General features: G+C 38.3%; 54 protein-coding genes, 1 tRNA gene and 3 pseudogenes (1 of these 58 running past the window's edge). 23 read left to right on the forward strand and 35 right to left on the reverse strand.

Annotated elements, in window-relative coordinates; all coding sequences use genetic code 11:
- The 21 genes from CAPGI0001_RS00370 to CAPGI0001_RS00470 form a co-directional block, all read right to left on the reverse strand.
- A partial coding sequence (locus CAPGI0001_RS00370) for a ComEC/Rec2 family competence protein (RefSeq protein ID WP_002665593.1) occupies positions 1-546 on the reverse strand: 546 nt, incomplete at its 3' end.
- Positions 547-603: 57 nt separating this feature from the next.
- Complete coding sequence (locus tag CAPGI0001_RS00375; RefSeq protein WP_002665535.1) at positions 604-795, reverse strand: hypothetical protein; 192 nt, start codon at positions 793-795, stop codon at positions 604-606.
- A gap of 26 nt (positions 796-821) precedes the next feature.
- Positions 822-2,408 carry an NADP-dependent glyceraldehyde-3-phosphate dehydrogenase gene (locus CAPGI0001_RS00380; protein ID WP_002665540.1) on the reverse strand — a complete coding sequence of 529 codons (1,587 nt, stop codon included), beginning with the start codon at positions 2,406-2,408 and terminating at the stop codon, positions 822-824.
- A 28-nt stretch (positions 2,409-2,436) separates the two neighbouring features.
- A complete protein-coding gene (locus CAPGI0001_RS00385) occupies positions 2,437-2,619 on the reverse strand; it encodes a CAL67264 family membrane protein (protein WP_002665522.1) in 183 nt (60 codons plus the stop codon).
- A 47-nt stretch (positions 2,620-2,666) separates the two neighbouring features.
- A complete protein-coding gene (locus CAPGI0001_RS00390) occupies positions 2,667-3,779 on the reverse strand; it encodes a Wzz/FepE/Etk N-terminal domain-containing protein (RefSeq protein ID WP_002665546.1) in 1,113 nt (370 codons plus the stop codon).
- Positions 3,780-3,781: 2 nt separating this feature from the next.
- Positions 3,782-6,298: an SLBB domain-containing protein gene (locus tag CAPGI0001_RS00395; RefSeq protein ID WP_002665608.1), complete on the reverse strand. Its 2,517-nt coding sequence runs from the start codon at positions 6,296-6,298 to the stop codon at positions 3,782-3,784.
- Between the two features lie 263 nt (positions 6,299-6,561).
- Positions 6,562-11,016, reverse strand: coding sequence for a DNA polymerase III subunit alpha (dnaE, locus tag CAPGI0001_RS00400; protein WP_002665556.1), 4,455 nt, complete (start codon positions 11,014-11,016; stop codon positions 6,562-6,564).
- A 257-nt stretch (positions 11,017-11,273) separates the two neighbouring features.
- Positions 11,274-12,902, reverse strand: a complete 1,629-nt coding sequence (groL, locus tag CAPGI0001_RS00405; RefSeq protein ID WP_002665512.1) for a chaperonin GroEL — start codon at positions 12,900-12,902, stop codon at positions 11,274-11,276.
- A 28-nt stretch (positions 12,903-12,930) separates the two neighbouring features.
- Entirely contained in the window at positions 12,931-13,470 is a 540-nt protein-coding gene (locus CAPGI0001_RS00410) for a hypothetical protein (protein WP_002665591.1), read from the reverse strand.
- Between the two features lie 18 nt (positions 13,471-13,488).
- Positions 13,489-13,767, reverse strand: a complete 279-nt coding sequence (locus CAPGI0001_RS00415) for a co-chaperone GroES (protein WP_002665504.1) — start codon at positions 13,765-13,767, stop codon at positions 13,489-13,491.
- A 76-nt stretch (positions 13,768-13,843) separates the two neighbouring features.
- Positions 13,844-14,341, reverse strand: coding sequence for a CYTH domain-containing protein (locus CAPGI0001_RS00420; RefSeq protein WP_002665596.1), 498 nt, complete (start codon positions 14,339-14,341; stop codon positions 13,844-13,846).
- 107 nt (positions 14,342-14,448) lie between these two features.
- Positions 14,449-17,502 (reverse strand): AAA family ATPase, encoded by a 3,054-nt coding sequence (locus CAPGI0001_RS00425; RefSeq protein ID WP_002665565.1) that lies wholly within the window; start codon positions 17,500-17,502, stop codon positions 14,449-14,451.
- Positions 17,502-18,725 (reverse strand): metallophosphoesterase family protein, encoded by a 1,224-nt coding sequence (locus CAPGI0001_RS00430; protein WP_040359189.1) that lies wholly within the window; start codon positions 18,723-18,725, stop codon positions 17,502-17,504. Before CAPGI0001_RS00430 ends, CAPGI0001_RS00425 begins: the two co-directional genes overlap by 1 nt.
- Positions 18,726-18,829: 104 nt before the next feature.
- A complete protein-coding gene (locus CAPGI0001_RS00435) occupies positions 18,830-19,312 on the reverse strand; it encodes an ExbD/TolR family protein (RefSeq protein ID WP_002665576.1) in 483 nt (160 codons plus the stop codon).
- 5 nt (positions 19,313-19,317) lie between these two features.
- Positions 19,318-19,947 (reverse strand): ExbD/TolR family protein, encoded by a 630-nt coding sequence (locus CAPGI0001_RS00440; RefSeq protein WP_002665554.1) that lies wholly within the window; start codon positions 19,945-19,947, stop codon positions 19,318-19,320.
- 2 nt (positions 19,948-19,949) lie between these two features.
- Complete coding sequence (locus CAPGI0001_RS00445) at positions 19,950-20,348, reverse strand: hypothetical protein (RefSeq protein ID WP_002665601.1); 399 nt, start codon at positions 20,346-20,348, stop codon at positions 19,950-19,952.
- Positions 20,349-20,375: 27 nt separating this feature from the next.
- Positions 20,376-21,086 (reverse strand): MotA/TolQ/ExbB proton channel family protein, encoded by a 711-nt coding sequence (locus CAPGI0001_RS00450; protein ID WP_040359191.1) that lies wholly within the window; start codon positions 21,084-21,086, stop codon positions 20,376-20,378.
- Positions 21,087-21,114: 28 nt separating this feature from the next.
- Positions 21,115-21,202 (reverse strand) — tRNA-Ser (locus tag CAPGI0001_RS00455).
- Positions 21,203-21,270: 68 nt separating this feature from the next.
- Positions 21,271-22,299, reverse strand: a complete 1,029-nt coding sequence (locus tag CAPGI0001_RS00460) for an asparaginase (RefSeq protein WP_002665508.1) — start codon at positions 22,297-22,299, stop codon at positions 21,271-21,273.
- Positions 22,296-23,423, reverse strand: coding sequence for a 1-acyl-sn-glycerol-3-phosphate acyltransferase (locus tag CAPGI0001_RS00465; protein ID WP_002665498.1), 1,128 nt, complete (start codon positions 23,421-23,423; stop codon positions 22,296-22,298). Before CAPGI0001_RS00465 ends, CAPGI0001_RS00460 begins: the two co-directional genes overlap by 4 nt.
- Positions 23,424-23,481: 58 nt before the next feature.
- On the reverse strand, positions 23,482-24,252 hold the full coding sequence (locus CAPGI0001_RS00470) for a TatD family hydrolase (protein ID WP_002665558.1): 771 nt from the start codon (positions 24,250-24,252) through the stop codon (positions 23,482-23,484).
- Positions 24,253-24,396: 144 nt separating this feature from the next.
- Here CAPGI0001_RS00470 and fbp point away from each other — a divergent pair, with 144 nt between their 5' ends.
- The gene (gene fbp / locus CAPGI0001_RS00475; RefSeq protein WP_002665560.1) at positions 24,397-25,413 is read left to right on the forward strand and encodes a class 1 fructose-bisphosphatase; all 1,017 of its coding nucleotides are present in this window, start codon (positions 24,397-24,399) and stop codon (positions 25,411-25,413) included.
- A gap of 156 nt (positions 25,414-25,569) precedes the next feature.
- Here fbp and rsmI read toward each other — a convergent pair whose 3' ends face one another.
- The 3 genes from rsmI to CAPGI0001_RS00490 form a co-directional block, all read right to left on the reverse strand.
- On the reverse strand, positions 25,570-26,241 hold the full coding sequence (rsmI, locus tag CAPGI0001_RS00480) for a 16S rRNA (cytidine(1402)-2'-O)-methyltransferase (RefSeq protein ID WP_002665579.1): 672 nt from the start codon (positions 26,239-26,241) through the stop codon (positions 25,570-25,572).
- Positions 26,241-26,771 (reverse strand): hypothetical protein, encoded by a 531-nt coding sequence (locus CAPGI0001_RS00485; RefSeq protein WP_002665493.1) that lies wholly within the window; start codon positions 26,769-26,771, stop codon positions 26,241-26,243. The genes rsmI and CAPGI0001_RS00485 overlap by 1 nt, the downstream gene beginning before the upstream one ends.
- A 133-nt stretch (positions 26,772-26,904) precedes the next feature.
- Positions 26,905-27,306 (reverse strand): acyl-CoA thioesterase, encoded by a 402-nt coding sequence (locus CAPGI0001_RS00490; RefSeq protein ID WP_002665544.1) that lies wholly within the window; start codon positions 27,304-27,306, stop codon positions 26,905-26,907.
- A gap of 149 nt (positions 27,307-27,455) precedes the next feature.
- Between CAPGI0001_RS00490 and dnaA the strand changes: the two genes are divergently transcribed.
- Positions 27,456-28,892, forward strand: coding sequence for a chromosomal replication initiator protein DnaA (dnaA, locus tag CAPGI0001_RS00495; protein ID WP_002665572.1), 1,437 nt, complete (start codon positions 27,456-27,458; stop codon positions 28,890-28,892).
- A gap of 161 nt (positions 28,893-29,053) precedes the next feature.
- Here dnaA and CAPGI0001_RS13245 read toward each other — a convergent pair whose 3' ends face one another.
- The 6 genes and pseudogenes from CAPGI0001_RS13245 to CAPGI0001_RS00520 all read right to left on the reverse strand — a co-directional run bounded on the left by CAPGI0001_RS13245 (position 29,054) and on the right by CAPGI0001_RS00520 (position 34,436).
- Positions 29,054-30,364 (reverse strand): hypothetical protein, encoded by a 1,311-nt coding sequence (locus CAPGI0001_RS13245; protein WP_002665536.1) that lies wholly within the window; start codon positions 30,362-30,364, stop codon positions 29,054-29,056.
- 32 nt (positions 30,365-30,396) lie between these two features.
- Positions 30,397-31,035 (reverse strand): hypothetical protein, encoded by a 639-nt coding sequence (locus tag CAPGI0001_RS00505; protein WP_002665564.1) that lies wholly within the window; start codon positions 31,033-31,035, stop codon positions 30,397-30,399.
- 175 nt (positions 31,036-31,210) lie between these two features.
- Positions 31,211-31,462 (reverse strand): annotated as a pseudogene (locus tag CAPGI0001_RS12870) (IS1595 family transposase); the annotation flags it as partial.
- A 200-nt stretch (positions 31,463-31,662) separates the two neighbouring features.
- The gene (locus tag CAPGI0001_RS00510) at positions 31,663-32,871 is read right to left on the reverse strand and encodes an HU domain-containing protein (RefSeq protein ID WP_002665595.1); all 1,209 of its coding nucleotides are present in this window, start codon (positions 32,869-32,871) and stop codon (positions 31,663-31,665) included.
- Positions 32,872-33,005: 134 nt separating this feature from the next.
- Positions 33,006-33,653 (reverse strand): pyridoxamine 5'-phosphate oxidase, encoded by a 648-nt coding sequence (gene pdxH, locus CAPGI0001_RS00515; protein WP_002665598.1) that lies wholly within the window; start codon positions 33,651-33,653, stop codon positions 33,006-33,008.
- Between the two features lie 2 nt (positions 33,654-33,655).
- Positions 33,656-34,436 (reverse strand): annotated as a pseudogene (locus CAPGI0001_RS00520) (DUF3108 domain-containing protein).
- Between the two features lie 310 nt (positions 34,437-34,746).
- On the opposite strand from CAPGI0001_RS00520, the gene CAPGI0001_RS00525 reads away from it, so the two are divergent.
- The 12 genes from CAPGI0001_RS00525 to CAPGI0001_RS00580 all read left to right on the forward strand — a co-directional run bounded on the left by CAPGI0001_RS00525 (position 34,747) and on the right by CAPGI0001_RS00580 (position 44,403).
- Positions 34,747-36,234, forward strand: coding sequence for a hypothetical protein (locus CAPGI0001_RS00525; RefSeq protein WP_002665568.1), 1,488 nt, complete (start codon positions 34,747-34,749; stop codon positions 36,232-36,234).
- A 29-nt stretch (positions 36,235-36,263) separates the two neighbouring features.
- Positions 36,264-37,220 (forward strand): methylenetetrahydrofolate reductase [NAD(P)H], encoded by a 957-nt coding sequence (metF, locus tag CAPGI0001_RS00530; RefSeq protein WP_002665491.1) that lies wholly within the window; start codon positions 36,264-36,266, stop codon positions 37,218-37,220.
- Between the two features lie 92 nt (positions 37,221-37,312).
- A complete protein-coding gene (locus CAPGI0001_RS13250; RefSeq protein ID WP_002665502.1) occupies positions 37,313-38,056 on the forward strand; it encodes a tellurite resistance TerB family protein in 744 nt (247 codons plus the stop codon).
- A gap of 257 nt (positions 38,057-38,313) precedes the next feature.
- Positions 38,314-38,484 (forward strand): hypothetical protein, encoded by a 171-nt coding sequence (locus CAPGI0001_RS13260; RefSeq protein WP_248601276.1) that lies wholly within the window; start codon positions 38,314-38,316, stop codon positions 38,482-38,484.
- Positions 38,485-38,582: 98 nt separating this feature from the next.
- On the forward strand, positions 38,583-39,581 hold the full coding sequence (gene pdhA, locus CAPGI0001_RS00545; RefSeq protein ID WP_002665580.1) for a pyruvate dehydrogenase (acetyl-transferring) E1 component subunit alpha: 999 nt from the start codon (positions 38,583-38,585) through the stop codon (positions 39,579-39,581).
- A 5-nt stretch (positions 39,582-39,586) separates the two neighbouring features.
- Positions 39,587-41,191, forward strand: coding sequence for a 2-oxo acid dehydrogenase subunit E2 (locus CAPGI0001_RS00550; protein ID WP_002665489.1), 1,605 nt, complete (start codon positions 39,587-39,589; stop codon positions 41,189-41,191).
- Between the two features lie 132 nt (positions 41,192-41,323).
- Positions 41,324-42,103 carry a C40 family peptidase gene (locus tag CAPGI0001_RS00555; protein WP_002665575.1) on the forward strand — a complete coding sequence of 260 codons (780 nt, stop codon included), beginning with the start codon at positions 41,324-41,326 and terminating at the stop codon, positions 42,101-42,103.
- A gap of 1 nt (position 42,104) precedes the next feature.
- Positions 42,105-42,578, forward strand: coding sequence for a 23S rRNA (pseudouridine(1915)-N(3))-methyltransferase RlmH (rlmH, locus tag CAPGI0001_RS00560; RefSeq protein ID WP_002665529.1), 474 nt, complete (start codon positions 42,105-42,107; stop codon positions 42,576-42,578).
- Positions 42,578-43,006, forward strand: coding sequence for a DUF4268 domain-containing protein (locus CAPGI0001_RS00565; protein ID WP_002665510.1), 429 nt, complete (start codon positions 42,578-42,580; stop codon positions 43,004-43,006). Before rlmH ends, CAPGI0001_RS00565 begins: the two co-directional genes overlap by 1 nt.
- Positions 43,007-43,085: 79 nt before the next feature.
- Positions 43,086-43,706, forward strand: coding sequence for a uridine kinase (gene udk, locus CAPGI0001_RS00570; RefSeq protein WP_002665599.1), 621 nt, complete (start codon positions 43,086-43,088; stop codon positions 43,704-43,706).
- A complete protein-coding gene (locus tag CAPGI0001_RS00575) occupies positions 43,703-43,999 on the forward strand; it encodes an FtsB family cell division protein (protein ID WP_002665524.1) in 297 nt (98 codons plus the stop codon). Before udk ends, CAPGI0001_RS00575 begins: the two co-directional genes overlap by 4 nt.
- A 29-nt stretch (positions 44,000-44,028) precedes the next feature.
- Positions 44,029-44,403 carry a PUR family DNA/RNA-binding protein gene (locus CAPGI0001_RS00580; RefSeq protein ID WP_002665490.1) on the forward strand — a complete coding sequence of 125 codons (375 nt, stop codon included), beginning with the start codon at positions 44,029-44,031 and terminating at the stop codon, positions 44,401-44,403.
- A gap of 248 nt (positions 44,404-44,651) precedes the next feature.
- Here CAPGI0001_RS00580 and CAPGI0001_RS00585 read toward each other — a convergent pair whose 3' ends face one another.
- The 5 genes from CAPGI0001_RS00585 to CAPGI0001_RS00605 form a co-directional block, all read right to left on the reverse strand.
- Positions 44,652-46,499: an SLC13 family permease gene (locus tag CAPGI0001_RS00585; RefSeq protein ID WP_040359219.1), complete on the reverse strand. Its 1,848-nt coding sequence runs from the start codon at positions 46,497-46,499 to the stop codon at positions 44,652-44,654.
- A 23-nt stretch (positions 46,500-46,522) separates the two neighbouring features.
- The gene (gene glmM / locus CAPGI0001_RS00590; protein WP_002665581.1) at positions 46,523-47,905 is read right to left on the reverse strand and encodes a phosphoglucosamine mutase; all 1,383 of its coding nucleotides are present in this window, start codon (positions 47,903-47,905) and stop codon (positions 46,523-46,525) included.
- Between the two features lie 6 nt (positions 47,906-47,911).
- Complete coding sequence (locus tag CAPGI0001_RS00595; RefSeq protein ID WP_002665492.1) at positions 47,912-48,997, reverse strand: hypothetical protein; 1,086 nt, start codon at positions 48,995-48,997, stop codon at positions 47,912-47,914.
- Between the two features lie 233 nt (positions 48,998-49,230).
- The gene (locus CAPGI0001_RS00600; protein ID WP_002665497.1) at positions 49,231-50,274 is read right to left on the reverse strand and encodes a hypothetical protein; all 1,044 of its coding nucleotides are present in this window, start codon (positions 50,272-50,274) and stop codon (positions 49,231-49,233) included.
- A 111-nt stretch (positions 50,275-50,385) separates the two neighbouring features.
- Complete coding sequence (locus tag CAPGI0001_RS00605) at positions 50,386-51,474, reverse strand: hypothetical protein (RefSeq protein WP_002665488.1); 1,089 nt, start codon at positions 51,472-51,474, stop codon at positions 50,386-50,388.
- Positions 51,475-51,631: 157 nt separating this feature from the next.
- Here CAPGI0001_RS00605 and CAPGI0001_RS00610 point away from each other — a divergent pair, with 157 nt between their 5' ends.
- From CAPGI0001_RS00610 to CAPGI0001_RS00650, 9 genes and pseudogenes are all read left to right on the forward strand, one after another.
- A complete protein-coding gene (locus tag CAPGI0001_RS00610; protein ID WP_002665552.1) occupies positions 51,632-52,093 on the forward strand; it encodes a hypothetical protein in 462 nt (153 codons plus the stop codon).
- 9 nt (positions 52,094-52,102) lie between these two features.
- Positions 52,103-52,993, forward strand: coding sequence for a tyrosine-type recombinase/integrase (locus CAPGI0001_RS00615; RefSeq protein WP_002665543.1), 891 nt, complete (start codon positions 52,103-52,105; stop codon positions 52,991-52,993).
- A gap of 17 nt (positions 52,994-53,010) precedes the next feature.
- Positions 53,011-53,300: pseudogene (locus CAPGI0001_RS00620) on the forward strand (HPF/RaiA family ribosome-associated protein).
- 209 nt (positions 53,301-53,509) lie between these two features.
- Positions 53,510-54,106: a bifunctional nicotinamidase/pyrazinamidase gene (gene pncA, locus CAPGI0001_RS00625; protein WP_002665589.1), complete on the forward strand. Its 597-nt coding sequence runs from the start codon at positions 53,510-53,512 to the stop codon at positions 54,104-54,106.
- A 24-nt stretch (positions 54,107-54,130) separates the two neighbouring features.
- Positions 54,131-54,973, forward strand: coding sequence for a glycosyltransferase family 2 protein (locus CAPGI0001_RS00630; RefSeq protein WP_002665570.1), 843 nt, complete (start codon positions 54,131-54,133; stop codon positions 54,971-54,973).
- A 77-nt stretch (positions 54,974-55,050) separates the two neighbouring features.
- Positions 55,051-55,749: a 4-hydroxy-tetrahydrodipicolinate reductase gene (gene dapB / locus CAPGI0001_RS00635; protein WP_002665545.1), complete on the forward strand. Its 699-nt coding sequence runs from the start codon at positions 55,051-55,053 to the stop codon at positions 55,747-55,749.
- Between the two features lie 27 nt (positions 55,750-55,776).
- Positions 55,777-56,040 carry a hypothetical protein gene (locus tag CAPGI0001_RS00640; protein ID WP_002665517.1) on the forward strand — a complete coding sequence of 88 codons (264 nt, stop codon included), beginning with the start codon at positions 55,777-55,779 and terminating at the stop codon, positions 56,038-56,040.
- Positions 56,041-56,114: 74 nt separating this feature from the next.
- Complete coding sequence (locus CAPGI0001_RS00645) at positions 56,115-56,717, forward strand: hypothetical protein (RefSeq protein WP_248601277.1); 603 nt, start codon at positions 56,115-56,117, stop codon at positions 56,715-56,717.
- 71 nt (positions 56,718-56,788) lie between these two features.
- On the forward strand, positions 56,789-57,671 hold the 5' portion of the coding sequence (locus CAPGI0001_RS00650) for an RluA family pseudouridine synthase (protein WP_002665594.1). 149 nt of this gene lie beyond the right edge of the window; 883 of the gene's 1,032 nt are visible here — the first part of the coding sequence; the start codon lies at positions 56,789-56,791; its stop codon lies beyond the right edge, outside the window.

Consider the following 57,671-nt stretch of genomic DNA (forward strand, 5'->3'; position numbering starts at 1 on the left):
TAGCTTGTAGTAAGAGGGGTATCCTCTCCAGAATATTCCCTGATACTGCATATATTTCTTATAATCAAAATGATAAATATCACCAGAAGCAGGGATAGGCGAGAGCTTACTATGGCATAGGATAGATTTGCCACATGCAGTGGGATTCAATGAATCTTTCAGAAATAGAGAAATCTTACCACTACACTTTTCTCCTTCAACTTCAGCTAAGGATACTACAAGTTGTCTCCCTTTAATATCTTCAACTACTCCAGAAAAAGTATATTCCTTATCAGGGATCAGTAGCTGCACATAATGATCTTTTCTGCTTGCAGGATTATGTACATTATAACAAAGAGCTCCTATGGACAATCCACATAGAAAGATAGCTATTTTTTGAAATTTTTCTAATAGGTAGAAGCAAGCCCAAAGGAATAGAATACTCCCCAAGGAGAATAATATACAGACAAAGGGAGGTAGGATACTCCATGTATCTTGTATAATAATTCCTAAGCATATCCCTAAGAGGATTAGAAACAAAGGGAAATTAAAGGCTTCAGGCTTCATGATCTGGGTTAGTATAATAAAAGTCAGCTACTTGAGAAAATAGCTGACTTACATAGTTTATGATTTTCGACATTCTGCCTCTTCAGGGAGTCTCCCACAGAAACTGCAAGGTGTCCCCTCGGGGTTTAGGTGAGGGTTTTGGCTGGCACAAGTACCTGAAAACTTGCCATCTTTTTTAGCCCATATTTTGATAGCCATACCTAAAATACATAGGGCTAAAATAATAGATACAATGATAAACAATTTCATGATAATATATTAAAAATCAAAATATTCTATAATACATAATCGTTGTGAACGAAATTGGAAATTCCCGTTTTGAGTAGGTTCTCCAAAATCTCGTTGTTATAAGGGTTGTCTTTCGATGCTACGAATGTACGGATGGAGAACGAGCGGAGGGCATCATATACACTGAGCGTTCCCACAGCCGAATCTTTTCGTCCTGTAAAAGGGAATACATCAGGGCCTCGCTGGCATAGACTATTGAGGTTCACTCGGCATACGAGATTGACCAAATTGTCAATTAGTGGGGCTAAGGTATAGATATCTTTCCCAAAGAGACTCACCTGTTGTCCATAGTGAGAGTCGGCTATCTCCTGCCTTACTTCTTCTATATCAGAGAAAAAACGAACAGGCACTACAGGACCAAATTGCTCTTCTTGGTATACACGCATATCAGGAGTTACAGGGCCTAAGACTGCTGGGAATATAAAGTTTTCACTACGTTCTCCACCTTTTTTATTCAGTATTTTAGCTCCTTTGCTTAAAGCATCATCTATCAGATCTTGGATATACTGTGGCTTGTCAGGCTCAGGTAGGGGAGTGAGTTTTACATTTAGCTCCCAAGGGTTTCCAAAAGGCAGTGCATCGACTCTTTCGGTGAACTTAGAAAGAAACTCTTCCTTGATAGCATTGTGGACATAGATGATTTTCAGAGCTGTACAACGCTGTCCGTTGAAGGTTAGAGCTCCTACGACACACTCATTTACAGCAAGTTCTATATCTGCATCAGGGAGTATAATAGCTGGGTTTTTGGCCTCCAACCCCAAGATAAGTCGCAAGCGATTCTTGTGAGGATGTTTGTCCTGAAGAGCGATTGCTGAGCGGCTATTGCCTATAAGGGCTAAGACATCTACACGGCCCGTTTCCATGATAGGAGTAGCAATCTCTCGCCCACGTCCGAAGATAATATTGATAACCCCTTTTGGGAAACATTCTTTGAAAATCTCTAACAAAGGAGTGATGAGTAGTACTCCATACTTGGGCGGCTTATAGATAACTGTATTTCCCATAAGAAGTGCGGGTATTAGCAGTGCAAAAGCCTCATTAAGCGGATAATTATAGGGGCCTAAGCACAATACAATTCCCAGAGGGCCTCGGCGAATATGAGCGTATACGCCATCCCTTTTCTGAAAATGTGCACTATCACGATCTAGCTTTTTATACTCCTCTATGGTATCATAGATATACTCAATAGTACGGTCAAATTCTTTTTGAGATTCACTAATAGTCTTCCCAATCTCCCACATCATCAGATGGATGACTTCATCCCGTTTGGTCTTCATCTTCTCAGTGAATCGCTCTAAGATTTCTATACGATCCCTAACTCTCATGGTAGCCCATAAACCATTTCCTTTCCCAAAAGCATTGGCAGCAGCCTCCAAGGCTTCCAAGGCTTGTTCTTTGTCCAAGTGAGGCACACTACCTACCAATGTGGGTGCATACACTTCGGTAGAGGAAATAGTGGAATAGACTTCATCATAAGCACCTGTCCACTCCCTAAGCTCTCCATTGATTAAATAGGTCTTATGTTGCAAAGGGTTACAGATGTAAGCCTTTGGAATAGGTTGAAATTCAGACATTTTTTAGTTTATATTTTAATATTCTATTTTATACCCTCCCTTTTAGAGAATCGAATACCCAAGCGATGGCTAAGAAACCAGCTCCTGTGGTAGCAAATCCCCATCCTGCAACTTCCTCATAACGAAAAATACCCAATCCTATGAGAATTAGTCCGAATAGAATCATGATAAGGGTAGCGTATCCTAAAACAGAATTCTTATTTAAACTCATAATAGTTGTAATAAAGTTTGTATTTTATTTTTTGGCGAAAACAGTGACTACTCTTGAGCAGGTACTGCAGATCTATTTTTCATAGCTTTCATAAAATCCTTAGCAAAAATAGTGCCAATTCCTATAACAATTCCTAAAAAGCTCCAAATGGCAATGATCATTCCTTTTTTAGGTTTTGATTTTTCCAAAGGAATACTTACAGGCTCTATAGTAATGAAAGCAGGCGTATCTTCTTGAACTTTTATTTTTTGGTTTTCATACTGCTTAGCCAGTTCTACATAGAGATTATAGGCCAAGTTATAGTCAGATTGTAGTTGTGACTGTCGTGTCATAGGTACTGCTGTGATAAGCCCCCTATTACTGTCCTGAAAGGCTGCCAATCGGATTTGTTTTTCCTTGAAAGATTTTTCAGCTTCTTCGTATTGCTTTTGTATAAATTCTAATTGTTTTTTAGCCTTACGTGTTTTGAACTCAATGATAGTTTCTTGAAGATAGTTTTTTGCTTGTTCAAGCATTTGAGCCGCAGCTACAGGATCTTCCATGGAGAAAGAAAGACTTACAGTATTGTCTTTGTCATTATTGGTAATTTTTAGTTGGCTTTTCAAAAGTCCAAAAAGACCTTTTTCTTCATGGGTGAGAGGATACACCTCTAAGGTATCTTTTTCTGAGGTAGTATACTGTGGAGTGTTTTCCTCAGAAGGAGTAACCTTATCTACGATAAGAGAGGGGAGTCCTATGGTATATTTCTGTATTACATCTAAGAAATTTCCCTTATCATATTTTTGGTAATATTCCTGATAAGTAATAGGTGTATTACTTTGTTGTACTTTGATGCGGGCTTGTATCATTTTCCGAAGGAAAGGAATGCTCTGAGCAATACTGGTGTAAAGCTTAGGAGAGATAAGGTCAGAGCTCCCACTGCTGAGGTTGATTCCAGCCAAAGAAGCTAAACCAGAGAGACTTCCTCCAGCAGCCGCATTGTTTTCCTGAGCCAGTACAAGTGAAGTGGCTGTGTATTCCTTCTTAGAAAAAATGGCTATAAAGACTCCTATAACAAAGAAAACTAAGAAACACTTAAAAATTGTCTTTTTCCCTTGCACTATCTTTTGTAGGAGTGCAAGCAAATCTATTTCATCATCTTTTTGAATATCCTGACTCATAATTATTTGAATGTATTATAGATTAAAATAGCTAAAGTGGTTAGAGCCGTGGTGATACTTACTGTTTCAGTAGTGGTAAGTCCTTTCTTCTCAGGTTTTTCAGGAACGATAACAACAGCTCCAGGAGCTACTTTAGGATAGCTCTTAAAGAAAAGAAAGCGGTTGGTTCCTTTTACATCTCCATTGGCATACATTACATACACCGATTTTTTTTGAGCTTTGTCAGAGAAGCCTCCTGCACTATTGATATATGATCGAGTGGATTTTCCTTTTTCATAACGTACTAAGGAAGGAGCCAGTACCAATCCTTTAACCTCAACAGTTTGTTTTTCAGAAGGAACAATAAGTACATCTCCATCCTTGAGGATTAGATCTTGGTAGGAACCTTTGTGTTCCATGATCTTCTTTAGATTGATTCCTACACGATATTCAGAGAGTTCTTCCTCCTCAGTATCTTCTTCCTGATTTACTTTCTTAGTCTTTGTAGTATCTTTGTCTTTATTCTTATCCTTATCCTTATCCTCATCAGTATTTTTTGTCTCAATAATGGATAATTCTTTATCAATTTTCTTTAGTTCATTGAGTCTTTTCTCTTGAGTTTTTTCATCTTTTTCCTTTCCCTTTTTTCTAACCAAGGTAGCTCCTTCTATATAGGCATAAGGAGCTAAGCCTCCAGCACGTTCTATAAGGTTAGAGATACGTTCTTCTTTGGAAAGGATGGCATAGAACCCAGGGAAAGAAACTTCTCCCTCTACTTTTACAATCTGCTGAGGAGTATATCCTTGTTGGTAGCGAACAGTAACAATGTCATTAGGCTCCAGCTCTATAGTTTCTGTGGGGACTCCCTCAGATAGGGTGATGTCATATACCTTACTGATAGTTTTGAAGTTAGTATCATTGAGCTGTCGTGCTACTTGTAGATGTGTCTTGTCTGCATTTTCAGTGAAACCACCTGCCATAATCACTAAATCTTCAGCTTTGAGTCCCTTAGCAAAAGGAAACTTCTGTGGTTTGCGTACAGCTCCTTCTATACGTACCATAGGTTTTATACTCAAGCTGTCTTTGCCATATACATGTAGACTATCATTGGGTTGTAAGGCTATGGTTTGCTTTTTATCTAAGATGTCTTTAAGAGAAAAATTGACACTCTGTCTATCCACTCTATCAATAGTTCTAAAGAGAATAGCTCGATTGAGATAAGCTTCATCACGTACTCCAGCGGCTCTATTGATGAGGTCTAAGGCAGTCATACCCTCTGAATAGGCATAATTCCCTGGCTGGTATACTGCACCTGTGATACTAAGTTTGTTGTGGAAAATATCTGAAAGGCGGTGTACCAATAGCTTGTCACCACCTTGCATAGAAAAACTTTGTGCTTGGCTAAGAGAGACTTCTTTTACTTCGCGCTTAGCTCCAACGATACGTTCTACTATTAAATTATCCTTGTATGCATTGGACTTGAATCCGCCAAAATAGTCTATTAGAGCCGTAAGTTTTTCTCCATCTTTTACCTCATAGAGTCCTTCTCTTTTTACAAATCCGATCACTTCCACTTGGTTTTTGTAAGGAGGGACAATGATAACGTCTTGGTCAAGAAGGTTGATATTCCCTTCTTGTGAACCTTTGAGTAAGAAACTATAGATATCCAAGTGAGCAACAGTTTTTCCTCCACGGACTACCTCAATATTTCTAAAAGAACCATTCTCAGTGGGGCCTCCACTAGCATAGAGTGCATTGATGACGGTAGATAGGGCACTGAGAGAGTAAGTGCCTGGTGCTTCTACTTCGCCAATGATATTGACTTTCACAGTACGGATGTTGGCTATAGAAACTCCAGTGTATACTTTGGAATAACTCCCTTCTGGAGCAGAAATACCTGCGTATATTTTGCGTAAAGCACTATTGATTTTCGCCTTAGCTTCTACGAAATTAAGACCTCCTACATGGACTTTTCCAGCCATAGGAAGGATAATATTTCCTTGGTTATCTACCTTTTGTGTAGTAGAGCTCTCAGCAGCTCCCCATACTTCTACCAAGAGTTCATCTCCTGTGTTGATGATGTAGCTCTCAGGAGTAGGCACATTGATTGTAGGACTGAAGGAAATCTTAGGATTTTGGAAAAAGTCATACCCAAAGACACGGCTTTTCTTTGCAGGTGCCAAGGTATCTCTTTTGTATTCCTTACCTGTACGTCCAAAGATTTCTTGTTCTGGAGTGTTATTCTTGTTGGTTGTAGTATTTTTCTTATTATTTGTAGAGGAAGAAAGTGTCATGATACGTTGGCGCAGCTTATTGATCTGGGAGACAGGAACTCCTTTTACTCGAGCAGCTGTTTCCAAGTCTGTAATAGAGTATCCTTGGGCTTGTACTTTATCCCAAAAAGCCTGTATCTGCTCATTGGAGAGCTGATCCACATTGATATAGGAGAGCTGATCCAAATTCAGATTCTGTATCTGTGCCGAAATGGGCATAGAAATCCCTACACTTAAAAAAAGAAAAAATACTATTTTCCTAATCATTGTTTGCTGTTTTTAATCAGAGTGCAAATATACTTCCTTTATCTGAAAAAATAAAATTTTTTAAGGATTAATTACTCCTTTGAGGTTTCATAAGTACCTGTAAGCTATTCTTAGAGGAATATGAGATTATCTAATGTCCTGTATGCTAATATCTTGTAGAAAATAGTTGAGAAAACATATTTACTATAAAGTCTTAGAAAGCAAAAGCACAATTAATAATCAATATTGCAAATCAAGAGCAAACGAAAGAATGAGAAACCTTACTATTCAATCTCAGAATTTTCCTCTATTATGATTTCTGTATCTAGAGCAAGGGTAGGCTTTTCTTCTTGTAAGGTATTGAGCCAACGATCTTCGTCATTAATACGATAGGGCATATGAGAGGCAGAAAGCCAATCGAAGAGTTCCTTGCTGATAGCTATTTTAGAATGGGGGCAGTTCAGCGTCAATTCGATTTTTTTTTTCTCATTTTCTCCAATGATAAGGAAACTTATAGGAGTATTTCCCTGAAATTCCTGAAGAAACTCCTTGAAAGCATCAATATTTACTTTATTGATTTCTTTTAGTTCGGTGGCTATCTGCAACTTACGTACGAGACTAAGGGTGTTTTCTAAGAAATCAACAAAAGTAAAGTTCATCTTAGGGGCACTTCGGATTCCCTCTTTATTGACATAGCCCGGGCTGATATGTGCTTTGATGAAAACGAATTGGTTTTCACATAGGAAATGACGAAACTTGAGGTATTCCTCTCCAAAGATACGGAACTCAGCCCCTCCACTATAGTCTTCTATAGTGAAGAGCCCCCAGCCCTTACCGGTCTTACTGGTTTTATGTTCTATTTTAGTAATAATTCCTCCAAATCTAACTTCTTGATTTTCAAATCTTTCAATTCCTTCAGCGAGCTCTATAACTTCTTTGTTGCAGAGGTACTTTAATTGGTAATGGAAGATATCCAAAGGGTGTCCAGAGATATAGATCCCGACAACTTCTTTTTCACGATGAAGTTTTTCCATAGGACTCCATTCCTCTGTTTTGGGCATTTTGGGTTCTGGGAATTGGGTTTCAGGACTGTCTCCAAAGAGGCTCAGTTGTATCGACTTAGCACTTTCTTGTGCCTTGGCACCATAGCGGAGTATTTTCTCTAAGAAAACCATATTCTCTGAGGGTTCTTGGTGGAAAAACTGTGCCCGATGTACCTCTGGAAAAGAGTCAAATCCTCCAGCTAAAACAAGGCTCTCGAAAGCCTTCTTGTTGGCTGACTTGAGGTCTATACGTTTTACCATATCAAAGACAGATTTGTAAGGGCCAGACTTTCTGGTCTCTACAATTGTATCTACCGCAGCCTTGCCTAATCCCTTGACAGCTCCCATTCCAAAACGTATAGCTCCCTCTTTGTTTACAGTGAATTTATATTCAGATTCGTTCACATCGGGGCTGAGTACCTTGATTCCCATACGGTGACATTCGGAAAGGAAAAAACTGATGGACTTGATATCGTTCATGTTGTTGGAGAGCACTGCCGCCATGAATTCAGCTGGATAGTTTGCCTTCAGGTAGGCTGTCTGGTAGGCAATCCATGCATAACAAGTGGAGTGTGACTTATTGAAGGCATAGCTGGCAAAGGCTTCCCAGTCTTTCCATATCTTTTCCAGAGTCTCGGCAGGATGCCCTTTTTTACCTCCTCCTTCGATAAACTTAGGCTTCATCTCGGCCAAGACATCCTTGAGTTTTTTTCCCATTGCCTTTCTGAGCTTATCGGCTTCCCCCTTAGTGAAACCAGCCAACTTTTGAGAAAGAAGCATTACCTGTTCTTGGTATACAGTGATCCCATAGGTATCCTTGAGGTATTCTTCCATATCAGCCAAGTCGTAAGTGATAGGTTCCTTCCCGTGCTTACGATGGATAAAACTTGGGATATAATCCATAGGTCCTGGTCGGTAGAGGGCATTCATAGCGATAAGATCCCCGAAAACAGTAGGCTTGAGCTCTCGCATGTGTTTTTGCATACCAGGGGATTCGTATTGGAAAATGCCAATGGTCTCACCACGCTGAAAGAGCTCATAGGTGGGGACATCATCTAAGGGAATTTCTTCTATATCCAGAGTGATGTTATGTCGTTTTTGGATCAAAGATACCGCATCCTTAAGGATAGTTAGGGTCTTTAGTCCCAAGAAGTCCATCTTCAGTAGTCCTGCACTCTCCACAACAGAGTTGTCGAACTGGGTAACGAATAGGTCTGAGTCCTTGGCAAGCATCACAGGAACGAAGTTGGTGATATCATCGGGAGTGATGATAACCCCACAGGCATGAATTCCTGTATTACGCACTGATCCTTCCAAGATACAAGCTTGTTGTACTGTCTTGGCAGCCAGATCATGCCCTTGTGCAATTTTCTTCAGTTCAGTGACTTTTGGGAAATCACTCCCTACCTTTTCCTTAAGTTCTTCATCAGGGAGAGAAAAGATTTTTTTGAGAGAAATATTAGGAACAAGTTTGGCAATCTGGTCAGCATCCTTCAGCGGAAGATCTAAAACACGTGCAGTATCTCTTATAGATGATTTAGCAGCCATAGTGCCATAGGTAGATATTTGAGCTACTTGGTTGGCTCCATATTTACCTATTACATAGTCCAATACCCGACCACGTCCGTCATCCTCGAAGTCAATATCAATATCGGGCATGCTCACACGATCGGGGTTGAGAAAACGCTCAAAAAGTAGGTCGTAAGCGATAGGGTCTATATTGGTGATTCCCAAACAGTAAGCCACAGCAGAACCCGCAGCAGACCCACGCCCAGGGCCTACAGAGACTCCCATATTACGCGCGGCAGTGATGAAGTCTTCCACAATGAGGAAGTATCCAGGATATCCTGTTTTTTCTATAATAGAAAGCTCAAAATCAATACGTTCTCGAATTTCGTCAGTAAGCTCTTTATAGCGCTTTTCGGCACCTATGTAAGTGAGGTGTCTTAGATATTTATTTTCTCCCTTTTTGCCTGTCGGGTCATCCTCTACTTGAAATTCCTTGGGAATGGAAAATTTAGGCAAAAGAATATCTCGTGCCAGTTCGTAAGGAGTAATTTTGTCAATAATCTCTTGTATGGAAAGAATTGCCTCAGGGATATCCTTGAAGAGTTCTTTCATCTGTTCGGAGGATTTAAAATAATATTCCTCATTGGGCAGCCCATTGCGGAAACCTCGCCCTTGTCCTATGGAGGTAGCTTGTTTTTCTCCATCCTTTACGCAAAGCAAAATATCATGGGCATTGGCATCTTTAGGATTGATATAATAAGTGTTATTGGTGGCTACAAGCTTGATGGCATGTTTTTTAGCTAATTCTATAAGGACAGTATTCGCACGATTTTCGTCCTCTTGTCCATGTCGCATTAGTTCTATATAGAAATCATCTTGGAAGAGTTCCTTCCACCACAACAAGGCCTCTTCTGCTTGTCGGTTTCCTTGGTTGAGAATCTTAGAGGGTATTTCTCCTTGGAGATTTCCAGAGAGTGCAATGACCTGATCTTTATAGCGCTGTACGATTTCTTTATCTATACGAGGCACATAATAAAATCCTTCTGTATAGGCGATAGATGCCATTTTAATCAGATTTTGGTACCCTTCTTTGTTTTTCGCTAAGAGAACTATCTGATAGCCATTGTCTTTCTTTGTTTTATCTAAATGGTTTTCACAGACATAGAACTCACAACCAATGATAGGTTTGAGTAGGGTATGGGTAGGTGCATTCCCCTCTTCCTGGGCTCGGGCATTCTTGGCTTTAGCTTCTTTGTTATACTTGGCAACCTCCTTGGTGAAGTGGAAAGCTCCCATCATATTGCCATGGTCAGTCAGCGCTACCGCTGGCATCTGCTCTTTGGCGGCAGCATTTACTAAGTCGGATATAGATGCAGTAGACTGCAATACGGAATGTTGAGAATGGTTGTGCAGATGAGCAAAGGGAGCCGATTGTAAAAGGGCGAGATTTTCGCTAATCTCAGAGTCGGAAAGTCCTCTTTGTTCCTTACTTTTTAGTTTTTCAGAGGCCGATTTTAGGTTGATATGTTTCAACCCCCAAAGAGAAATAGGGGAGGGGTGGTTTTCTTGGATAAGTAGTATAGCCTCTGGGGAGATTGCCGAGGAGGAAAAACCTTCATTTCTGCGTAAGAGTTCAAAGAAACAACGAGCAGTAGCTTCCACATCGGCAGTAGCATTATGTGCTTCAGCAAAAGGAGTTCCAAAGAGAAACTCATGTAGCTCGGTGAGGTTGGGGTACTTAAACTTTCCTGCACGTCCACCAGGAATTTTGCATAATTCAGCTGTAAGCTCGCTACATGTATCTAATATAGGCAGTTTGTCCAAAACGGTACTTACCCCATACCGATAGAATTCGGCACCCATGATATGGATATCGAAGCCTATATTCTGCCCTACTATGTATTGTGTTTTGGAAAGTGCTTTTTCGAATTCTTCGAATACCTTGTGAATGCTTACTCCCTGCTCAGTGGCCAATTCGGTAGAAATTCCATGGATACGCTCTGCATCGTAGGGAATAGTATAGCCATCAGGGATTATTAGGAAGTCTTTATGTTCTAAAAGAGCTCCCTTTTCATCGTGCAATTGCCAAGCAATCTGTACAGCACGAGGCCAGTTTTCACTATCACTGATAGGTGCATTGTAGTTGCGGGGTAGCCCTGTGGTCTCTGTATCAAAGATTAAGTACATAGAAAATTCTTTTAGCTGATTGATAATGAATATTATACAATATAATATTGATTATCAATATTATATATAGTGAGTTTGTGAGACAAAAGTACTATATTTTTTTGAAACAATAGTGTTCTTCTTGTCAATAATTTGTTAAAAAGAAGGTGTGCGAATAAGAGATTGGTTTTCTGTGAGTTTGAGGTATGAAAAGAGGAAAACCCGTCAAAGCGATTGACGGGTTTTCGGATTATTATGAATGTACGGATACAGATTGATTACATCATTCCGGGCATTCCTCCACCCATAGGAGGCATAGCAGGAGTATCTTCTTTGATATCTACTAAAGAGCACTCAGTGGTAAGGATCATACCAGCTACAGAAGCAGCATTTTCCAAAGCTACACGAGTTACCTTTTTAGGGTCAATAATACCTGCACGGAACATATCTACGTATTTTTCTGTTTTGGCGTTGTATCCAAAAGAATTTCTGCTTTCCAATACTTTGGCAATCACTACAGAACCTTCACCACCAGCATTTTCTACGATAGTACGTAGAGGGGCTTCCACTGCACGGTATACGATTTGGATACCAGTAACTTCATCACTGTTTTCAGTTTTGATTTTATGAAGTACATTTCTTGCACGGAGGAGAGCAACCCCACCACCTGCAACAATACCTTCTTCTACAGCAGCACGAGTAGCATGTAGGGCATCATCTACACGGTCTTTCTTTTCTTTCATTTCCACTTCAGAAGGGGCTCCTACATAGAGAACAGCTACCCCACCGGCCAACTTAGCCAAGCGTTCTTGAAGTTTTTCTTTGTCATAATCAGAAGTAGTTACTTCTATCTGAGCTTTGATTTGTCCTACACGTGCTTGAATTTCTTCACTCTTACCAGCTCCATTTACAATTGTAGTATTGTCCTTGTCTATAGCTACACGTTCGGCACGACCAAGCATATCTACAGTTGCATTTTCAAGAGTAAAGCCTCTTTCTTCGGCGATAACAGTACCTCCGGTAAGGATGGCAATATCCTCAAGCATTGCTTTGCGGCGATCACCAAAGCCAGGAGCTTTTACAGCAGCGATACGTAAGGCACCACGCAATTTGTTAACCACAAGGGTTGCCAAAGCTTCTCCATCAATGTCTTCAGCGATGATTAAAAGTGATTTACCAGACTGAGCTACAGGTTCCAAGATAGGAAGCAAGTCCTTCATAGTTGAAATCTTCTTATCATATAGAAGGATAAAAGGATTATCAAGCTCAGCAATCATTTTTTCTGAGTTGGTTACAAAGTAAGGGGAAAGATAACCACGATCGAACTGCATACCTTCTACGATATCTACATAAGTATCGGTACCTTTAGCTTCTTCTACAGTGATCACTCCTTCTTTGCCTACTTTTTTGAAAGCATCGGCGATAAGTTCTCCTACTGCTTCGTCATTATTGGCAGAGATAGCTGCTACCTGACGAATTTTGTCAATAGAATCTCCTACTTTTTGGCTTTGTTTGGCCAATTCATTTACGATAGCTTTTACAGACTTATCAATACCACGCTTTAGATCCATAGGATTGGCACCTGCAGCTACGTTTTTAAGTCCTTCACGTACAATAGCTTGTGCAAGTACAGTAGCAGTAGTAGTACCATCTCCAGCTAGGTCATTGGTTTTGGAAGCTACTTCCTTAACCATTTGTGCTCCCATATTCTCAAGAGCATCAGGAAGTTCTACTTCCTTAGCTACAGTAACTCCATCTTTGGTAACGGTAGGAGCACCGAAGGATTTGCTAATAATAACATTACGTCCTTTAGGACCAAGAGTTACTTTTACAGCATTGGCTAGAGCATCTACTCCTTTTTTTAAGCCATCACGTGCATCAATATCAAATTTTATATCTTTTGCCATGTTTTTTTATTTTTAATTTTTTACTTATTTAAGCGATTTGAATAATTCTACACTTTTCACACAAAGGATAAGAGGTTACAAAATCTTTGATTCGTTCTTTAGCTTCTGCAAAACTTCCTTTTACATAGAAGTACAAGGCTGTATCATTGTTTCCTTCATGATAGGAAGTAAGAACCAAAACATCTTTTAAAGTCTCAGAGATAGTGTCGAAGACTATATTGATATCACAAGTTTCATAGACTTGTTCTGGCAAATCAGTGCCATTGATATAGAGCCCTAAACCTTCTAAGGAACCTACCTCATAGGAGCAGTCTTCATTGTATAGCTTAGAGCCTTTGGGAACCCCTATCTCTTCTAATTTTTGTAGTAATCTCTCTACTATATTAGGAGTGTCATTGAGTTCTATTTCTATATCACAATATTCTATTTCTCCCTCTTTTGACATTAGGGTGCCCCCACCAGAGGTATTTCCTAAATTCTCTTCAGAGAGAAATTCGTCTATGAGATCTTCTAAATCATGTCTGTCAAAGGGTTGCAGTTTTGCATTGAGTTGTAAAGTATAGAACATATTTAAGGTTATATTAGATTATTCTAAGATTCCTAACAAATCATTTTCTCTCATGATAAGGTAGGTTTTCCCTTCTAATTTTAGTTCTGTACCTGCATATTTGCCATAGAGGACAGTATTCCCTACTTTTACAGTTATAGGATTTTCTTTGGTACCTGCTCCTACAGCAACTACTTTTCCTTTTTGAGGTTTTTCTTGTGCTGTGTCAGGAATGATAATACCTGAAGCAGTGGTAGTTTCAGCTGGTGCTGGTTCTATAAGCACTCTATCAGCTAATGGTTTTAATTTTACACTCATATTGATCTTATTTAATTTATAATATCTGTCTGCTTTATTGCACAAAGTGTGCCATTTTTAAAAATATGTCAATTTGTCAGCCCTTTTGTGTGTTTTTTGAGGATTTCCACTCATTGTAGGGGTGTTTGCTTAGATAGCTATTGTAGTAGCAGGCTTCAGCGGTAACTTCTTTTCCTATCCAATCGGGTTTTTCAAAAGTTGCTTCTGTGTCCTTGAGTTCTATCTCGGCCAGAATAAGTCCTTGGTTTTTTCCATGAAAGACATCGACCTCCCACAGGGACTGACCTACAAGGACTTCGTATCGGGTCTTTTCTATAGGAAAGGGCTCACACAGAGGTAATAGTGCATGTGCTTCACTTAAGGGAATTTCTTTCTCCCATTCGAATCGACTAATGCCATCCTCACTTTTTCCTTTGATGGTGAGATAACTTTTTTCCCCTTTGATACGTACTCGTACTGTTCGTAAAGGGTCTGAGTTGAGATAAGCCTGTATAATAACAGTGCTTTTGTATGATTGAGAGATAAAATCGGTATTCTCAACCAAAAATTTGCGTTCAATTTCAGTAAAATTCATATTCTTTTATTTTTATTAGGTGTATAACTGACAAAAGGGCAGAAAATTAGGTGATAAGTAACAGATAACAGGTAATAATAGTTTGTTCACTCTTCATTTTTTATTCTTCATCCTTCACAGCCCTTGATAATACTTCCTCTTTCGTTATCCTTAGTAATGGTCAGGGAGAGAGGGATGCGCTCCTTGAGTTCTTCCACATGTGAGATAATTCCTACAATGCGGTTGTCTTTGAGTAGTCCTGTGATTGTTTCGAAAACTATATTGATAGCCTCACTATCTTGGGTACCAAAACCCTCATCTATGAAAAAGAAGTTTTTATCAGCTTTGGCTTTGCTCTGTACACTTTCGGCTAAGGCCAAAGCAAGGCTTAGGGATACTTGAAAAGCTTGCCCGCCTGAAAGTGTTTTTACACTTCGGCTTTTGCCTTCGTTGAGGAAATCAATTACTTCAAACTCATTATTTTCTCCCAACTGGAGTTGTAATTGCCCTCGTGTCATTCTTTGGAAACGTACATTGGCATGCTGGCAGAGTTGTTGTAAATAGATGGAGGATATATATTGTACAAAACCCTGTCCTCGGAAGATGTTTTCCAAGAGTTTGATATGCTCATTGCGTGTTCTAAGTTGGGTCACTGACTTGAGAAGTTCCTTTTTATGAACCAAGGCCTTGGTGATACGTTCCAGTTCGCTGGCGATTCTTATGCACTGCTCGTGAAGCGCTTTTACTTCCTGTCCCTTGAGTGTATATTGTTTTTCAATTTCAGCAAAGGCTTTAGGATCAAAGGATACATGGACAAATTTGGATTCTAAGTTCTGAATTTGTTCTTGAAGCACCTCGTAGTGTATCTTGAAATCTTGTATCTTTTTTCTGTTCTCCTCTATAGCTATTGGGGAGCTAAGTATTTGAGTTACCTCCTCAAGGCTTATATGCTCCTGAGCCAAGGTACTCTCTAAAGTATGTTCCACACTTAATAGCTCCCTTTCCCATTTTTCCAATAGTTCACTGGTGCCTTTTAGTTGAGCTTCATATTGGGATTGTAGAGGAGCTAAGCGGTTTTTCTCCTCAATAAGGGAGGTGTAAGTTTGTTCTATATATTTATTGGTCTTTGTTACGAACTGATATGTTTTTTGAACAAATTCAAAGTCCTTATCTTTATAATCTTCAAAGTTATATACTTTTAGACTTTCTTTTTTGCTGGCTATATGTCCTTCAAGAGTTGCTATTTCTTTAAAGATATTTTCTAATCCTTTTTTGTACTTTTCTATGGTGATTTGTAGGTCTTCAATCTCTTTGGAGCCTTTTTTGTATAGTGCTTCTTTGGTTTCTATTTGTTGTTCCAAAGCAGAGGCAAATTCGCGTTTCTCGTCAAATACAGCACGATTTTCTTTGGAAAATTCGCTCCAAATGAACTTGTCATGATGTGCCAACTGTTCTTTTTCTATTTGCAAGGCTATTTCCTTTTCTGATTGGATTTGTTTTTCGAAGAATTGTTTTTTATCTACAGTTTTTTCTATCTGAAAAAGGCTTTGTTGTAACTGCTCTTGTTGGGAATCAAGGATTTTTATTGCTTTTTGAGTGGCTGCAAGTTCTGTGCTAACATCTTCGAAGTGCGTAATGTTTGGATGTTCTGATGATCCACACAAAGGGCAAGGACTTCCTTCATGAAGTTCTTTTGTGTAATGAGATAATTGGCGCTGTAGTTCCAGTTGGTTAAGCTTTTGTCGAAGTATATCTTTCTCCTTTTCAATATTTTCTCTTTCAATAGTGATTTTTTCTTTGAAATCGGAAACAAATCCCTCCTTGAAGAGCGAAAAAAGACTAAGTTCGTGTGTAATTTCTTCTAATTGTGCTGTGGTACCTTGAATTTTTTGCTGTTGTTTGTTTTTGTTTTCAGAAAGGGCATGGTTTTTTTCATACCAATTGCCAACTTCCAAAAGCAATTGGCTATCTATACGTTGCTTCTTGAGACTTTCTATCTCGTTTTCAATGGTGTTGTTATAGTCTTTTTTATCTTTAAGTTCCTTTTCTACAGCTGCTATCTTTTCAGTTCCTTTTATAGTTCTTCCTTTTTCTTCTATTAGTTTCTCTTGTAAGGGGAATGTTGATAATATTTGTTGCAAATCGGCTTCCATCTGTTTTGTCTCAGAAAGTTTTTCATAAGCCTCTTGTAGATAATTTATATTGTCAGAGATGTTGATTAATTTCTCTTGTACTTCCTTGAGTTTTTTTGTATCTGTATCTTTTTTATAAGTATAGGATTGCAGCTCTTTTGTTAATCTTGTTTTGTTTTCTAATAGATTTTTGAATACTTTTTCTATCTTCTCATAGGTATTGACTTTTTTTTCTAATTCGTCAAATGATTTTTTTTGAGAATAGAGTATAGCAAACTCTTTTCTCTTTTGCTCTAAGAGTTCAAAATCCGATTTCAGGCTTCTCAGATGTTCGTAATGTGTCTTTAGCTGATCAAATTCCGTTTCTAAGGATTTTTGTTTATCCTTTTCCACTTTGAGTTTGTCTTGTTGTATTTGTATAGCTTCTTCATGGATTTCCTCATAGCCCTTGAGTTCTCCTTCCTTGAAACTAAGTTGTTCGTTATTCTCTCTCTTGAGCTTAGCTATATTGTCTGAAAGATCAAACTTTTGTAGGTTAAAGATTTCTTTCATCATCTCAGTTCTGTCCTTAGCTCCCAGCTCCAAAAATTCTTTGAATTGCCCCTGTGGAATGATGATAGTACGCTTGAAATTTTCATAACTTAGTCCTATCAACTTCTGTGGATTGGCTTGTTCTAAAGGAATCCACTGGTTACCTACCCTCTCATAGAATTGCACAATGGGGGTTCTTACATCTTCGAACTTTTTAGAGTTCCGCTTGAGCTCTCGAGTCACACGGATATGCTTGTTCTCAAAGTTAAGGAACTCAAAATCAATATAAAATCGATTGGACTTGAGATTCATCATATTGTACCCTCTCTTGTCTGCCTTGTTTAGCCTTTCGGTTTCTCCATAGAGGGCAAAGGTAATAGCCTCCAGTATAGAGGACTTACCTGAGCCCACAGCTCCAAAGATACCAAACAATCCAGCATCAGTAAGTTGTGAAAAATCAATATGTTGTTTTTCTTGATAGGAGTAGATTCCTTCTATGGTTAGGTACAAAGGTAACATTATTCTGTAGGGGTATTAATCACTTCGTTGAACAAATCTAAAATTTCTTTATTAGGGGCTATGCCTGAGTTTTTATATTTGAAATAGCTTTCAAAGAGAGGGGTAATATTTTCAAAATTAATATCTTGTAAAGACAATTCTCCAGAGGGAGATTTTCCTAACTCCCAAGATATTTTAGGAATAAGAAATACTATACCTTCATGAGTACTATATAGCTGTTTTCTCTCTTGGGCTTTGAGATATTCCTTGAGCTCTAAGGTAAGCTCCACCCAAGTATTGGGGTTTTCTCTGAGCCATTCAAGTGCAAGGGGTACATTGTCAAAGCTTTTTCTAGCCAAGGGCTTTCCTTGTGTGAGGGGGATTTTCTCGAACGAAGGTCTTTGGTCGGGGGTTACCTCTACAACAACCACATATTTCTGTTGGCCAGCCTCACTGAAGCTATAGGATAGAGGAGAGGAGGCATACACAACAGGATTCTCCTCACTGCCAATGTTCTTGAACCCGTGGAGATGTCCTAAGGCGGTGTATTGTATCTGTGGAGGAATAGTATCGGTATAGATCATATCGGCATTGCCTATACGTATGGGGCGCTCTCCTTCAGGTTCTTCTAAGGTTTCTCCATTTTTGGGTTGCATAAAAAGGTGAGCAGTAAGGATATTCACTCCAGAGGAATCACAATAGGTGTTCGCCAAAAAATGCCATTTATCCGAAAGTAATTGGCTCAGCGATACCTGTTTGTCTCCCTCTAATTCCTGCTTTAAGCGGGGTTCATTGGCATAGGGAGTATGGAGTATCCTTAAGGGATACGGGTATTTTTCAAAACAAAATTCTAAGAAGCCTTCTTCTGAGGTAGTAATCTCAAAAGTTTCAGCCTTTATGGGAGATACTATGGCATTAGGGTAGCCTATGAGGAAAATACCACATTCGCGAGCCAAAGGGTCTGGTGCATCAATGAGCTTAGGGGAGTCATGATTGCCAGAAATTGCCACTATAGGGCGTTTTCCCTCACAGGAAAGTTGTTTGAGTGTTTTGTAGAATAGCTCAACCGCATCTGTATTAGGGGTGAAATTGTCAAAGAGGTCTCCAGCTACAATTACCATATCTACCTTTTGGTCATTGGCTATTTGCACAATTTCTTCCATTACAGCACGTTGTTCTTCTATACGAGAAAAGCGATCTAATCTTTTTCCTAAGTGCCAATCGGCAGTATGAAGTATTTTCATTATCAAATAAGGGCTGAATGTTAGAGCTATAAAAAAAATCCGTAAAAAAATATTTCACGGATTTATAAAACAAGTTTTAACTATAGAAACAATAGTTTTAATTGTTAGTCATTGAGTAAGGAAGGCTTTCCTTCTTTGGTAATATAGTTGATTTTCAAGGCATTGATGTCTCTCAATTGTTCTTTTAAGTCACCTATAATACCCATTTTAGTATGTTTATCTATCTTCAAAGAAGTGATAAAAGCCTCTTTATATCTCTCTTGCAAGCCCTCTTTGTATTTGAGGATGGGGGTACCTACCTGCTCTACATCTACAAATACATCATTGATTTGGATCTTAGCATTTTTACCAAATTTCTCTTGGTACATTGGCAAAGGTTCCCCAGCATATACATATATTACAGGGTCTTTTTTATCCAATTTTTGTACTTGGTTGGCCGTAGGGATATCATTGGCTACTTTTATTTCACCATCTTTAGTCTGAGTTACGGTCATAAAGAAGAACAAAAGCATGAAGATAATATCAGGCAGAGATGCAGTTGAGATAGGGGGGACACCACCACTTTTTTTCTTATTGAACTTTGCCATAGATTTTAATTTTTATCTTTTTTAACACTTGCTTCTACCAATTTTTTAGGGAATAGCTCTTGCAACTTTTCCAATTTTGGTCTTAGTTCATTTTTTCTTTTCTCAGAAGTTTTAGCAGCATTGAATTCTGCATCCATTTCTGTATAAGGCACTTCTTCTTTGAAGAGTTTTTGGCGTTCTCTTTCTCGCAATTCATTGTAAGCGGCTACTAACTCATTTTGGACAGTGATGTATGTCTCATAATTGGTCTCACGGTCATTTTGCAATGAGATAACAGCTTTGTTTGGATTGTCAGAAGAAGTGGGATCATGTTGCCCTTGGCAGTAGCTGCAAGCTTCCTCTCCTTTACCTCCTCCATTATCTAAGAATTCAATAGCTGCTTTTCTTAGATCCTTGATATCCATTAATCTATCTTCTACAAATAATTGATTGTTTTTATTAACTAATACAACAAACAAATTACGTTCATTGATCGGAGGTTCTTGTTGTTCTTGTTTAGGGACTCTTGGAGGGAGCTTGGCGACTATGCCCGCATTGGATGTGATGTCCGTTGTTACAAGGAAGAATATTAGCAAAAGAAATGCAATATCCGCCATGGAACCGGCATTTACTTCGGGTATGGAACGTCTTGCCATTTTTAAGATTTTTTAACAACTGAAAAAATTACAGAAATCAGTGTGATTAACAAAAGTAAGTAAGTGGCCATAATACCAGCACTTATCCACTGATATTTGCTATCTGTACCAAAAAGAACATAGGATAGTGGGTAAGATAAAATCATAATACCCAAGAAAACTCCTGAATAAAGCAATGTCTTTTTGATAGATTTTGGCGAAGATAGTATATTCTTTGTAGCAGAAAAAATTACCACTACCAGTCCTATAGCCAATAAAAGATATCCTAAGATAAACATTCCATTCATAGGAAAGTTGCTAAGGCTATTTTTTACTTTATCTGAGCTAATCATAAGCCAACCACAAAGAGCAAGCCCCAAAACGCCTAAAATAAGCGCTATTATTCTTGTTATTTTGTGCATAAAACAGAGATTTTAGGGGTTAGTGAATTATTTTCTGTAGGATACCAATAGGTCTACAAGTGAAATAGATGCATCTTCCATGTCATTGACTATGCTATCTACTTTGGCTACGATATAGTTATAGAATACTTGAAGAATCATCGCAACGATAAGTCCAAACACTGTGGTAAGTAGCGCTACCTGAATATCTCCTGCGATAAGAGAAGCATCCAATCCTCCAGCTAAACTAATTTTCTCGAAAGCCTGGATCATCCCAATTACTGTCCCCATGAATCCTAACATCGGTGCTATAGAGATAAATAAAGAAATCCAAGAAATATTCTTTTCTAAAAGACCCATCTGTACTCCTCCGTAAGAGACTACTGACTTTTCTACAATATCAATACCTTCATCTACACGATCAAGCCCTTGATAGAAAATAGACGCTACAGGACCAGGAGTGTTTCTACATACTTCCTTAGCGGCTTCTGTACCACCATTCTTTAGTGCATCTTCTACATTGGTTAATAGCTTCTTAGTGTTGGTAGTAGCCATAGTAAGATATATGATACGCTCAATAGCTACTGCAAGCCCAATGATAAGACATAAAAGAATGGGAGCCATGTATGCAGGTCCTCCCTTTATGAAATATTCTTTGAAACTTTGATTGACACCTCCATTGGTGTTTTCAGCAAAAGCAACTCCAAAATTTATAAAAAATAAGGTAGCTAATGTCAGTTTTGAATACATTTTTTTCATTTTTTTATTATTATTAGTGGGTTTTTAGCAGAGAGGAAGGGATTCGAACCCTCGATACGCTTTTGACGTATACACACTTTCCAGGCGTGCTCCTTCGACCACTCGGACACCTCTCTAAAAGTATCTTTTTACAAGTCGCTAAATTACAACAAAAATCTGATACAGCAACTTTTTTAGTAAAAAATTATGATATTTCTCCTTGTGCTTCTTTTTCGTATTTGATTTTCAGTGATTTACTATCTATATTTTTTCCTAATAAATACATTAATTTAGTGATAGCAGCCTCACTGGTGATGTCTTTTCCGTTGATTACACCTATATTTTCGAAGTGTGAACCGGCTTCATACTTGTTTGGAAGCACAAAACCTCTCATACATTGTGTAATATTAACCACTACAACTCCCTTCTTAATTGCTTTCTCTATGCTCTCCAAAAACCACTGGCAAGTAGGGGCATTTCCAGAACCAAAGGTCTCCATCACCACTCCTCTGAGGTTCGGTAAGTTCAGAATTCCATCTAATATGGGTTGGGTGATATTGGGAAATATTTTTAAAAAGGCAACATTGGGATCGAATTTGGTGAAAATTCTCAGTGGCTCTTGTCGCTCTCTTTTATATAAAAATTCATCATGCACTTTTAGGTGTACTCCACTCTCGGCAAGAGTAGGGTAATTGGGCGAGTCAAAAGCTTGGAAGTTCTCTGCATCAATCTTTGTGGTCCTATTGCCTCGATAGAGCTTGTATTCGAAGTACAAGCACACTTCCTTGATCACTGGTTGTTCGTTCTCTTTAAGGCTGGCCAATCGGATAGAGGTGATTAGGTTCTCTCGGGCATCGGTTCTGAGATCTCCTATAGGTAACTGAGATCCTGTAAAAATCACTGGCTTGGAGAGATTCTCTAACATGAAGCTAAGGGCAGATGCCGAATATCCCATCGTATCACTACCATGAAGTACTACAAAACCATCGTATTCTTGGTAATTTTCCTCAATACTTTGGGCAATCCTCTCCCAGTGGGAGATGTTCATATCCGAGGAGTCTATAGGAGGATCGAAAGAAACGTGTTCGATATCGCTGTCCAATTGCGAAAGTTCGGGTAAGCGCTCTTTTATTTTTTCAAAACGAAAAGGTTTGAGTACCCCTGTTTCGTAATCCTTCACCATACCAATGGTTCCTCCTGTATAGATCAGGAGAATTTTTGTTCTTTGAGTCATAATTTTAATTTATTAATGACAGGATTGGCATACATTTCTAAGAATTTTGTACGAGAAATGTTCCCTTCCGAATTACTTCTATTCTCTAATCGTCTCTCGAATTGTCTTAGTTCTTTTTCGGTATACTTATCGGCAAACTTGTGTATTCCTGTGAGCATATCATACGCTATGTAGTTGCTGGAAAAGAGCTTATATTGTGCATATATCTTGCTGTCCAATAGTTCTACAAGAGCTTGTATCTGCTTGTTGGCATGTTCTTCTTTGGCTGCAATCTCATCAAGTTCTTCATATAGGGGTTTTCCTAACGAGATATGGACACTTCCTTTCTGTCCTACGAATCCTTGTACTATATTATGGTAATCCTCGTCTTCTGTTTTTATATATTCCACTCCGTGATGTTGTGCCAGTAGGGCAGGCATTTTTAACACATCAGTAGGGTCGAGCTCGTAGGAAATAGCCATGGGGACTATATGTAATTGCTTGAAGTAATCCATTAGTGCCATTTCTTTAGGGCAGTTTATTGAAAGCATTTTGATGACTCCTTGTTGGGTACGGTCATTGCCATCTTTGGTCCGACCTTCTCGTTGGGCTATCCATACAGAACGATTTTTTTCAATGATACAACGTCCGATAAACTTTGATACAATCTGAGATTTTTCCAAGGTCTCTCTCGGGGAAAGTCCTCTGTGAATGATAAAATTGCGATTGAGCTTGGCAAAAGCCAATAGAAAAGGTGTATTCACTAAGTTGCTCCCCATAGCGGAAGCGGTCATTTTGAACCCATTCTCATGAAGTAATACATTGAGAAAAGAAGTATCTAAAATAATATCTCGGTGATTGGAGATAAAAAGATAGGCTTGTGCAGGGTTTAGGTACTCGAATCCCTCACCTGAGAACTGTGTTACACTCTTGCTAATGGCATTCTTGATGATGGGGTACATAATTCTTGACTGAAAATCTCGTATTTTCTTGCAAGAGAGGAGTAGCTTTATCTGTTCTTCCTCACTGAGCTTAGGAAAGCCAAAGTGTAGTAACTGACGCATAGTAGGATTATCCTTGATATATCCTAATATTTCTGAAACCTCACTGTCGTGAAAAGGACGTATTTGAGAAAAATCTGTCAAAATATATTAAGTTAAATAATAGCGCAAAGTTACGTAAAAAATACCAATGAGCGAACGTTTAGGGCTTAAAAATTTCAAGAGCATTGTTAGTCGTCCTTTTAATAATCTCATTTTCAGATATATTATAGATTTCGACTAATTTTTTTACAATATAAATAAGGTAACTGCTTTCATTACGCTTTCCCCGAAAAGGAACAGGGGCTAAGTAAGGGGCATCTGTCTCTAACACAAGGTGTTCCAAGGGTATTTCCTTAAGGAAGGTGTCTATTTTTCCGTTTTTAAAGGTCACTACTCCTCCGATTCCTAATTTCAGTCCAAAGGAAATAGCTCGTAGGGCTTGCTCTTTATTTCCTGTGAAACAATGGAAAATACCGAACAAATCATCGCTTTTCTCTTTTTCAAGCACTTCAAAGGTTTCTTCAAAGGCTTCTCTACAATGAATTACTATAGGTAGATGGTGTTCTTTGGCAAGGCGTATCTGTAGGGCAAAGGCTTCTTTCTGTGCCTCTAAAAAAGTTTTATCCCAATATAGGTCAATACCTATTTCGCCTATTGCATAGAAATCCTTGGAATGTGCGCTCACAAGCGCGTTTACCTTTGCGATTTCTTCTTGCCAATTTTCTTTCACACTACAGGGGTGCAGTCCATTCATTAAGTACATATGTTCTGGGTACTCTTTTTGTAAGCGGAACATACGTTCGGTATAGGTGGAATCTATGGCAGGAAGAAAAAATTTCTCTACTCCATAGTCTATGGCTCTTTGGATAACTTCCTTGTAATCAGTGTCAAATTCTTCCACATACAAGTGAGTATGGGTGTCTATAATCATGGTATAAAAAAAATTAAAGGCTGGCAAAGGTACAGATTCTTAAGGAGGTGGAAAAGTTAAATCTATTATAATGTGTATTAAATTTGCTATCTGTTTAAAAATTAAATTGTAAATTTGTAGTACAAAATATAAAGAGATATTCGTATGAAAGAAGAAAAAAGTCTGCCCACTTTAGGGGAGTTTATCATTGAAAAACAGCGTGATTTTAAGTATTCTACAGGGGAATTATCACGGCTTATCAGCTGTATCCAGATTGCTTCGAAGATGGTAAATAGGGCTATCAACAAGGCCGGAATTGCCAATATATTGGGAGCCGCTGGAAACGAAAATGTACAAGGCGAAGAACAACAAAAATTGGATGTAATCGCCAATGAGACTTTTATTAAATCTCTTTCTCAGAGGGAGGTTGTATGTGGTATAGCCTCAGAAGAAAATGATACCTTTATTGAGATCAAAAGCGGAGCTAACTCAGAACTAAGCAAATATGTCGTACTTATCGATCCTTTGGATGGTTCTTCTAATATCGATGTAAATGTCTCTGTAGGAACGATCTTTTCTATCTACCGAAGAATTACTCCTGACGGAACTCCTGTTCAGTTAGAAGACTTTCTACAAAAAGGGATCCATCAGGTAGCCGCAGGGTATATCGTATATGGCTCTTCTACTATGTTGGTATATACTACAGGTAAAGGGGTGAATGGTTTTACATTGGATCCTTCTTTGGGTAGCTACTACCTCTCTCATCCTGATATGAAATTCCCTGAAAAAGGAAAAATATATTCGATCAACGAAGGAAACTATATTAAGTTCCCTCAAGGGGTAAAGGATTATATCAAGTATTGTCAAGAAGAAAAAGAAGATCGCCCTTATACTTCACGCTATATAGGTTCTTTAGTTTCTGATTTTCATAGAAATATGATCAAAGGGGGAATCTATATGTATCCTTCTACTTCTCAATCCCCTAACGGAAAATTGCGCTTGCTTTATGAGTGTAACCCTATGGCTTTCCTAACCGAACAGGCAGGAGGAAAGGCTTCTGATGGTTTTCAGCGTATCTTGGAAATAGAACCTTCTAAGCTTCATCAGCGTACTCCTTTCTTCTGTGGAAGTCGTGCTATGGTCGATACCGTAGAGGCTTTTATGCGAGGTGAAAAAAAATAACTACTCATTATTTATTAAATAAGGAGGCTGTCCGAAAAGTCTTATTCATGAAGGGCGATTTGCAAATCTTTCTTACAATAGAATCTAAAAAACTGATTTTCAATAGAATAAAATTTGAAAAATAATGTTTTGGACTTTTTGGATAGCCTCCTAATATTATTCCTTTCCTTCAAGAATAAGAACAAATTCTCCCTTGGGTGGATGTTTCTCAAAATGTGCAGATAGCTCCGTGAGTGTCCCTCGGAGGGTTTCTTCATGCAACTTGGTAAGTTCCCTACTGATACTTGCTCTTCGCAAAGCCCCAAAATAGGTGGTGAACTCCATCAGTGTCTTGACCAATTTGTGAGGAGAGACATAGAAAATCATAGTACGTGTCTCCTCAACCAGCTTCAGTAAGCGTGTTTGCCGCCCCTTCTTATCGGGTAAAAAGCCTTCGAATACAAATCGGTCATTCGGTAGACCACTATTGACCAAAGCAGGCACGAAAGCGGTAGCCCCTGGGAGTGTCTCTACTTCGATATTTTCAGCTATACAAGCCCTGACTAAGAGAAAACCAGGATCGGCAATGGCAGGAGTACCTGCATCGCTGATCAGTGCCATTTGTTTTCCTTCCTTGAGCTGACGGATAAGGCTGTTCAGGCTCTCATGTTCGTTGAACTTATGATGAGAAAGCATCGGAACATGGATCTTGAAATGCTGTAACAATTTACCACTGTTGCGAGTGTCTTCAGCCAAGATTAGATCCACTTCTTGAAGTACTTGTAGCGCACGAAGTGTAATATCCTGTAGGTTGCCTATAGGAGTGGGGATGAGGTATAGCTTTCCCATTATCCAAAACGTTTAGATACTATATAGAAGAAGCGATCTTCGTATTCTTCCTTACCTTGCCAGTTGTTATAGGAGGGCTTTACTTTGTTCAGTATAAAGTCCCAACATTCATCTGGGGTATGTAGGTTATTGATCATTCCTATAGCTTTGTTATATTCGTCAATATTTCCATCAAAAAGATGGGCTACAAAAGCAATACGATCATTTAGCCCTATTTGCAATTGTTTAGAGGCCACTTGATCATTGAGGGATTTTTTTGGTTCACTTATAGGCTTTTCTACTGTTTTTTGTTCGAAAAAAACCTCTTTTTCAGGGGCATGCGCTTTGATATCCGCCCACCCTTCTGAGAGAGTAGGGGAGGGGTTCTTTAGTGTCTCTGGCATGTTTTTCTCTAAAAAATTGAGAACCAAAACATCTTCATACAGCTTGCGCAATTCTACCACCAATAGCTCAGAATTATCTAAATAGGAGGAATTGGTGAGGATTTTTTGCGCAGTTTGTACAATGTCCATTTGTATTTTTTCTTTCATAAAAATATATTTTTTTCTATTATATATTCAAATATTTTATGTAACTTTGTCCCATAGAAAAGCAATTATCTCTTCCTCTATCATAAGAGGGGAGAAGGGCTGCAAATGTACAAAAAAATTGTCAAAGAAAAGACTATAATTCTATTTTTTCTAAGATAAAATCAGGACATTTTATGGGTTTGAAGGTCTCTTTGTTGACAAAGACCAAAGTCGTATTGGCCTCAGCGAGTAGTTGCTTTTCCTCATTGAAAATCTGATAGTCAAAAGTAATTTTGGAGGTTGGCCTCTCCCTAAGGGTAAGGGTAATGGAAAGGAGTTCATCATAGCGAGCAGGTCTCTTGTAGTTGATTTGTAATGATACTACAGGGAGCATTACTCCTAGAGCTTCTAATTCTTTGTAGGAAATACCTAAGCTGCGAAGCCATTCTACACGAGCTACTTCCAAGTATTGAGGGTATATACCGTAGTATATTACACCCATTTGGTCTGTCTCCCCATATCGGGTGCGAATCTCAAAGGTGAAATTAGAATTCATAATCTATATAAATATTTGATAATCATACATGTATAATTGATTTCATAAAAAAGCAAAAAAATTTTTTTTATTCAAAAAAAAGTTGCATTTTTGCCCAATCAAACAAGGCCTATTTTTAGAACGCAAATATATAAAATTTCTTATAACTAATGAATACCGATGTACGGAATATTTGGGAAAATTGTTTGTCCTTTATAAAGGATAATGTAACAACAGATGTCTATGATGTTTGGTTCAAGCCCATAGAACCAGTAGAGCTAACATCAGATAACACCTTGGTCATAATGGTTCCAAGTATGTTCTTTATGGAATGGATTGAGGATCATTATATTAACCTAATATGGAGTGCCTTGACTAAAGAATTGGGAGCCCGCCCTAAGCTTATCTATAATATTAAGATGGAGAACAATCCTAATAAGACAGAGCAAGCTACAGAGCAACTTCCTAGTTCTAATCGTAAGGCAACGAGTATGGAGGTGTTGGGGTACAAACAAAAACCACAACAATCCTACAATCCTTATGTCGTACCAGGGCTTGTCGAAATAGAAGAGGTAAAGGTAGACTCCCAGCTGAATCCTAATAAGAACTTTGATACGTTCATTGAGGGAGAAAGCAACCGATTGGCACGCTCTGCTGGAAAGGCTATCACAGAGAGACCTGGAGGTACTTCCTTCAACCCTCTATTTATATTCGGTGGGGTAGGACTTGGAAAAACGCATTTAGCTCATGCAATAGGTAACGAAATACAAGAAAAACATCCTAAGAAAAGAATTTTATATATTGAAGCTGAGGATTTTACTAAACAATACTCAGTAGCCGCTAAAAACAATAATCGTACTGACTTTATTCATTTCTATCAGCAGATAGATGTACTTATCATAGATAATGTACAATTCTTTGCTTCTAAGCCGGGAACTCAGGATGTGTTCTTCCAGATATTCAATCATTTACATCAGAATGGAAAACAACTCATTCTTACTTCAGACAAGGCACCTGTCGATATTCAGGACGTAGAACAGCGATTACTTTCTCGATTTAAGTGGGGGCTTTCTGCTGAATTGCAAGCTCCTGACTATCAGATGAGAAAACGTATTCTTCAGGCAATTCTCTATCGCGATGGAGTCGAGATGAGTGAGGAGATTGTTGATTATATCGCTCAGAATGTCAAGACAAATATCCGTGAATTAGAAGGGGTAAATACCTCTCTTATGGCAGAAGCACTCTTCAATAAAAAGGAAATTACGCTGGATTTGGCTAAAAAAGCAGTCGATAAGATTGTTAAGAATATCAAAAAAGAAATCACTGTAGAATATATTCAGGAAATAGTATCGGAATATTTCCAACTCAGTATAGAAGAGTTACAATCAAAGACTAGAAAACGCCATGTCGTACAAGCACGCCAGTTGGCTATGTTCTTTGCCAAAAAGTATACCAAGCTCTCTTTAGCCAATATAGGAAAGTCAATAGGGAAAAGAGACCATGCTACTGTATTGCATGCTTGTAAAACAGTAGATAACCTCAATGAAACAGATAAACAGTTCAGAAAATTCTTATCTGACCTTACTACAAAAATAAACAATCGGTAGTTTAGTTATCATAAAAAAGAGATTGCTCAACAATCTCTTTTTTTTATAATCCTACTTTGACTATAATTTCTATTTTCGAAGGAGATTCGGCTTAGGTGCTTTGTTACTTCTCAAGAATTTTCCGAAAGTTATACCCTTTATGAGATACTATTATAGAAACTCTATTTATGATATATTATCTCGTTTATTTTTTCAGGATCATAATCTTCAAAAAGGATTTCTCCAAAGTCTTTTTGTGTTGCTTGAACATTAGAAGGCTTTCTCTCATCCCACCAATAGGTGATATCTCCAAATCGGTGTAGAACAATCTTATTTTTACTATATTTAAAAGTGATATACTTTTCAGCGGTATATTCATCAGGTACTTCAGCATCTAATTCAATGGTGAAAAAATTGTCTTTAAAAGCAATTCTTTTGAAGAAAAAACCTTCTATACTTGGATAGATTTTTTCATTGTGAAAGAATTTGTACTTATCACCTCCTTGATGAATTAACAAAATAACAGGGGCAACCAAAGTCTTATCGTCATCAGACTTTAAATCGTTGTTATTTTTAAAAACAAGAAAGATATCTTTATTACCATCTTGATTGAGGTCGTGTAGATACATTTTTTTCAGCGTAAAGAGCTTATATTTTTGTATGCGATTGATGACCTCAGTAATATTTTTAAATTGAATCATCTCCCCACTATCATTTTGAATGATCCCCTCTTCTGTTATGACGATGTCCTCAGGAGTGGCAAAATCGTTTTTCAAAAACTCTTCGTAATCTCCTTTTTTATCACCATTCATATATTTCTTGTAATAAGGAAGTTCCGTATAAGGAAACTCAAAATAATATATATTTTTATCTTTAACGAGAGTTCCTTCTAAATAATCAGGATAATCATTGTATTCACTATCCTCTGCTGAAATATATTTTTTAGGCATAGCAACAATATATTTTCCTTCGGATCTATATATTTTCACAAAATCACCATAAGTAGTTTTAGACTCTTCATACTCTGCTTTCCAATAGGTTATTCTCTGTCCTAAAGGAAAGATTTTGTTGTCCTTATAACAATATAGTTCCCAACCAAAATTATACTCACCCACCAAAGGAAAAAGCAAGATGTACGTTTTGTTTTCCTCATCCAAATAAACAAAAGGGCTTGAAGTAAGTAAATCATTAGGCTCTTTCTTTCTGATGATTTTTCTAGAATCCTTACCAACAGTTACTGTAATTATTTCAGATATACTATTTTTACCTTCTTCTATTTCATTTGCAACCCTTACATTTTGGCAATTCAACTTATAAAATTCTTCTTTGTTAGAGACATTACATTCTAATTTTAAAAGTTGAACCAGTCCTTTATAGTCTATAGTTGTTTCTTGAATTTCAGTATTCTCATTGCTATTTTTCTTACTTGTATTATCATTACAAGAGCAGCAAAGGAGAATTATTAATATATTAAAGAATATTATCTTTTTCATATTGGATACAATATTTCATTATATTTTTAATATCAGTTATCATACCAATAGCGTTCATATTTTTTACCTCCCTTTACTCCATAAAAGTACTCATCAGGTTCTTCTGAAGAGCTATAATCACTTGGAGGCGGGCAGTCATATATCAACTTGTTTAAAGGCTCTTTTTTGAGTTTGTTATCCAATATTGAAAAAATATGTTGAATCTCAAAAAACTCTTTATTGTTTGTAATATGGTATTTTCCTATGGCAATTCCAAAGGAATGTCCTTTTTTATCTAATTGACAGATAGCATAATCATTTGTTGTAAAAACTTTTACTGCACTTTTTATTACTTCTTTACCATTTTCTTTTTTAGTGATAAGCACGAGTCTTTCTCTTTGTTTACTATTAGTATACGTGTAATCAGAAAAACTCTTTAAAACCACCCATTCTGAAACTAATACATTGCCATAAAGCACCTGTCCTCCTCCATCTATAAAATATTTGTTGTTTAAACCAAATATTTTGGCTAATTTCTCAGAGCGATAAATCATCGTTCTACTGACTTCTTTTGAAGATTCTGAAAAGTCAGATAAATCTTGAAAAGAGATATAAGGGAGGTCGTTTTTTATTTCTTGAGCGATTGCTAAAGCAAATATAAAGAATGTGATAGTTGTTAAGATTTTTTTCATTGATTATTTATTTTTAGGAGCCATTAGACGAGGTAGACAAGTCGGATGGGGCGGATAGAGGAAATTTAATTGCTTACCGATTAAAAGTTAATTAAGGTGTCTATTTAGTTACATACTAATTGACTTTGGAAAACAGGAGAACGCTCTACAATTCTTTTCATTAATTTGTTAAAGATAGATAAGATGCTTTGAGAAGCCTAAATTTTAGCTTGTAAAACAAAGTCCCTACTTGTAGGACTTTCTGTATCTGAACAAATGTTGCAAGTGCGTCAAAAATCTTTATGAACTTAGTATTTTGTATGTACACATTTACGGCACAATACCCTTTTTTCCATTTTATGGAAGCTAAGTATTCTTCACAATCTAAGTCTGTTTTTTTAAAGCGTTCAGTAAACTCTAAGAGGCTTTATTCTTTAAATAATTTCATAATACATTAATTTTCAGATCGCAAATATATGAAATTATTTTGACACCTCAAAATATTTATTTCATCTTGTCGGCGCTGTTTCAGACCAGCTCCTCCTACTACTATATTTGCTAATTCATCCGTAGAGGGAGTACTTACGGTATCTAATTTATTAGTAAAAAAGGCCTCTATACAAGAGGCCTTTAGGTATTAATAATAAACTATTTTGCAGGTGGATAAATCCAAGTACTCAATCCTTTGTTTTTGATTTCAGGCATATAGCTCTCTGCTTGTGCTCTTGTGGAAAATCCTCGATAAGCTACTAAGTAATAGCCTTTTTCATTCTGTCCTACCATCCCAGCAGTGCTGTATCCACTATTCTTAAGCTGTCTTACACGGTTTTGTGCGTTGCTCTCTGAACTGAAAGCACCTGCTATGAGGAAGAAACTACCTGAAACTTTTGTCGATCCAGAAGAGCTACCTCCACCAGAAGAAGTACGGGGAGTATTTGTACTTTTGGGAGTTGTAGGTTCACTGGTAGTCGTATTGGTTGTAGTGCTGGGTGTATCTGTTGTACCAGCAACTTGCGCTTTTTGTCTTTCCTTTTCCCTTTGTGCCTCAAGAGCAGCTTGTTTTTTTAATTCTTCCTTGCGTTTCTTTACAAGTACGGGGTCTTTAGTTACTTTGATAGCTGTTGCTGTAAGTTCTATTTCAGGTACATAGGTGGCCTTAGCTACTTCTTGATTGACAAGCTCTTCTACCTTAGCAGGATCTGGCTCTACCTGTACTACAGTAGGGTTTTCCTGATTGGTCATCAGAGAATATACTGCATACCCAATGGCAGAAAGTCCTACAATAGCCACAGCTGCATATTTGATAGGAAGTGGCATCTTAGGCTTAGGCTTTCCGGCAGCGGCCTCCTCTGGAGTTACACTGGGGTTCTCTACCAAGCCAGGCTTGTTATTCTGATCATTGTAGATGGGATTGGCTACCTCCACTCCTGTCTCTCCCTTGCTCACTTCTTTGGTAGTTACTGGGGACATTCCAAAGGAATCTGTGAGATAGTTCTCTTTGGATAAAGAGGTGAAAATGATATTGTTATCCGTACCTTTGGTAAACTTCCCTATATTGGCCAATCTCACCTCTTGTCCTAAGCTAAGCTCCTGTTTCCAGCGAGTAACTACGGACTTTATATATTCTTGGGCTTCTTCGTAGGAAGAACGTTCCACCTCTGAGATATGCTTGGCCACCAATCCATCATTGTAGGTAAGGCGTGAATTAAAGGTCAATTCCTTCTGAGGTGGAGAAAAAGACTTGTCTGCAGCCAGTTCTGCCGCTTTTCTGTTGGATACAAAGGCGCCAAACTCTGGTATGATAACACATTGATGCTTGAATAACAAGTCTTCTATATAGGTATCTAAATTTTTCATACGTTCTGAATATTACAAATCTTAGATTTTTTCGGCACAAAAGTACACAATTTTCATTACACAAGAAAAAAAAATACTGATTTGTTGATAAATATATTTATTTACTCATGTATTTTAGTTTTTTTTAACCATTTTTAAGGACTTAGACGCTCTATTTTCCAGTCGTAATCCTCCTCAAGGGTGTAGCGAAGGCGATCGTGGAGACGGTTAGGACGTCCTTGCCAGAACTCTAAAGAATGGGGTCTTACCAAAAATCCTCCCCAATGTTCAGGACATTTCAGGCTTTTTCCTTCATATTCTTTTTCCAAAGCAGCAAGCTGTTCTTCTAAGTAAGCTCGTGAGGGAACTACCTGACTCTGTGCTGAGGACATAGAACCTAATTGACTGCCTCTTGGGCGGGACTCAAAGTATCCTTCAGAGAGGTTTCTGGCTAATTTCTCCGCAACTCCTTTGATGATTACCTGTCGCTCCAGGGCTGACCAGAAGAATGACAAACACACATGTGGGTTGGCAGCAATGGCTTTTCCTTTCTCACTATTATAATTAGTATAGAAGATAAATCCTTCATCGGTGAACTTCTTCAGCAGCACCACACGTGTTTTTGGAAAACCGTCTAATCCAATAGTAGCCACCGACATAGCATTGGGTTCTTTCTCAGATTCAGACTCTTGTGCCTGTAGGAACCATTGCTGGAATTGCTCCATTGGGTTCTCCCGTACCTCAGTCTCTAAGAGGTGTCCTCTCTCATAGACAAGGCGTAAGTTGCTTAAATCTTTTTCCATAGTTATTTCTTTTTTAGCACAGTAGGGTGTTTCAGCCCATTGTAGTGAATGATTTCTCCTACTAAGGAGCCTACCCTGAGACTGGCTTTTATTTTTACAGGAATTTTATTCTCATCATCACTGATCCAAAGGGTCAAGCTTTCTTGTTCCTTGAATACACGCCCATCTTGTACTAATGGACGGAATATCAATGTGTTGATTTCTCCTAAGGGGGTGTCTACCTTTTCTTTTCCCAAGAATCTTAAGCGAAATTTGTACACCTCATCATCATCAAAAATCATATCCATGCCCACTTCATCATTTTTTTTGAGGTTGTTCATCTTGGAGTTGTTGCGAAGATAGTATAGGGTAGAGATAACATCCTTGATATCAGGCTGTACAGACATATTTTTTTCTTCGCCATTCTCTAAGTTTTTGATCTTTACACTGTTACTATCAAAATTAAAGAGGAAGTTGAGCTTCTGTGGTATATCCTCCTTCGTAGATATCTCGATTGAAAAAATAGGGTTTTCCTGTTTCTTTGTCAAAATAACTCTCATAGGTATCATCTACTTTGAAGAAAAGTTTCGCAAGTCCTGTTGTCTCTCCTTTGCCTAAGGCATGATAAACAGTCTTTCCTTGGTAGGTCTTGTTCTTGAGCGTTAGCGAAGCATAGCTGGCATTGAAGATGCCATAGCGAACGCGAAACTTGAGATATTCTCCTTCCTGAAAGGCACTCTCAGCTTGTGAAAAACAAGGGATTGCCATAAAACTAAGAATGGCTACTAAAAAAATTTTCCTCATAAAAATCATTTTTTATTACTTAAAATTTTGCGACAAATGTACCTCTTATTTTTTACATAGGCAACATTTTCTATTCACATTTGCTTTATTGAATAGAAAAAATCATGCCAAAAATTTTAGAGGAAAGAATATAAATCCTTTTAAATCTTAATCGTATATTCAATTATCTATAAATCAATAATTTATGTATATTTAGTTTTATGATTGTATTTTTTAAGTAGGAATCACAAAAATAATTTTTCTTTTATCAGGAGAAATATTAGTTAAATAGCAAAAAAAAGCGTATTTTTGCCCTCAAAAATATAGTAAGATGAGAAGGTTTTTATTCTTTTTCTTTGTTGTGAATCTTTTTCTTATCGCTTGTGGTAGGAAAGAGCTTAGAAATGATTTACAACAACTCTATCTACAGGGGGAGATCAAGCAGATAAGGACTTCTTCCTATACAGTCTTGGAGAAGTTTGACCAGATTGAGAAAAAAAGCAAAACAACTGAAAGGGAAAATACTTTATTAACCTTCAATGAGAAAGGAAATCAGGTAGAAAAAACTCTTTTCTCTCCTACAGATAAGCCTACAAGAATCTATACCTATCTCTATGATATGAAGGGCAATCGAGCGCTGGTCAATGAGACGTTGGATGATGGTACTCTCAAAAAAAGATACATCTATACCTATGATGATAAGGGAAATAGAACTGAGATAAATACTTATAGCGGAGATGGTATCTTCCTCCAAAAAGAGAAACGTACCTATGATGAAAAACAAAACCCTCTTGAGGAAGATACTTACAATGGTAAGGGCGAACTCGAACAAAAGCAGATTAATATATATGATGAAAAAGGTCTTTGTATAGAAAGCAACCTCTATACTCCTTCAGGGGAACTCAAAAATAGATATACCTATTCCTATGATGAGAATAAAAATATGTTGGAGAGGAAAAAGTATGATAAAAATGGGAAAATCTTAGCTAATCACACCTATACTTATTCCTTTGATAAAAGAAAAAACTGGACTCAGCGAATAGAATATCTCAATGGTAAGGCTATCTACCTCACTGAAAGGGAAATTGAGTATGGGGTAGGGGCAAAGGAACAGCGACAACCTGTTGCTCAGATGGATACTGCTCCTCAGAAGAAGTTTAACTATACTGTAAGTGTTAAGAATGACTGGACAGCTCAGGAACTCAAAGGGGCAGTCAAGACACTTAGAGTAAGAACATACAATGCTCAAAACCACAAACAGAAGGATAACGGTCAAAATACTCTTACCATTTTCTCCAAAGAAGGCTATTTGACTCGCATCACTTATTATGATAAGGATAATATCTATTCTTATGAGAAAAAATTTTCTTATCAGTATAATGATAAGGGTTATCGTAGAGAAGGAAAGATGTTGATCAATGAGTCCGATTATTTAGTATCTACTTATGACGACAAAGGATATATCACAGGTGGATATTTGTTCCAAAATAATACACAGTTTGAGCAAAAAGCCTCCTATGATGACTCTGGTAATATGACTTCTTACTATCTGGGAGATGTAGAAATAACTTATATATATGATAAAAATCATCAGCTGATAGAGGAGAAACATAAAAATGGGGGAGATGCTTGGGATATTCGCTATAGTAGAGGTAAAAATGGCAGTATCTTAGAAGAAGAAATCTATCGCAAGGGTATTTTGGATGAGAAAAAGACCTATATCTATACTTTTGATGAAAGAGGGAACTGGACTGAGCGCACTCAATATAAGAATAGAACCCCAGTGGAAATCACTGAGCGTGTGATAGAGTATTATTAGAATTTTTAATTAAGTGTTTCGAAAAAGAAATGAAAGTAACAGAACATATAGCTAAGGCTCAAGGAAAGACCTTGTTCTCTTTTGAAATTGTCCCTCCTAAGAAGGGAAATAGTATAGAGGAACTCTATAAAAATATAGAACCTTTATTGGAGTTCAAACCTCCATTTATTGATGTAACTACCTCTCGTGAGGAGTTTTACTACAAAGAACACCCCAATGGTTTGTTGGAAAAGAAGCTTGTTCGTATGCGCCCTGGAACAGTGGGAATTTGTTCTGCTATACAGCACAAATACAATGTCGATACAGTCCCTCATGTACTCTGTGGAGGCTTTACCCGCGAGGAGACCGAAGATCTCTTAGTGGATTGTTTCTATCTTGGAATTGATAATATCATGGCTCTTCGTGGCGATGCCATGAAGGAGGAAAAGTATTTTCGTCCTACCAAAAATGGAAATGTATATGCATTGGACTTGGTAAAACAGATAAATGATCTCAGAAAAGGGATCTATCTACATGATACCTTGGAGAATAATACAGGAATGGATTTCTGTATAGGGGTAGCAGGATATCCAGAAAAACATATAGAGGCTCCTTCAAAAGCTTTTGACTTGGAAAAACTCAAAGAAAAGGTTGATAATGGGGCTGATTATGTGGTTACTCAAATGTTCTTTGACAACAAACAGTATTTTGATTTTGTAGAAAAAGCTCGCCAAATGGGGATCAATGTTCCTATAATACCAGGGATTAAGCCCATCAGTGTCAAGAGACATCTGAATATCATACCTCAGGCGTTCTTCTTGGATTTCCCAGAGGAACTGGTCAAGGAAATAGAAAAATGTAAGAATAATAATGAAGTGAAGCAAGTAGGAATAGAATGGGCTATCGCTCAGAGTAAGGAGCTCAGGCAGGCAGGAGTGCCTTCTCTGCATTATTATTCTATGGGAAAATCTGAAAATATTATTCAGATTATATCAAAAGTATTTTAGAAAGAAATTGGATAAAAATTTAAAAATTTTTAGAATATCATTTGTATATAAAAAATATAATCTTTACCTTTGCCCTCCAAAAATAAAGAATTATGTCAAGAATTGTAGAAAAATACTTAGAGTATATTGTAGCTGTGGTTATTGGTGTGATTACCAGAAATATATGGATAGCTATAGCGGTTCTATGTTTGGGCTTGTTACTTCGTCTAACCCTCTTCAAAGGTAGGGGAAGTAACCAAGTAAACTTAAATCCTCAGAGAGCATTAGAAGGAGGATTTAATCCTACTGATTTTGAACTGAACTTATTATCACTTTGTGCCTTGGTGATCAAGGCTGATGGTACAGGCCCTACTCAAAAAGAACTGGATTATGTGCGCTACAAGTTCGTATCGCTCTATGGAAAGGAAAAAGCCAATGAGATATTCCGTGCCTTCAATCAGATAAAACAAGCAGAAGTTCCTGTTACACGCATTTGCTTGTATATCAGGGCTCGTACCAATTATGAAGCACGCCTCTCTATTATCCACTTCTTGTTTGACATTGCCAGTCTTGATGGGCGTATCAAGGAGGCTGAAATGGCTTTATTGGAGCGAATTAATAAGAACTTGAATATAGACTCTTCTGATTTTGAGAGTGTAAAGGCTATGTTCCGTCAAGAAAAAGATGACGACTATGCTATACTAGGAATAAGCAAAGATGCTTCCGAAGCAGATATCAAGAAGGCTTATCGTGATATGGTTAAAAAATATCACCCTGATCGCATAAATACTGATGATGTAGCTATTCGAAAAGGGGCTGAGGAAAAATTCAAACGTATACAAGAGGCATATGTATAGTATTCAAAAACAAAGAGGGTTCTAAGCCCTCTTTATTCTATTTAGGACATCTGCTTAGGATATTTCTTTGGATGGGAGGATTGCTCTTATTACATATTTTTATTGTTGAAATATACTGTGATAGGATTTTATTTTATTCTCTACCAAAGGTTTATTTATTTCATACACTCTGTGCTATCGTGGTGTGTGGAGTGTTGTCCTTCCCTATAGGAAAGATTTATATAGCTTACCGTTTTGTGGCTCTAACTTTCTTACAGATGATTTTTTGCATAGCCTTCCTATTTCCTGCTCTTTATATGAAGGAGAGAAAGGTAGATGATTGGGATATACTTTCCTTTATGTTTGCCTTCTTTGTAGCGCTTTTTTTGGAGGTGTGTTTTGCCATATCATTGATAAAAAGAGAAGAAAATCAAAAAAAGGTATTGTGATGAAAAAAAGTTTTTGTACCTTTGCAGAGAATTAAAAAATTCGTAAATTTGCAACTTGGAAAAGAACTTTAAATAGAAATATTAATTCATTTGTGATAATGAAAAAAATAGATAAAAAGACGTACTTACAATGGTATGAAGAAATGCTCTTCTGGAGAAAGTTCGAGGACAAATTGGCTTCTGCTTATATCCAACAGAAAGTAAGAGGATTTTTACATTTGTACAATGGGCAAGAGGCAATCGTAGCAGGGTGTATGCATGTGATTGACCCTAAGAAAGACAAAATGATTACAGCGTATCGTAACCACGTGCATCCTATCGCTTTAGGAGTAGATCCACGTAGAATTATGGCTGAACTTTTTGGTAAAGGAACTGGAACATCTCACGGATTGGGAGGTTCTATGCACATTTTTTCAAAAGAACATAACTTCTTCGGAGGTCATGGAATTGTAGGAGGACAAATCGCCTTAGGTGCTGGATTAGCTTTTGCTGAAAAGTACAATGAAACTGGGGGGGTTGTCCTTACTTTTATGGGGGATGGGGCTACTCGTCAAGGTACTCTTCACGAGACTTTCAATATGGCAATGAATTGGAAACTTCCTGTTGTATTCATCTGTGAAAACAATCACTATGCGATGGGAACTTCTGTAGAGAGAACCGCCAATCACCCTGATATATGGAAGTTAGGTTTGGGGTATGAAATGCCTTGCGAACCTGTCGATGGTATGAATCCTGTCTCTGTGGCTGAAAAAGTATATGAAGCAGTAGAACGTGCTCGTCGTGGAGATGGCCCTACTTTCTTGGATATTCGTACATACCGTTATCGTGGACACTCTATGTCCGATGCGCAACACTATCGTACCAAAGAAGAAGTCGAAGAATACAAAAAAATAGACCCTATTACTCAGGTACTTGACGTGATTAAGGCTAAAAAATATGCAACCGATGCAGAAATTGAAGCTATTGACGAACGCGTGAAAGATTTAGTAGCAGAGTGTGAAAAATTCGCTAACGAATCTCCATTCCCTGAAAAGAATGTAATGTATGATGTAGTATACGAACAAGAAAATTATCCTTTTTTACCTCATAAATTATAAAAAAAATGGCAGAAATAGTAAATATGCCGCGATTAAGCGACACAATGGAAGAAGGAGTCGTTGCAAAATGGCTCAAAAAAGTAGGTGATACTGTAAAAGAAGGTGATATTCTCGCTGAAATTGAAACAGATAAGGCGACTATGGAATTTGAATCCTTCTACTCTGGAACTTTATTATACATTGGTTTAAAAGAAGGTGAAACTGCTCCCGTAGATACTCTTTTGGCTATTATAGGGGAAAAAGGAGAAGATATATCAGCTCTTATAGGTGGAGGAGCTCCTGCTCCTGCTAAGGAAGCAGCTCCTGCTGCCCCAGCTGCTACCGCTCCTGCTGCTGCTCCAGCGGCTATGCCTGCAGGAGTTCAGATAGTTACCATGCCTCGCCTTAGTGATACTATGACTGAAGGAACTGTAGCTTCTTGGCTTAAAAAGGTTGGTGATACTGTAAAAGAAGGTGATATACTCGCTGAAATTGAAACAGATAAGGCTACCATGGAATTTGAATCTTTCTATGCAGGTACCTTATTATATGTAGGCATCAAGGAAGGAGAATCTGCTCCTATTGATTCACTTTTGGCAATCATAGGCCCTGCAGGAACTGATGTAAATGCTGTTCTTGCTGCCGCTAAGGGTGGCGCTTCTGCTGCTCCTGCAGCTCCAGCTACCGCTGAGGCTCCTAAGGCTGCTGAAGCTCCTACCGCCGCCGCTGCTCCTGCTGCTGCGGATTCTCGTGTATTTGCTTCTCCTTTGGCTAAGAAGATTGCTCAAGATAAGGGTATCGACCTAAGCCAAGTAAAAGGAACCGGAGAAAATGGTCGTATCGTGCGTAAGGATGTCGAAGGATTCACTCCTTCTGCAAAACCTGCAACTGCTGCCGCTGCTCCTGCTGAAAAATCTGTAGCTCCAGTTTCTTATATCCCTGTTGGAGAAGAGGTTACTGAAGAAGTGAAAAATTCTCAAATGCGTAAAACTATTGCCAAACGCCTTTCTGAATCCAAATTCACAGCTCCTCATTACTACCTTACTATCGAGGTAGATATGGACAATGCTATGGAATCTCGTACTCAGATCAACAACTTGCCTGATACTAAGGTGTCTTTCAATGATATGGTAGTTAAGGCTTGTGCTATGGCACTGAGAAAACATCCTCAGGTAAACACTTCTTGGAAAGGTGATGTCACTGTATACAATAAGCATGTACATATAGGAGTTGCTGTAGCTATAGAAGATGGTTTGGTAGTACCTGTACTTAAGTTTGCTGATAATATGAGCCTTTCTCAGATAGGAGTATTAGTAAAAGACTTGGCAGGAAAAGCACGTAACAAAAAGCTAACCCCAGCCGAAATGGAGGGTAGTACTTTCACTGTCTCTAATTTAGGTATGTTCGGGGTAGAACAATTCACTTCTATCATCAACCAGCCTAACTCAGCTATTCTTTCTGTAGGGGCTATCATTGAAAAACCTGTAGTGAAGAATGGACAAATTGTAGTAGGCCATACCATGAAGCTTTGCTTAGCTTGTGACCACCGTACTATAGATGGTGCTACAGGAGCTCAATTCTTGCAGACTTTGAAAGCATATATTGAAAATCCTGTTACTATGTTAGCATAGTAATCATACAATTTTTCATAGTTTATTGACAAAGAGGCATGTCTTTATATGCCTCTTTTCTTTTATAACGTCAATAAAACTTGTTTATGTAAAAAAAATGTCGTAATATTGTACTTTATTTAGGATTGAATTATGTATGCTATATGCCATTTGAGTATAGTACCTATACGTGAAGAGTCCTCTCATAAGAGCGAGCAGATCTCTCAACTGTTGTATGGAGAGCTGTGCTTTATTATCAAGAAAGAGGATGATTGGTGCTATATACGTACCGATTTTGATGATTATGAAGGCTGGGTGGAAGCAAGGCAGCTTACCCCTATGAGCGAGGCTATCTATGAAGAAACAAAAAAGATTCTTCCTCGATATGCTTCGGATATGGTTGATTATGTGCAGGTTAGTGATAAAGAATACGACTTGTTGCCTATATGTATAGGAGCTACAGTAAGCAACGCTCCTTTCATAGGGCACCTCTTTGCAGGTGAAGTGCAACGAAAAGTATTGCGCAAGAATATAGTGGAGATAGCCCTAAGATACCTCAATGCACCCTATCTCTGGGGTGGGAAATCTCCTTTCGGAATTGATAGCGCAGGGCTTGTCCAAATGGTCTATAAGCTCATCGGAATAAGGCTTCAGCGGGAAGTCTCTTTGCAATATGATTCTATAAAGAATGATGTAAATTCTTTGCAGGAGGCTGAAGTAGGGGATTTGCTTTTCTTCACCAATAATGTAGGGAGAATAGTCCATGTAGGGATTCTTATCCAACCGGGGTATCTTATTCATGCTTATGGAAAAGTAAGGGTAGATCGCATAGAACCTGAAGGAATTTATGATGTAGATACCCAAAAAATAACTCATAGTCTATATGCTATCAAGCGTATTTTGGATGATGATGAGAAGAAACTAACAAAATAATATGACGATTAAGCTATTAGTAATAGGAAAAACAGATGCCTCTCCCTTAGAAAAACTTATAGAGGAGTACAAAAAAAGAATAGGATTTTATGTTAAGATAGATATCAAAATAATTGCTGATCTGAAAAATGTGAAAAATATCTCTCAGCAAGAACAAAAAAGTAAGGAAGGGGCTCTATTACTAAAAGAAGTGGCGGAGAATGATATACTTGTTCTTCTGGATGAGAGAGGAAAGGAGTATACCTCTGTAGAATTTGCTCAGTATATCCAAAAGGTGCTCAATACAGGGGTTAAGCAGTGTGTATTCGCTATAGGGGGGGCTTATGGTTTCTCTTCTGAGGTATATCAAAGGGCAAATCACTCTTGTGCGCTCTCAAAAATGACTTTCTCTCACCAGATGGTACGCCTTTTCTTCGTAGAACAGCTCTATAGGGCTTTTACTATATTGAATAACGAACCTTATCATCACCAATAATGTATAGCAAGGAGGAAGCAGCTAAACTTAGACAGGAATTTTGGATCTCTTTCGGTAAATCTTTCCCTTACAAATGGACTTTGTACAAGACAGGAGTGAAAAATCTCTCTTTTAGGTTTTATTTTGATACCAAAAAAGCAATGGTATGTATTGATATAGAGGGTAGTGAAGAGGAAAGAAGGGAATGTTTCGAGAAAATGTGTTCTCTTAAGGGGATTTTGATAGAGATATTTCCAGAAAATACATATCAAGAACATTATTTCTTAGAAAATGGAAAGGAGATTTCCCGTATATGGGTAGAAAAATCTCAAGTTTCTATTCATAATAAGGAAACTTGGCAGCAGACTATGATCTTTCTACACAAGCGGATGTTGCAAATTGAGACTTTTTGGGAGGAATATCAGGACTTTTTCAAAGAAGATTTTTAACCATATAAGGAGGTATATTTTAAGAAAAACAATTTTTTCAAGTCAAGAAAAATAACTACTTTTGCGGAAATTTTAGTAGATGTTACTTATAGGAATAACTGGAGGCACGGGATGTGGAAAAACTACAGTCGTGAATCAGATAATCAAGGAGTTACCTCAAGGGGCGGTCAGTGTCATTTCTCAAGATTCCTACTATAAGGATCTGTCACACTTGAGCTTTGAGGAAAGAACCAAGGTGAATTTCGACCATCCTAAGTCTTTGGACTTCGAGTTGCTTAAGGAGCACCTCTCTCAGCTTAAGGCTGGAAAGACTATTATGCAACCTACCTATTCCTTCGTAGAGCACAATCGTACTCCTCAGGTAGTGCCTATTGCTCCCTGTTCAGTACTGATTGTAGAGGGTATCCTTATTCTCTCTCATCCCGACTTGAGAGATTTATTCGATATTAAAATATTTGTACATGCCGATTCTGATGAGCGGCTCATTCGCCGTATCAAAAGGGATACTACCGAGCGTGGAAGGGATATTCAGGAAGTACTCAATCGATATCAGACTACTCTGAAACCTATGCACCAAGAGTTCATAGAACCTACCAAGGAGTATGCCGATATCATTATTCCTAATAACCGCCATAACAAGGTTGCTATTGATATTGTCAAGGCTATTGTTCACAATCGAATTATGCACCAAACCCAATGATAGATTTTCAGTTTTATATCAAAAAATACGCCTATCTTATTGGTATTGTTGTCTTTGCTATATGGATGCTGTTCTTTGATTCCAATTCTTGGCTCTCCCACCGAAAGCTCAATAAGGAAATAGAAGTACTCAAGCGCCAAAAAGAATTCCTACAAAAGGAAATAGTCAAGGATAGGGATATCATAAGGGAGATTAATACTGCCGAAGGTAGGGAAAAATTTGGTAGAGAAAATTATTATTTCAAAAAGGAAAATGAGGATATCTTTATTATTGAATATGATACAATAAAATAAATAATTTGTACACTTAAAATATAGAATATATGTATGAAAATGAAGGAGAAAACAATGAAATTTTCTCAAAGGCTCTAAGAGCAGGACGACGAACTTATTTCTTTGATATACGCGGCACTAAGGCTGGCGATTATTATCTGACTATTACAGAAAGTAAAAAGTTCACTCATGAGGATGGGTCCTCGCATTATCAAAAACATAAGATTTATCTCTACAAAGAGGATTTTAATGCTTTCAGAGAAATTCTTGACGAGATGACCTCTTATGTCTTTGAAGAAAAAGGAGAAGAAGTTATTTCTGAAAAACATCAAAAGGATTTCAAAAAGAACTTCTATGCAGAAGGAAGAGAAAAGAACGATGGTTCTTCATCATTTACTATTGATGATTTCGAAGATATTAAGTAATTCAATCTTTCCTAAAAGAAAAGAGGCTACCCTTTTTGGACAGCCTCTTTTTTATATAAGTTTTTATCCTTATTACAAGCAGCGTTTCGCTTTAGTCTATCATAAGGGAGCTTTTAGCTCCTTACAAGAAAGCCATAAGCTCTCAAGCAGGTGAAAAAGACTTGGTCAACATCAAGGCAGAGACTGCAATTCATTGCGTCTTATCTCCAAAATACATTTCGTGTCTTATCCCCCAAATATCTTTTATCTTAGAAAGGAAAGAGCAAAGGCAGAGCTAATACCATGACAATTCCCATGAGTATCTGCAAGGGAAGTCCTACTTTCACATAGTCCATAAAGGTATAACGTCCGGCTGACATTACTAAGGCATTGGGTGGGGTAGAGAAGGGAGAGGCAAAGCACATACTCGCTCCTACCGATACGGCTATGAGCAGCGGCAAGGGGTTGATGCCCATACTTGTGGCGGCACTCATCGCTATAGGGGCTATAAGAATGGCCGTAGCTGTATTGCTGATGAACATGGTAAGTAGGGAGGTCGTAAAGTAGATACTCGCCAAAAGGATATAGGGACTATAGCCCCCTAACTTGCCTACAAGCATCTGGGATACCCATGTCGAAGCTCCCGTTTTTTCTAAGGCTAAGGCCATAGGAAGCATCGCAGCAATCAGGACTACACTCTCCCAATTGATAGTCTTGTAAGCGGCTTCTACATTGGGTAGTGCTCCTGAGAAAACCATCAGTAGCGAGGCAACCAATACGGCAGTTATAGGCTGTATTGGAATAAAATCGAACATCATACTCACTACCATCAGTAACATGATAATCCCTGCTATAGGTGCCTTGTGGGTAAGGGTTACCTTCGAAGCTTCTCTCAGAGGTTGTCCCAGCACGATCAGGTGTCGCTGTTGCTCATTGAGCCTGGCTATGTCCTTCCAAGAGCCCTGTACCAAGAGAATATCTCCAGAGTGGATACGCTGGTCTTTTAGGTTCTTCAGGATATAGCTTTCATTGCGCTGCATTCCTAAGATATTTAGGGAAAACTGTTCTCTGAAACGTGATTTTTTGATGGGCAGGTTCACCAGGCGCGAGGTGGAGGTAATCAGTACTTCTGCTATGCCGTGTTTCTGCGAGTTCATCAACTCTTCTTGGGAGGTGAACCTATCCTCTATCAGGCTTAGGGATTTCTCCCATGCCATAGCTTCTATCTTACGAATATCTCCTTGTACAAAAAGGATGTCGCCTTCATGGAGAATTGTACTGGCTTGTGCTAATTCTCGATTGGGATTCTGGAAAATAGAACTGTTTAGGCTTGGCTTGCGTAGGATTTCGGTTACATTGACTTCGTATTTATCGGCTATATGGCTTTCAAGGAGGGTTTGACCTACAAAGGGGGCATTCTTGCCTATCATTACCAGATGTATATCCTTGGATAGTTGGTATTCTTCCATAAGGTCTGAAAGGGATTTGCCGTCTTTCTTACTTTCCTGATGGGGATCTGTCTTGTTCAAAAAGCGTTTGCTCACTGGGATAAGGTATAACAATCCCACAGTAAGGGCTATCAGTCCTACAGGAGTAAAGGAGAAGAAGGTCAGGGAGGAAAAACCATGCTTGATTAGCTCTTCATTGATGATAAGGTTCGGCGGGGTACCTATAAGGGTCATCATACCTCCCAAGCTACTGGCAAAAGCCAGTGGCATCAACAGTCGTGATGAATTGATGTTTGCACTCATGGCCATACTCACCACAATAGGGAGCATCAGGGCTACGGTTCCTGTATTGCTCACAAAGGCACCTATGAAGGAGGTTGCCAAGATTACCAGCACGAAGAGCTTCAGCTCACTCTTGCCAGCGAGCTTGAGTAGCTTGTTACTAATCATTTTTGCCAATCCTGTCTGGAAAATAGCACCTCCTACTACGAAAAGTCCTATCATCATCACCACTACTGTGTTGGAAAATCCTGATAGGGCTTCCTCAGGAGTAAGGATACCAAAAAGGACTAATAACAGCAGAGAAGAGAGAGCTACTAAGTCTGAACGAATCTTTCCCATCATAAAGAAAGCGGAGGCGATCACAAGGATTGCTAAGGTAATATACATATTCATAGGCACAAGGATTGGGGTTAGATAAGCGCTCGCATCTCCTCTATAAAGCGTTGTGCTAAGGCATCGGCTTCTTTTTGGCTTTTTGCCTCGGTATAGATACGAATAATTGGCTCTGTATTGGATTTTCTTAGGTGTACCCAGCTATCGGCAAAGTCTATTTTAAGACCATCAATAGTGGTAGTCTGTTCATGAGCATATTTCTGTTCCATTGCCTTGAGAATTTGGTCAGGATTTATCTGCTCCGTCAGTTGTATCTTGTTCTTACTCATAAAGTAAGCGGGATAGCTTTCTCTAAGTTGCTGCACACTGCCGCCTCTCTCGGCCAAAAGGGATAGGAATAAGGCTACCCCCACCAAGGCATCGCGCCCATAGTGTAGCTCTGGGTAGATGATGCCTCCATTACCTTCTCCACCGATGATGGCTTCTACGCGCTTCATTTCGGTAACGACATTCACTTCTCCCACCGCTGCTGCTGAGTAAGTTACCCCATACTTCTGAGCAATGTCACGTAGGGCACGGGAGGAGGAAAGGTTGGAAACTACATTGCCTTTGGCTTTGCTCAGTACATAATCCGCACAAGCCACCAAGGTGTATTCTTCGCCGAACATCTCTCCTTGGTCAGTAATAAAAGCCAAGCGATCTACATCAGGATCTACTACGATACCAAAATCAGCTTTTTCTTCTACAACTTTTTTGCAAATGTCCCCCAAGTGTTCCTTTAGCGGTTCGGGGTTGTGTGGGAAGTGTCCATTAGGCTCACAATAGAGTTTGACAACCTCCACGCCCAATTGCTCCAAGAGTCTTGGAATGGCTATCCCACCGGTGGAATTGACGGCATCCACCACCACGCGGAATTTCTTTTTCTGGATAGCTTCGGGAGTAACTAAGGGGAGGGCAAGCACCTTTTGTATATGAAGGTCAATATATCGATCATCATAGTTGAACTTGCCTAAGTGATCGACTGTAGCAAAAGAAAAATCATTTTCTTGAGCGATTTTCAAGATAGCTTTACCATCTTGGTCAGAGACAAATTCTCCTTTATCATTAAGGAGTTTTAGAGCGTTCCACTCCTTAGGGTTGTGGCTGGCAGTGAGGATAATACCTCCGTTGGCCTTTTCCAAAGGGACGGCTACTTCTACAGTAGGAGTGGTACTAAGACCTATATTGACCACATCAATTCCTAAACCAATAAGAGTGTATTGGACTAAATTTTGGATCATTTCGCCAGAGATGCGTGCATCTCGCCCAATGACTACTTTGACGTGTTCTTTGCCTACTTGTCCCTTGAGCCAAGAGCCATAAGCAGCGGCGAATTTGACGGCATCAATAGGGGTGAGGTTCTCATCTACCTTGCCTCCTATGGTACCACGAATACCTGAAATAGATTTGATTAATGACATATATCTTTAAATTTTATTTTTTTGAGACTTATAGTAAATAAAAGTGAATATCCCATAGAATATAAGAAAAATGGGATAAGTGAAGGCTATAAGAAAAACATATCCTTGATCGCTTGGACGACCTAAAACCCAGTCAATAAAAGGGATTGCAGCAAAAAGTCCTACATAGAAAAGCAGGGGAGCTAAGAATACACCTAACCATAAGCCCCATTTGCTTTTTTTTCTGATAGTATAAATGTGCAGCCCTGCGGCAACTAAAAAGAGAATAGCTCCAAAGCCTAAAGGGTTTATTGTAAGGACGATACGACCAAACCAAGAAGGTTTAGGAGAAAATCGCCAATAGTAGTTACCATAGGTAATATCCTTGATCTTTCCCTTAAAAAGTTGGTCACTTACTGTATATTCCTCTTTTTCCATAGAGGATTTTTCAAATTCTAATTCCTTTGGAAAGTGGATTTCAACCTCTATCTCAGGGAAAGTCTTCCAAAATTTGGAAGGATATAAGTTGTATTCAAACCGGTAAGGGGGAAGAAACCCATAAAGGAAAGTAGTAGGGAAAGCACTATAGCTAACCTCTATCACATTCTCTCCTGTCTTAAGAGGCGCTGTAAAGTAGATAAGATCTGAGGGGGTTACCTCTTCTTCTTCTTTTCCATCATAGGAAATATAGTACTTAGTATAAGTATTGTATCGGGTAGGAGTACCATCAGAATATTGTAGGGTGTCAATGATTTCTTCTTTTCTCAGAAAAGGATAGTCCTGTTCTTGGTCAATAGAGTTTGAGGAGATAGCTTGTCCATTTACAAAAACTTGCTGGTCATTCAGATAGTTGGAAGCCATAAAGAGCAGTGGCATAGACTGTTCTTTAGGGGAGGAGATATGATATTTTGCCCTAAAGCGGATGATATAATCATTAAAGGAATTCTTATCATCTTTGATGATTTCCGCAATGATTTTCTCATGGGTTACGCTGCAATCATTGGTAAGAATAAGACAAGTATGAGAAGTCCCATCTATAGTTGGTTTTGCCATATTGGCCTTACTTGCCCAAGAGCAAGCAAACAATAGCAACAAAAGAAGATGTCTGTTCATTATAGTGGAATATTTCTTATCAAGGGACAAATATACGAAAAAGATATAAATATTTGACCTACTAAATAAAAAGAAAATTGTACTGAGTTTAGGATCATTTCGCCAGAGATACGTGCATTCCTCCCTATGGTTTTTTCTCTACTTGCTCTTTGAGTCATGAATCATAAGCAGCAGCGAATTTGAAGGCATCAATAGTGGAGAGGCTCTCATCTACCTTGCCTCCTATGGTGCTACTATTTTGTTATTTTAGATTGATATTTTTTAGACAAGCTATCTATATATTTTTCTTGTTGCTTGTATATTTGAGTATCTGTATCTTTGGTTATCAGATAAGTCTTTTCTTTACTCCATTTTCCATTGGTTAGTAGAAAAGTTTCTTCATAATAAGGATAAGTAGGATTGTAGGAGCTATCCAAGTAGGGGGTATAGTCCAAATAGTAGGGGTTAGTCAGAAAAACAACAGCACAAAAGTGCTTTTTGATTTCTTCAAGAGATAGGGACTCAATTCTATTCTCTAAAGCCTCGATATATCCTTCTTTCTGATGATCTTTCTCCCAAGCAAGATGGGTGTCAAAGGCAGATGTCCGTGGAATTAGGATAACATTTGCCATCCCTAATTGCTGAATTTGACTCCAACAACCATAATCAGGAATTTGATAATATCCTTCTCTCCACGAGAAATGGCCACATTTTAGGAGTTGATACAAATTCTTCTCTATCTCTGGAGTAAGAGTGGTTTTTGGAAAAGGGTTTTCTATTTCATCTAAGACATTTACATATCGGTATCGGTAAGTGTCTTCATTCCAGTATATTAGAAATCCTGACTTCTCAGGTAGTATCAGATTGATAATATCTTTTCCATTTCTCTTGCCTTTTTCTATATAGCATTCAATTCCTTCTGGTTGCTCATAGATGACAGAGTGATTATGCTCTTTATAACTATCTAACTGATAGATGATAACAGGATCTTCTACCTTGGTCTCATAGCTGTGGAAGATTGCTAAAAAGGGGGTGTTGTCAGGGTATGTTCTGTCTCCTACTCCCTTGTAATCAACCATAAGAGCGGCATCTTGCTGACCATCAGCATTGAAATCTCCATAACAAATAATAGGACACCCTTTACCTTGATGAATTTGGTAATATTCCCAAAATTCTTTAGAAAACCGTTTTTCTATGTCAATAGGAGTAAAAGTATCTTGGTTGGCTTTTATATAAGAGGCAATATTTTTAGGAATTTTACACAGAGGATGGAGAGTATCTTCTACAGGGGGAGGCACTGTCTCCTCTGATAATTGGGGGGGTGCTTGTTTTTTGGGACAAGCGACTAAGAGTAATAGAAATGGGAAAAATAAAAAAATTTCATAGGTTTATTTTTATGGGCAAAATTACTAAAATCCCTTGGATTTCTTTAGATGGTAGTAAATAAAAGTGAATATCCCATAGAATATAAGAAAAATAGGATAAGTGAAAGCTATAAGAAAAACATATCCCTGATTGCTTGAACGGCCTAAAACCCATTCAATAAAAGGGATTGCAGCAAAAAATCCTACATAGAAAAACAGGGGTGCTAAGAATACACCTAACCATAAGCCCCATTTGCTTTTTTTTCTGATAGTATAAATGTGCAGTCCTGCGGCAACTAAAAAGAGAATAGCCCCGAATCCTAAAGGGTTTATTGTAAGGACGATACGACCAAACCAAGAAGGTTTAGGAGAAAATCGCCAATAGTGGTTACCATAGGTAATATCCTTGATCTTTCCTTGAAAAAGTTGGTCACTTACTCTATATTCCTCTTTTTCCATAGAGGATTGCTCGAATTCTAATTCCTTGGGGAAATGGATTTCAACTTCTATTTCAGGAAAAGTTTTCCAAAACTTAGATGGGTAGGTGCTATATTCAAGGTCATACAGAGGTAGAAAATCATCTCGTAGTACCTCAGGAAAGGCAGTATAACTGACCTCTATGGTATTCTCACCTTTTTTAAGAGGAGCTATAAAATGAATAAGGTCAGAAAGCTCCACTTTTTTTTTCTCCTTACTATCATAGGTGATATAGTAGTTGGTATAAGTGTGGAATTCTACAGAGGAATTGCTCTGCTGTAGTGTGTCTGTAATAACCTCCTTCCTCAGGAAAGGATAGTTTTGTTTTTCATCTATAGGAATGGAAGTGAGTTCTTCTCCATTGACAAAAATTTTATGGTCTTGTAGATAATTGGAAGCCATAAATACCAGAGGCATAGCCTCGTTAGCAGGGGCGTTAATCTTATATTTTATCTTGAATAAAATGATGTATTTATAAAGAACTTCTTTGTGAGGATTTTTAAGAATTTGAGCGGTAATTTTTTCATAAGAGACTGTACAATCATTGGTGAGAATGAGGGAGGAATGAAATGTCCCATCTATAGAAGTCTTTGCCATATTGGCAGTACTTGTCCAAGTGTGGATAATTAGGAGTAGAAAAGATAAATATTTATTCATAGATCTGAAGGTTTCCTTATTAAGGGACAAATATACAAAAAAGATATAAATATTTGACCTACTAAATAAAAGATTTTTTTAAGTAAAAGTTTCATTTATCCTAAATTATTTTGTACTTTTGCTCTTCTATAGAGAAGAAATAATAATATAAGATACTATGGATAGACATCATATCTTACTAATTATCCATCTTATCAGTGCAACTATCTGGGTAGGTGGTCATTTGATCTTGCTTTTGGGTTTTTTACCTAAGGCACTCAAGCATAAAAATTTTGATTTTATCTCTCGTTTTGAGAAGACTTATGAGCCTATAGGGATGCCTTCTCTGCTTCTTTTAGTTGTCACAGGTATTTGGATGGCTTATGACTTGAATGCGCCACTGCCTTCGTGGTTCTCTTTTGCCACAGGGATAGAAACGGTCGTGTCGCTCAAGATTATTGGTCTTCTTACCTCTATTTGTTTTGCTATCAGTGCTCAGACAAGGGTATTGCCTAAGTTGGCGAAGGGACAAATCAAAAAACTTCCTGAAATGGCGGTTCATATCTTATGTGTAACACTTATTGCGGTAACTTTGCTTATATTGGGAAGTACTATTCGCAATGGAGGTTTTCTATTCTAAAATAAAAAAATGATAGAGGCTTTTGAGAATTATCTCTCTTTGGAGAAAAAATACTCCTCTCACACGGTGACAGCTTATCTTGCCGATGTGCAAGAGTTTGCTGCTTATCTCACTGAGGTAGAGCCTACAATGCTCCTTCCCCAAGTGAACTATTCTCTTATTCGTTCATGGATTATCCACTTAGTAGAGAGAGGAATTACCAATAGATCTATCAATAGAAAATTAGCCTCGCTCAAGGCTTATTACGCTTTTTTAGTGCGTACATTGGCTATCAAAGCCTCTCCTTTTGTCCCTCATATCCCTCTGAAAGCACCTAAAAAAATATCTATTCCTTTCTCTTCCAGGGAGATAGACTCGGTTCTCTCTCAACCCATTGTTGAAGATTCTTATACCCAAATGCGTAATAAGACGATTATAGAACTCTTTTATGCAACAGGAATGCGTAGAGCAGAGCTTATCGATTTGAAAATAAGCGATATAGATTTTTCTCAGAAAACAGTAAAGGTATTGGGTAAGCGCAACAAAGAGCGAATAATCCCTCTGATTCATACAGTGGTGGAGACTCTTGAGAAATATTTAACCTTACGTAAAGGGGTAGAAACCAATGAGGTATTTCTATTTTTGACGGATAAAGGAAAAAAAATGTACCCAAAACTTGTGTATAATATAATAAATTCGTACTTTAGCACTGCCACAACAAAGCTAAAGAAAAGCCCTCATGTACTGAGGCATTCTTTCGCTACACACCTTTTAGACAATGGGGCTGACCTCAATGCTGTCAAGGAATTATTGGGGCACGCAGGGCTCGCTGCTACTCAGGTCTATACACATAGTAGTATCGCAGAGCTCAAAAACCAATATAAAAATGCGCATCCGAGGATGACTAATAAAGAGTATTAATTTAAAATTTTTAGATTATGAAAGTAAATTTACACAATGTCGGTTTTACAGTGGATCAAAAATTGGTCGATTTTATTCAAAAAAAATGGACAAATTAGACCTTTTCTATGATAAGGTGATTGACGCTGAAGTCTACTTGAAGTTAGACAATACCACTGCCAAAGAAAATAAAATAGTGGAAATTAAAATAAATGTACCCGGAGATAGCTTTGTGGTTAAAAAACAATTCAAATCCTTTGAAGAAGGAGTCGATTCTTGCGTAAATCCTATCGAAAGATTCTTGAAAAAATACAAAGAAACTCGTTAATATTTTCTGTAGGGGGCGAATGACAATTCGCCCCTTAATTCACTCTTTAAAGTTGTATTACCTCCCTTATATCATGGCAAGGAAATTAGCCACAGCTCCCGAACTTCTTTATAAGAGTACACTAAGGGACTATCTCTCTGATTTTTCTTCTAATAGAATTGTAAATGGAATTTCCTTTTGTATTTGAAATTAAATAAAATCTATTATATATGAATAGAGTGCTTATACTTGTTGATATTCAAAATGACTTTATCACAGGAGAGCTTCCTGTTCCTGATGGCAGGGCTATTGTAGATCCTGTCAATCATCTTATTTCGCAGTTTGATCATGTGATTGCTACTCAGGACTGGCATCCAGAAAATCACTTTAGCTTTTTTACCTTACATGAGGGGAAAAAGGCTTTTGAATCCATCCCTCAAGGGGACTTCCTACAGACGCTCTGGCCTCCTCATTGTGTGCAGGAAAGCAAAGGAGCAGAGTTCTTTCCAGAACTGCATACCCAATCCATCAATACTATATTCCGTAAGGGAACAGACCCTAATATAGATAGCTATAGTGCTTTCTTTGATAACCAAAAGTTAAAGAGTACAGGACTGGATGGGTATCTCAAGGGATTGTCTATTGAGGAACTCCATTTTGTAGGCTTGGCTGCGGACTATTGTGTCTATTATTCTATGGTGGATGCGCTTGATCTGGGCTATAGGGTGTTTTTACATGAGCATTGTACCCGTGCCATTAGCAAGGAACATTTTCAGCAGCAAAAAGAGGAACTTATCAAGCATCCCAATTTTACTTTATTACCTTAAGAAGATTTGAAAGAAAGACAACAAATGCGATTTGGTATTGTCATTCCTGCTCACAACGAAGGGGATATCTTGGCGCTGACCTTGGACTCGCTCCTCAATCAGCACTATCCTGCTCATCAGATTATTGTTGTGGATGACAATTCCTCGGACAATACAGCCGAGGTGTTGGCCGCTTATTGTGCCAAGTATCCACAGGTGAAACAGCTCTATAGGAGTTCCTCTGCTTATCGTTTGCCAGGGGCAAAGATCGTTCAGGCTTTCTATGCGGGGCTCCCTCTGCTGGAACAGGTAGAGGTCATTTGTAAGTTCGATGCTGATCTGATCTTTCCTCCAGATTACCTCCAGAAGCTACACCAATATTATATACAACACCCTAAGTTAGGGATGTGTGGTGGAGTCTGTAGTATAGAAAAACAGGGGAAATGGCTAAGAGAAGAACTTACTGATAAAAATCACCTCCGAGGAGCACTAAAGAGCTATCGTCGAGAATGTTTTGAGGATATCTCTGGGCTTAGACAAGCCATGGGGTGGGATACAGTGGATGAGCTATTGGCTCAGTACTATGGCTGGGAGGTCTTAGTGGACAATACTTTGCAGGTAAAACATCTGCGCCTTACCGCAAGCCGTTACAACTCTCAAGCTCAGTATATGCAGGGAGGGATGTTCTACCGCTTGCGATATGGGATGATTCTCTCTTTTTTGGCAAGTGCTAAACTCGCTTACAAAAAGCAAAGTTTCCGCTTGTTTTGGGATTATATAAAGGGATACTTCAAGGCTAAGAAGGGAAAACAAGATTTTTTAGTAACTCCAGAGGAGGGAAAGTGGATACGGGCTTACCGCTGGAGAAATATCAAGAAAAAATTCTGAATTGTTGATAAGAAAATTTGCTGTATACTGATTTTTTCTTTACTTTTGCGCTGTATTAAAATAATACCACAAGGAGAATGAAAATAGCACTATTAGGTTATGGGAAAATGGGTAAAACCATTGAGCGTATTGCCCTTGAGCGTGGTCATGAGATTGTTCTCAGGGTGGATGCTCCAGGGGAGTATGATCTCTCAGTAGCTCAAGTGGCCATTGAGTTTAGTACCCCTCAGAGTGCTTTTGCCAATATTAGCAAGGCGCTTTCCGCTGGTATACCAACCATAGCTGGTACTACGGGTTGGCTTGAGAATTACCCAAAGGCGGAAGCCTTATGCAGGGCACATGATACAGCCTTTCTCTATGCTTCCAACTTTAGTATAGGGGTCAATGTTTTCTTTGAGATTAATAAGGTCTTAGCAAAGCTCATGCAGAAGTATCCTCAGTACGCCATTGCTATTGAAGAAATACATCACACTCAAAAACTGGATGCTCCCAGTGGTACCGCCATTACCTTAGCACAGGATATTATTGAACAGACCGACAAAGTTGGTTGGCAGTTGGGGGAAACCTCTGAAGATAAGATCCCTATTACTGCCAAGCGTATAGAGAATACTCCTGGTACTCATATAGTTACTTATAGTAGTCAAGTGGATACCATTGAGATCAAACATACCGCTCACAGCCGTGATGGTTTTGCCTTAGGGGCTGTTTTAGCAGCAGAGTGGATACAGGGGAAAAAAGGTGTCTTTTCTATGAAAGATGTCCTATTTGAAAAATAAATTTAATCATTTGTAAAAATAAATTTTATGGCAAGCGTAAGACGTTTAAAAAAGAATATTGCTTCTGTCTTAGGAGAGTTAGTAGATACTCTTATCATTTGGGAATTGGTAACTGATAAAAAAAATGAGGCTTCTCAAGCTGTGGTAGAGGAAATCTACGCCGCTTATGATAAGTATCTCGGACAAATTAATAATCCAAGTGAAAACAAAGGGGCTTTCTACAAACAACTGCTTAAGAATTTCGAAGAAGAAGTCAATGCTATTGTAGCAAAGATCAATGCTTTGAGCTAAAAAGAAATTACTTTTTTGTTTTACACCAATTACATTTGTTCACAATGCAATTGGTGTTTTTTGCATATATTACTATGAAGAAGCTATTCTTATTTCTTTTCTTGGCCTTTACCTCTGTAACTTTTGCACAACAGACTTATAAGCTTTATGTAGAGGGCGAAAAACAGTGGGCATATAGGGAAAATGTGCTTACTGATTTTGTATATGCTTTCTGTACTAAGGATTTTGAGGCCATTGCCAAAAATCCTATGGTAAGGGATAGTTTAAAGGTAGCCTTATTAGAATCCATATATGATAAAATGCTGCAAAGTATCCCTACGAAAGATAAAAATACACAGATAAGTCTCTTTTTCGGAGAACGAAAAAAGGGGAAAGGTCGTATTTTCTTTATGACTTTCTTCGAAGGAAACCTAAAAGGTAAGCGCAAAGATGCTTTCTTTCAATTCCTGTTGGAAAACAATACTAAAGAAGGAACGTTTAAGTGCGATACTATTGTGATTTCAGAGGGAAAGCATAGATTTACATACCAAGAACCCTCTGTAAAACTCAAAACAAGATATCAAAAGGAGGTGATGCAGGAATATGAAGCGCATGCATTAGAAAAAAATGCCAAAAAAGAATTGGAAAACTATATAAATACAAGAAAACGCTGGCGAAAAATGATTATCGTCAATTAGCGATAGTTTGCAAAAATACTATGCATAGGGGTAATTTACACATAAATAATTCAAAACTCAAAACTAAATAGATGGCAGACGACGATTTGATTACAGACGATGAGCTGTACGAACACTATAGTTTTAAGGCAGGAAAGGGACAAGAACCACTACGAGTAGATAAGTTCCTGATGAACTTCGTGGAGAATGCCTCTCGAAATAAGGTACAACAGGCGGCTAAGGACGGCAATATATTTGTCAATGGAGTAGCCGTGAAGGCTAACCACAGGGTCAAGGCCAATGATGAAGTCAAGGTTATGTTTGCCCATCCTCCTCACGAATATCTCTTGGTACCTGAGCCTATTCCCTTGGATATTGTCTATGAGGATGAGGAACTAATCATCATCAATAAGCCTGCCGGTTTGGTAGTACATCCAGGGCATGGCAATTATCAAGGAACTCTCATCAATGGACTAATTTACCATTTTCAGCACCTGCCTATGAACAGTTCCGACCGACCTGGCTTGGTACATAGAATCGACAAAGATACCAGTGGCTTATTGGTTGTGGCTAAAACGGAAGAGGCTATGAATCACTTGGCTAAGCAGTTTTTCAACAAAACCAGTGAGAGGGAGTATGTAGCTTTGGTGTGGGGCAACCTCGCTCAGGACGAGGGAACTATCATAGGGCATATCGGAAGGCATCCTAAGAATCGCCTCCAGATGACCGTTTTCCCTGATGGAAGTGAAGGTAAGGAGGCCATCACTCATTACAAGGTCTTGGAGCGTTTTGGCTATGTAACCATAGTTTCTTGTCGCTTGGAAACAGGGCGCACACACCAGATTCGAGCCCATTTTACCTATATAGGACACCCGCTTTTCAATGACGAGCGCTATGGTGGGGATAAGATACTCAAGGGAACAACTTCAGCTAAGTATAAGCAGTTTGTCGAAAACTGTTTTAAGATTCTCCCTC

It is taken from the genome of Capnocytophaga gingivalis ATCC 33624 (genome assembly GCF_000174755.1).
Taxonomy (GTDB): Bacteria; Bacteroidota; Bacteroidia; order Flavobacteriales; family Flavobacteriaceae; genus Capnocytophaga; species Capnocytophaga gingivalis.

Excerpts from the sequence above, each read along its gene's own strand:
- CAPGI0001_RS00395 (WP_002665608.1), bottom strand. The coding sequence starts at position 6,298 with ATGATTAGGAAAATAGTATTTTTTCTTTTTTTAAGTGTAGGGATTTCT.
- CAPGI0001_RS00485 (WP_002665493.1), bottom strand. The coding sequence starts at position 26,771 with ATGAAAGAAAAAATACAAATGGACATTGTACAAACTGCGCAAAAAATC.
- CAPGI0001_RS00450 (WP_040359191.1), bottom strand. The coding sequence starts at position 21,086 with ATGAAAAAAATGTATTCAAAACTGACATTAGCTACCTTATTTTTTATA.
- CAPGI0001_RS00565 (WP_002665510.1), top strand. The coding sequence starts at position 42,578 with ATGTATAGCAAGGAGGAAGCAGCTAAACTTAGACAGGAATTTTGGATC.
- CAPGI0001_RS00460 (WP_002665508.1), bottom strand. The coding sequence starts at position 22,299 with ATGACTCAAAGAACAAAAATTCTCCTGATCTATACAGGAGGAACCATT.
- CAPGI0001_RS00550 (WP_002665489.1), top strand. The coding sequence starts at position 39,587 with ATGGCAGAAATAGTAAATATGCCGCGATTAAGCGACACAATGGAAGAA.
- udk (WP_002665599.1), top strand. The coding sequence starts at position 43,086 with ATGTTACTTATAGGAATAACTGGAGGCACGGGATGTGGAAAAACTACA.
- CAPGI0001_RS00615 (WP_002665543.1), top strand. The coding sequence starts at position 52,103 with ATGATAGAGGCTTTTGAGAATTATCTCTCTTTGGAGAAAAAATACTCC.
- CAPGI0001_RS00420 (WP_002665596.1), bottom strand. The coding sequence starts at position 14,341 with ATGAATTTTACTGAAATTGAACGCAAATTTTTGGTTGAGAATACCGAT.
- CAPGI0001_RS00595 (WP_002665492.1), bottom strand. The coding sequence starts at position 48,997 with ATGAACAGACATCTTCTTTTGTTGCTATTGTTTGCTTGCTCTTGGGCA.
- pdxH (WP_002665598.1), bottom strand. The coding sequence starts at position 33,653 with ATGGAAAAAGATTTAAGCAACTTACGCCTTGTCTATGAGAGAGGACAC.
- dnaA (WP_002665572.1), top strand. The coding sequence starts at position 27,456 with ATGAATACCGATGTACGGAATATTTGGGAAAATTGTTTGTCCTTTATA.
- pdhA (WP_002665580.1), top strand. The coding sequence starts at position 38,583 with ATGAAAAAAATAGATAAAAAGACGTACTTACAATGGTATGAAGAAATG.
- glmM (WP_002665581.1), bottom strand. The coding sequence starts at position 47,905 with ATGTCATTAATCAAATCTATTTCAGGTATTCGTGGTACCATAGGAGGC.
- CAPGI0001_RS13245 (WP_002665536.1), bottom strand. The coding sequence starts at position 30,364 with ATGAAAAAGATAATATTCTTTAATATATTAATAATTCTCCTTTGCTGC.
- CAPGI0001_RS00435 (WP_002665576.1), bottom strand. The coding sequence starts at position 19,312 with ATGGCAAAGTTCAATAAGAAAAAAAGTGGTGGTGTCCCCCCTATCTCA.
- CAPGI0001_RS00425 (WP_002665565.1), bottom strand. The coding sequence starts at position 17,502 with ATGTTACCTTTGTACCTAACCATAGAAGGAATCTACTCCTATCAAGAA.
- CAPGI0001_RS13250 (WP_002665502.1), top strand. The coding sequence starts at position 37,313 with ATGTCAAGAATTGTAGAAAAATACTTAGAGTATATTGTAGCTGTGGTT.
- pncA (WP_002665589.1), top strand. The coding sequence starts at position 53,510 with ATGAATAGAGTGCTTATACTTGTTGATATTCAAAATGACTTTATCACA.
- CAPGI0001_RS00385 (WP_002665522.1), bottom strand. The coding sequence starts at position 2,619 with ATGAGTTTAAATAAGAATTCTGTTTTAGGATACGCTACCCTTATCATG.
- CAPGI0001_RS00610 (WP_002665552.1), top strand. The coding sequence starts at position 51,632 with ATGGATAGACATCATATCTTACTAATTATCCATCTTATCAGTGCAACT.
- CAPGI0001_RS00645 (WP_248601277.1), top strand. The coding sequence starts at position 56,115 with ATGAAGAAGCTATTCTTATTTCTTTTCTTGGCCTTTACCTCTGTAACT.
- CAPGI0001_RS00585 (WP_040359219.1), bottom strand. The coding sequence starts at position 46,499 with ATGTATATTACCTTAGCAATCCTTGTGATCGCCTCCGCTTTCTTTATG.
- CAPGI0001_RS00575 (WP_002665524.1), top strand. The coding sequence starts at position 43,703 with ATGATAGATTTTCAGTTTTATATCAAAAAATACGCCTATCTTATTGGT.
- CAPGI0001_RS00580 (WP_002665490.1), top strand. The coding sequence starts at position 44,029 with ATGTATGAAAATGAAGGAGAAAACAATGAAATTTTCTCAAAGGCTCTA.
- CAPGI0001_RS00430 (WP_040359189.1), bottom strand. The coding sequence starts at position 18,725 with ATGAAAATACTTCATACTGCCGATTGGCACTTAGGAAAAAGATTAGAT.
- groL (WP_002665512.1), bottom strand. The coding sequence starts at position 12,902 with ATGGCAAAAGATATAAAATTTGATATTGATGCACGTGATGGCTTAAAA.
- rsmI (WP_002665579.1), bottom strand. The coding sequence starts at position 26,241 with ATGGGAAAGCTATACCTCATCCCCACTCCTATAGGCAACCTACAGGAT.
- CAPGI0001_RS00555 (WP_002665575.1), top strand. The coding sequence starts at position 41,324 with ATGTATGCTATATGCCATTTGAGTATAGTACCTATACGTGAAGAGTCC.
- CAPGI0001_RS00410 (WP_002665591.1), bottom strand. The coding sequence starts at position 13,470 with ATGTTCTATACTTTACAACTCAATGCAAAACTGCAACCCTTTGACAGA.
- CAPGI0001_RS00630 (WP_002665570.1), top strand. The coding sequence starts at position 54,131 with ATGCGATTTGGTATTGTCATTCCTGCTCACAACGAAGGGGATATCTTG.
- dapB (WP_002665545.1), top strand. The coding sequence starts at position 55,051 with ATGAAAATAGCACTATTAGGTTATGGGAAAATGGGTAAAACCATTGAG.
- CAPGI0001_RS00640 (WP_002665517.1), top strand. The coding sequence starts at position 55,777 with ATGGCAAGCGTAAGACGTTTAAAAAAGAATATTGCTTCTGTCTTAGGA.
- CAPGI0001_RS00505 (WP_002665564.1), bottom strand. The coding sequence starts at position 31,035 with ATGAAAAAAATCTTAACAACTATCACATTCTTTATATTTGCTTTAGCA.
- rlmH (WP_002665529.1), top strand. The coding sequence starts at position 42,105 with ATGACGATTAAGCTATTAGTAATAGGAAAAACAGATGCCTCTCCCTTA.
- CAPGI0001_RS13260 (WP_248601276.1), top strand. The coding sequence starts at position 38,314 with ATGATTTTTTGCATAGCCTTCCTATTTCCTGCTCTTTATATGAAGGAG.
- CAPGI0001_RS00470 (WP_002665558.1), bottom strand. The coding sequence starts at position 24,252 with ATGATTATAGACACCCATACTCACTTGTATGTGGAAGAATTTGACACT.
- dnaE (WP_002665556.1), bottom strand. The coding sequence starts at position 11,016 with ATGTACTTAATCTTTGATACAGAGACCACAGGGCTACCCCGCAACTAC.
- CAPGI0001_RS00375 (WP_002665535.1), bottom strand. The coding sequence starts at position 795 with ATGAAATTGTTTATCATTGTATCTATTATTTTAGCCCTATGTATTTTA.
- CAPGI0001_RS00490 (WP_002665544.1), bottom strand. The coding sequence starts at position 27,306 with ATGAATTCTAATTTCACCTTTGAGATTCGCACCCGATATGGGGAGACA.
- CAPGI0001_RS00445 (WP_002665601.1), bottom strand. The coding sequence starts at position 20,348 with ATGCACAAAATAACAAGAATAATAGCGCTTATTTTAGGCGTTTTGGGG.
- CAPGI0001_RS00510 (WP_002665595.1), bottom strand. The coding sequence starts at position 32,871 with ATGAAAAATTTAGATACCTATATAGAAGACTTGTTATTCAAGCATCAA.
- CAPGI0001_RS00605 (WP_002665488.1), bottom strand. The coding sequence starts at position 51,474 with ATGAATAAATATTTATCTTTTCTACTCCTAATTATCCACACTTGGACA.
- CAPGI0001_RS00440 (WP_002665554.1), bottom strand. The coding sequence starts at position 19,947 with ATGGCAAGACGTTCCATACCCGAAGTAAATGCCGGTTCCATGGCGGAT.
- CAPGI0001_RS00415 (WP_002665504.1), bottom strand. The coding sequence starts at position 13,767 with ATGAGTGTAAAATTAAAACCATTAGCTGATAGAGTGCTTATAGAACCA.
- CAPGI0001_RS00380 (WP_002665540.1), bottom strand. The coding sequence starts at position 2,408 with ATGTCTGAATTTCAACCTATTCCAAAGGCTTACATCTGTAACCCTTTG.
- metF (WP_002665491.1), top strand. The coding sequence starts at position 36,264 with ATGAAAGTAACAGAACATATAGCTAAGGCTCAAGGAAAGACCTTGTTC.
- fbp (WP_002665560.1), top strand. The coding sequence starts at position 24,397 with ATGAAAGAAGAAAAAAGTCTGCCCACTTTAGGGGAGTTTATCATTGAA.
- CAPGI0001_RS00390 (WP_002665546.1), bottom strand. The coding sequence starts at position 3,779 with ATGAGTCAGGATATTCAAAAAGATGATGAAATAGATTTGCTTGCACTC.
- CAPGI0001_RS00525 (WP_002665568.1), top strand. The coding sequence starts at position 34,747 with ATGAGAAGGTTTTTATTCTTTTTCTTTGTTGTGAATCTTTTTCTTATC.